Origin of the sequence: Paenibacillus sp. HGF5, assembly GCF_000204455.1 — a bacterium.
Lineage (GTDB): Bacteria > Bacillota > Bacilli > Paenibacillales > Paenibacillaceae > Paenibacillus_AQ > Paenibacillus_AQ lautus_A.
In genome coordinates this window covers 1-57,401 of the sequence record NZ_AEXS01000175.1, presented here as the reverse complement: position 1 = coordinate 57,401, position 57,401 = coordinate 1, and the positions used below count along the sequence as shown (strand labels likewise).

General features: G+C 49.7%; 65 protein-coding genes and 2 pseudogenes (1 of these 67 running past the window's edge). 62 read left to right on the top strand and 5 right to left on the bottom strand.

Features of this window, described 5'->3' with window-relative positions; translation table 11 throughout:
- From HMPREF9412_RS29815 to HMPREF9412_RS29750, 14 genes are all read left to right on the top strand, one after another.
- Positions 1-38, top strand: partial view of a DUF6220 domain-containing protein gene (locus HMPREF9412_RS29815; protein WP_009595573.1) — the 3' portion only. 370 nt of this gene lie to the left of the window's left edge; 38 of the gene's 408 nt are visible here — the last part of the coding sequence; its start codon lies beyond the left edge, outside the window; it ends in the stop codon at positions 36-38.
- A gap of 304 nt (positions 39-342) precedes the next feature.
- Positions 343-693, top strand: coding sequence for a VOC family protein (locus tag HMPREF9412_RS29810; RefSeq protein WP_015736006.1), 351 nt, complete (start codon positions 343-345; stop codon positions 691-693).
- Between the two features lie 74 nt (positions 694-767).
- Complete coding sequence (locus HMPREF9412_RS29805) at positions 768-1,118, top strand: hypothetical protein (protein ID WP_009595630.1); 351 nt, start codon at positions 768-770, stop codon at positions 1,116-1,118.
- A gap of 246 nt (positions 1,119-1,364) precedes the next feature.
- Entirely contained in the window at positions 1,365-1,928 is a 564-nt protein-coding gene (locus HMPREF9412_RS29800) for a histidine phosphatase family protein (protein ID WP_009595571.1), read from the top strand.
- Positions 1,929-1,974: 46 nt separating this feature from the next.
- Complete coding sequence (locus HMPREF9412_RS29795; protein ID WP_009595633.1) at positions 1,975-2,841, top strand: aminoglycoside phosphotransferase family protein; 867 nt, start codon at positions 1,975-1,977, stop codon at positions 2,839-2,841.
- Between the two features lie 166 nt (positions 2,842-3,007).
- Complete coding sequence (locus HMPREF9412_RS29790) at positions 3,008-3,730, top strand: SDR family NAD(P)-dependent oxidoreductase (RefSeq protein WP_009595612.1); 723 nt, start codon at positions 3,008-3,010, stop codon at positions 3,728-3,730.
- A 27-nt stretch (positions 3,731-3,757) separates the two neighbouring features.
- Complete coding sequence (locus HMPREF9412_RS29785; protein WP_009595592.1) at positions 3,758-4,390, top strand: ThuA domain-containing protein; 633 nt, start codon at positions 3,758-3,760, stop codon at positions 4,388-4,390.
- A gap of 232 nt (positions 4,391-4,622) precedes the next feature.
- The gene (locus tag HMPREF9412_RS29780) at positions 4,623-5,630 is read left to right on the top strand and encodes a LacI family DNA-binding transcriptional regulator (RefSeq protein WP_009595642.1); all 1,008 of its coding nucleotides are present in this window, start codon (positions 4,623-4,625) and stop codon (positions 5,628-5,630) included.
- Positions 5,631-5,737: 107 nt separating this feature from the next.
- The gene (locus HMPREF9412_RS29775; RefSeq protein ID WP_009595620.1) at positions 5,738-7,405 is read left to right on the top strand and encodes a ribulokinase; all 1,668 of its coding nucleotides are present in this window, start codon (positions 5,738-5,740) and stop codon (positions 7,403-7,405) included.
- Positions 7,406-7,503: 98 nt separating this feature from the next.
- Positions 7,504-8,586, top strand: a complete 1,083-nt coding sequence (locus tag HMPREF9412_RS29770) for a glycoside hydrolase family 172 protein (RefSeq protein ID WP_009595587.1) — start codon at positions 7,504-7,506, stop codon at positions 8,584-8,586.
- Between the two features lie 433 nt (positions 8,587-9,019).
- The gene (locus HMPREF9412_RS29765) at positions 9,020-10,015 is read left to right on the top strand and encodes an acetamidase/formamidase family protein (protein ID WP_009595624.1); all 996 of its coding nucleotides are present in this window, start codon (positions 9,020-9,022) and stop codon (positions 10,013-10,015) included.
- Positions 10,016-10,111: 96 nt separating this feature from the next.
- The gene (locus HMPREF9412_RS29760; protein WP_009595585.1) at positions 10,112-10,900 is read left to right on the top strand and encodes an alpha/beta fold hydrolase; all 789 of its coding nucleotides are present in this window, start codon (positions 10,112-10,114) and stop codon (positions 10,898-10,900) included.
- Positions 10,888-11,934, top strand: a complete 1,047-nt coding sequence (locus HMPREF9412_RS29755) for an ATP synthase beta subunit C-terminal domain-containing protein (protein ID WP_009595613.1) — start codon at positions 10,888-10,890, stop codon at positions 11,932-11,934. Before HMPREF9412_RS29760 ends, HMPREF9412_RS29755 begins: the two co-directional genes overlap by 13 nt.
- Before the next feature lie 227 nt (positions 11,935-12,161).
- On the top strand, positions 12,162-12,635 hold the full coding sequence (locus HMPREF9412_RS29750) for a DUF3574 domain-containing protein (protein ID WP_009595596.1): 474 nt from the start codon (positions 12,162-12,164) through the stop codon (positions 12,633-12,635).
- A gap of 98 nt (positions 12,636-12,733) precedes the next feature.
- Here HMPREF9412_RS29750 and HMPREF9412_RS29745 read toward each other — a convergent pair whose 3' ends face one another.
- Positions 12,734-13,720 (bottom strand): DNA-3-methyladenine glycosylase family protein, encoded by a 987-nt coding sequence (locus HMPREF9412_RS29745; protein WP_009595575.1) that lies wholly within the window; start codon positions 13,718-13,720, stop codon positions 12,734-12,736.
- A 147-nt stretch (positions 13,721-13,867) separates the two neighbouring features.
- Between HMPREF9412_RS29745 and HMPREF9412_RS29740 the strand changes: the two genes are divergently transcribed.
- From HMPREF9412_RS29740 to HMPREF9412_RS29700, 9 genes and pseudogenes are all read left to right on the top strand, one after another.
- A complete protein-coding gene (locus HMPREF9412_RS29740; protein ID WP_009595610.1) occupies positions 13,868-14,461 on the top strand; it encodes a bifunctional transcriptional activator/DNA repair enzyme AdaA in 594 nt (197 codons plus the stop codon).
- Entirely contained in the window at positions 14,451-14,996 is a 546-nt protein-coding gene (locus HMPREF9412_RS29735) for a methylated-DNA--[protein]-cysteine S-methyltransferase (protein ID WP_009595591.1), read from the top strand. Before HMPREF9412_RS29740 ends, HMPREF9412_RS29735 begins: the two co-directional genes overlap by 11 nt.
- Entirely contained in the window at positions 14,989-15,702 is a 714-nt protein-coding gene (locus tag HMPREF9412_RS29730; protein WP_036674070.1) for a 2OG-Fe(II) oxygenase, read from the top strand. Before HMPREF9412_RS29735 ends, HMPREF9412_RS29730 begins: the two co-directional genes overlap by 8 nt.
- Before the next feature lie 92 nt (positions 15,703-15,794).
- A pseudogene (locus tag HMPREF9412_RS29725) lies at positions 15,795-16,614 on the top strand (SPL family radical SAM protein).
- 170 nt (positions 16,615-16,784) lie between these two features.
- Entirely contained in the window at positions 16,785-17,549 is a 765-nt protein-coding gene (locus HMPREF9412_RS29720) for an SDR family NAD(P)-dependent oxidoreductase (protein WP_009595609.1), read from the top strand.
- A gap of 160 nt (positions 17,550-17,709) precedes the next feature.
- Positions 17,710-18,306: an HAD-IA family hydrolase gene (locus HMPREF9412_RS29715; RefSeq protein ID WP_009595622.1), complete on the top strand. Its 597-nt coding sequence runs from the start codon at positions 17,710-17,712 to the stop codon at positions 18,304-18,306.
- Positions 18,307-18,487: 181 nt separating this feature from the next.
- Positions 18,488-19,060: an AAA family ATPase gene (locus tag HMPREF9412_RS29710; RefSeq protein ID WP_009595626.1), complete on the top strand. Its 573-nt coding sequence runs from the start codon at positions 18,488-18,490 to the stop codon at positions 19,058-19,060.
- Between the two features lie 52 nt (positions 19,061-19,112).
- The gene (locus HMPREF9412_RS29705) at positions 19,113-19,652 is read left to right on the top strand and encodes a hypothetical protein (protein ID WP_009595602.1); all 540 of its coding nucleotides are present in this window, start codon (positions 19,113-19,115) and stop codon (positions 19,650-19,652) included.
- 33 nt (positions 19,653-19,685) lie between these two features.
- Positions 19,686-20,294 carry a YdcF family protein gene (locus tag HMPREF9412_RS29700; protein ID WP_009595600.1) on the top strand — a complete coding sequence of 203 codons (609 nt, stop codon included), beginning with the start codon at positions 19,686-19,688 and terminating at the stop codon, positions 20,292-20,294.
- Positions 20,295-20,672: 378 nt separating this feature from the next.
- Here the strand turns inward: HMPREF9412_RS29700 and HMPREF9412_RS29690 are convergent, their stop codons facing one another.
- A complete protein-coding gene (locus HMPREF9412_RS29690) occupies positions 20,673-23,069 on the bottom strand; it encodes an Ig-like domain-containing protein (protein ID WP_009595564.1) in 2,397 nt (798 codons plus the stop codon).
- 349 nt (positions 23,070-23,418) lie between these two features.
- Between HMPREF9412_RS29690 and HMPREF9412_RS29685 the strand changes: the two genes are divergently transcribed.
- The 11 genes from HMPREF9412_RS29685 (at position 23,419) to HMPREF9412_RS29635 (ending at position 33,485) form a co-directional block, all read left to right on the top strand.
- A complete protein-coding gene (locus HMPREF9412_RS29685) occupies positions 23,419-24,063 on the top strand; it encodes a YkoP family protein (protein WP_009595582.1) in 645 nt (214 codons plus the stop codon).
- Between the two features lie 78 nt (positions 24,064-24,141).
- Complete coding sequence (locus HMPREF9412_RS29680; RefSeq protein ID WP_009595565.1) at positions 24,142-25,413, top strand: alcohol acetyltransferase; 1,272 nt, start codon at positions 24,142-24,144, stop codon at positions 25,411-25,413.
- Positions 25,414-25,478: 65 nt separating this feature from the next.
- Positions 25,479-26,090, top strand: coding sequence for a DUF6320 domain-containing protein (locus HMPREF9412_RS29675; protein WP_254664135.1), 612 nt, complete (start codon positions 25,479-25,481; stop codon positions 26,088-26,090).
- 15 nt (positions 26,091-26,105) lie between these two features.
- Positions 26,106-26,699, top strand: coding sequence for a GNAT family N-acetyltransferase (locus HMPREF9412_RS29670; RefSeq protein WP_009595574.1), 594 nt, complete (start codon positions 26,106-26,108; stop codon positions 26,697-26,699).
- A 199-nt stretch (positions 26,700-26,898) separates the two neighbouring features.
- Positions 26,899-28,638: a sensor histidine kinase gene (locus HMPREF9412_RS29665; RefSeq protein ID WP_009595601.1), complete on the top strand. Its 1,740-nt coding sequence runs from the start codon at positions 26,899-26,901 to the stop codon at positions 28,636-28,638.
- Positions 28,639-28,671: 33 nt separating this feature from the next.
- Positions 28,672-29,409, top strand: a complete 738-nt coding sequence (locus HMPREF9412_RS29660; protein WP_009595583.1) for a LytR/AlgR family response regulator transcription factor — start codon at positions 28,672-28,674, stop codon at positions 29,407-29,409.
- 184 nt (positions 29,410-29,593) lie between these two features.
- On the top strand, positions 29,594-31,045 hold the full coding sequence (locus HMPREF9412_RS29655) for a carbon starvation CstA family protein (protein ID WP_009595594.1): 1,452 nt from the start codon (positions 29,594-29,596) through the stop codon (positions 31,043-31,045).
- 216 nt (positions 31,046-31,261) lie between these two features.
- Complete coding sequence (locus HMPREF9412_RS29650; RefSeq protein WP_254664137.1) at positions 31,262-31,894, top strand: hypothetical protein; 633 nt, start codon at positions 31,262-31,264, stop codon at positions 31,892-31,894.
- Between the two features lie 27 nt (positions 31,895-31,921).
- A complete protein-coding gene (locus HMPREF9412_RS29645; protein WP_009595568.1) occupies positions 31,922-32,449 on the top strand; it encodes a MauE/DoxX family redox-associated membrane protein in 528 nt (175 codons plus the stop codon).
- Positions 32,450-32,460: 11 nt separating this feature from the next.
- Positions 32,461-33,000: a thioredoxin fold domain-containing protein gene (locus HMPREF9412_RS29640; protein WP_009595608.1), complete on the top strand. Its 540-nt coding sequence runs from the start codon at positions 32,461-32,463 to the stop codon at positions 32,998-33,000.
- 14 nt (positions 33,001-33,014) lie between these two features.
- Positions 33,015-33,485 carry a hypothetical protein gene (locus HMPREF9412_RS29635; protein WP_009595586.1) on the top strand — a complete coding sequence of 157 codons (471 nt, stop codon included), beginning with the start codon at positions 33,015-33,017 and terminating at the stop codon, positions 33,483-33,485.
- Between the two features lie 30 nt (positions 33,486-33,515).
- Here the strand turns inward: HMPREF9412_RS29635 and HMPREF9412_RS29630 are convergent, their stop codons facing one another.
- Entirely contained in the window at positions 33,516-34,424 is a 909-nt protein-coding gene (locus HMPREF9412_RS29630) for an ABC transporter substrate-binding protein (protein ID WP_083830019.1), read from the bottom strand.
- Positions 34,417-34,932, bottom strand: coding sequence for a hypothetical protein (locus tag HMPREF9412_RS29625; RefSeq protein ID WP_139084127.1), 516 nt, complete (start codon positions 34,930-34,932; stop codon positions 34,417-34,419). Before HMPREF9412_RS29625 ends, HMPREF9412_RS29630 begins: the two co-directional genes overlap by 8 nt.
- Positions 34,933-35,159: 227 nt before the next feature.
- Here HMPREF9412_RS29625 and HMPREF9412_RS29620 point away from each other — a divergent pair, with 227 nt between their 5' ends.
- The 20 genes and pseudogenes from HMPREF9412_RS29620 (at position 35,160) to HMPREF9412_RS29525 (ending at position 48,995) form a co-directional block, all read left to right on the top strand.
- Positions 35,160-35,561, top strand: a complete 402-nt coding sequence (locus HMPREF9412_RS29620) for a NusG domain II-containing protein (RefSeq protein WP_009595604.1) — start codon at positions 35,160-35,162, stop codon at positions 35,559-35,561.
- 370 nt (positions 35,562-35,931) lie between these two features.
- Entirely contained in the window at positions 35,932-36,558 is a 627-nt protein-coding gene (locus HMPREF9412_RS29615) for a hypothetical protein (RefSeq protein ID WP_254664134.1), read from the top strand.
- Positions 36,559-36,575: 17 nt separating this feature from the next.
- Positions 36,576-36,917: a DUF3139 domain-containing protein gene (locus HMPREF9412_RS29610; RefSeq protein ID WP_036674081.1), complete on the top strand. Its 342-nt coding sequence runs from the start codon at positions 36,576-36,578 to the stop codon at positions 36,915-36,917.
- A gap of 48 nt (positions 36,918-36,965) precedes the next feature.
- Positions 36,966-37,511 (top strand): GNAT family N-acetyltransferase, encoded by a 546-nt coding sequence (locus HMPREF9412_RS29605; protein WP_009595634.1) that lies wholly within the window; start codon positions 36,966-36,968, stop codon positions 37,509-37,511.
- A 168-nt stretch (positions 37,512-37,679) separates the two neighbouring features.
- Positions 37,680-38,324, top strand: coding sequence for a hypothetical protein (locus HMPREF9412_RS29600; protein WP_009595606.1), 645 nt, complete (start codon positions 37,680-37,682; stop codon positions 38,322-38,324).
- Between the two features lie 2 nt (positions 38,325-38,326).
- The gene (locus HMPREF9412_RS29595; protein WP_009595638.1) at positions 38,327-38,794 is read left to right on the top strand and encodes a hypothetical protein; all 468 of its coding nucleotides are present in this window, start codon (positions 38,327-38,329) and stop codon (positions 38,792-38,794) included.
- A 36-nt stretch (positions 38,795-38,830) separates the two neighbouring features.
- Positions 38,831-39,436, top strand: coding sequence for a GNAT family N-acetyltransferase (locus HMPREF9412_RS29590; protein WP_009595603.1), 606 nt, complete (start codon positions 38,831-38,833; stop codon positions 39,434-39,436).
- Between the two features lie 74 nt (positions 39,437-39,510).
- A complete protein-coding gene (locus HMPREF9412_RS29585) occupies positions 39,511-40,272 on the top strand; it encodes a GNAT family N-acetyltransferase (protein ID WP_009595621.1) in 762 nt (253 codons plus the stop codon).
- Positions 40,273-40,525: 253 nt separating this feature from the next.
- The gene (locus HMPREF9412_RS29580; protein WP_009595572.1) at positions 40,526-41,005 is read left to right on the top strand and encodes a GNAT family N-acetyltransferase; all 480 of its coding nucleotides are present in this window, start codon (positions 40,526-40,528) and stop codon (positions 41,003-41,005) included.
- A 49-nt stretch (positions 41,006-41,054) separates the two neighbouring features.
- Positions 41,055-41,711, top strand: coding sequence for an HAD family hydrolase (locus tag HMPREF9412_RS29575; protein ID WP_009595623.1), 657 nt, complete (start codon positions 41,055-41,057; stop codon positions 41,709-41,711).
- Between the two features lie 4 nt (positions 41,712-41,715).
- Positions 41,716-42,319, top strand: a pseudogene (locus HMPREF9412_RS29570) (GNAT family N-acetyltransferase).
- A gap of 9 nt (positions 42,320-42,328) precedes the next feature.
- The gene (locus HMPREF9412_RS29565) at positions 42,329-42,598 is read left to right on the top strand and encodes a hypothetical protein (RefSeq protein WP_009595628.1); all 270 of its coding nucleotides are present in this window, start codon (positions 42,329-42,331) and stop codon (positions 42,596-42,598) included.
- Between the two features lie 63 nt (positions 42,599-42,661).
- Complete coding sequence (locus HMPREF9412_RS29560) at positions 42,662-43,360, top strand: YjjG family noncanonical pyrimidine nucleotidase (RefSeq protein ID WP_009595631.1); 699 nt, start codon at positions 42,662-42,664, stop codon at positions 43,358-43,360.
- Positions 43,361-43,520: 160 nt separating this feature from the next.
- A complete protein-coding gene (locus HMPREF9412_RS29555; protein WP_009595588.1) occupies positions 43,521-44,168 on the top strand; it encodes an HAD family hydrolase in 648 nt (215 codons plus the stop codon).
- Positions 44,169-44,499: 331 nt separating this feature from the next.
- Positions 44,500-45,117: a YqaA family protein gene (locus HMPREF9412_RS29550; RefSeq protein WP_009595614.1), complete on the top strand. Its 618-nt coding sequence runs from the start codon at positions 44,500-44,502 to the stop codon at positions 45,115-45,117.
- Positions 45,118-45,654 (top strand): phosphatase PAP2 family protein, encoded by a 537-nt coding sequence (locus HMPREF9412_RS29545; RefSeq protein ID WP_009595570.1) that lies wholly within the window; start codon positions 45,118-45,120, stop codon positions 45,652-45,654.
- Positions 45,655-45,676: 22 nt separating this feature from the next.
- A complete protein-coding gene (locus tag HMPREF9412_RS29540; protein WP_009595567.1) occupies positions 45,677-46,918 on the top strand; it encodes an MGDG synthase family glycosyltransferase in 1,242 nt (413 codons plus the stop codon).
- A gap of 18 nt (positions 46,919-46,936) precedes the next feature.
- Positions 46,937-47,572, top strand: a complete 636-nt coding sequence (locus HMPREF9412_RS29535; protein ID WP_009595599.1) for a DedA family protein — start codon at positions 46,937-46,939, stop codon at positions 47,570-47,572.
- 152 nt (positions 47,573-47,724) lie between these two features.
- Positions 47,725-48,090, top strand: a complete 366-nt coding sequence (locus HMPREF9412_RS29530; protein ID WP_009595619.1) for a glyoxalase superfamily protein — start codon at positions 47,725-47,727, stop codon at positions 48,088-48,090.
- Complete coding sequence (locus HMPREF9412_RS29525; protein WP_036674063.1) at positions 48,090-48,995, top strand: hypothetical protein; 906 nt, start codon at positions 48,090-48,092, stop codon at positions 48,993-48,995. The genes HMPREF9412_RS29530 and HMPREF9412_RS29525 overlap by 1 nt, the downstream gene beginning before the upstream one ends.
- 94 nt (positions 48,996-49,089) lie before the next feature.
- On the opposite strand, the gene pdxR is transcribed toward HMPREF9412_RS29525, so the two are convergent.
- The gene (gene pdxR, locus HMPREF9412_RS29520) at positions 49,090-50,517 is read right to left on the bottom strand and encodes a MocR-like pyridoxine biosynthesis transcription factor PdxR (RefSeq protein ID WP_009595636.1); all 1,428 of its coding nucleotides are present in this window, start codon (positions 50,515-50,517) and stop codon (positions 49,090-49,092) included.
- A gap of 110 nt (positions 50,518-50,627) precedes the next feature.
- Between pdxR and HMPREF9412_RS29515 the strand changes: the two genes are divergently transcribed.
- The 8 genes from HMPREF9412_RS29515 to HMPREF9412_RS32350 all read left to right on the top strand — a co-directional run.
- Complete coding sequence (locus HMPREF9412_RS29515; protein ID WP_009595632.1) at positions 50,628-51,608, top strand: aldo/keto reductase; 981 nt, start codon at positions 50,628-50,630, stop codon at positions 51,606-51,608.
- Between the two features lie 169 nt (positions 51,609-51,777).
- Complete coding sequence (locus HMPREF9412_RS29510; protein WP_036674077.1) at positions 51,778-52,302, top strand: YfiT family bacillithiol transferase; 525 nt, start codon at positions 51,778-51,780, stop codon at positions 52,300-52,302.
- 158 nt (positions 52,303-52,460) lie between these two features.
- Positions 52,461-53,462 (top strand): Gfo/Idh/MocA family protein, encoded by a 1,002-nt coding sequence (locus HMPREF9412_RS29505; RefSeq protein ID WP_009595593.1) that lies wholly within the window; start codon positions 52,461-52,463, stop codon positions 53,460-53,462.
- Between the two features lie 22 nt (positions 53,463-53,484).
- The gene (locus HMPREF9412_RS29500) at positions 53,485-54,432 is read left to right on the top strand and encodes an AraC family transcriptional regulator (protein ID WP_009595580.1); all 948 of its coding nucleotides are present in this window, start codon (positions 53,485-53,487) and stop codon (positions 54,430-54,432) included.
- 14 nt (positions 54,433-54,446) lie between these two features.
- Positions 54,447-55,535, top strand: coding sequence for a Gfo/Idh/MocA family protein (locus HMPREF9412_RS29495; protein WP_009595639.1), 1,089 nt, complete (start codon positions 54,447-54,449; stop codon positions 55,533-55,535).
- Positions 55,536-55,726: 191 nt separating this feature from the next.
- Positions 55,727-56,521, top strand: coding sequence for a helix-turn-helix transcriptional regulator (locus HMPREF9412_RS29490; protein ID WP_009595615.1), 795 nt, complete (start codon positions 55,727-55,729; stop codon positions 56,519-56,521).
- Between the two features lie 185 nt (positions 56,522-56,706).
- On the top strand, positions 56,707-57,198 hold the full coding sequence (locus HMPREF9412_RS29485) for a DUF523 domain-containing protein (protein ID WP_009595617.1): 492 nt from the start codon (positions 56,707-56,709) through the stop codon (positions 57,196-57,198).
- 103 nt (positions 57,199-57,301) lie between these two features.
- A partial coding sequence (locus tag HMPREF9412_RS32350; protein ID WP_009595627.1) for a DUF1806 family protein occupies positions 57,302-57,401 on the top strand: 100 nt, incomplete at its 3' end.

Here is a 57,401-nt window from a genome sequence, read left to right as displayed (position 1 = left end):
ACGCGTTGTTGATTATGAGGGAGATGACGAAAGGATAGATGAGAGAGAAGGAAAGAAAGCATCTGTAAATAAATTCATTAGATTAAGCAAATTTATAGGCGACCCTTTAGAGTTAGCCTATAAATTTGCCATAAACAATGATAAAGCAAAAGCTGGAAAACGCGAAGTCACGTATATATACCTGTTTCCCCAATCGACTTTATGAATAGAGTGAAAACAAATTTATATATAATTGTATAAAAGTAAAACTATGGTATTCTGAGAGTATAAGGATGAGGTTGTTCCTCGAACGGGACCATTGTTGAGTCAAAACTTGATATCAAAAATTTAGGAGGATGAAAAATGAAGGTCAAACGAATTGTTACTAATGTTGCGACGCAGGACATTTCCAAAGCTTCGTATTTTTACGGGGAAGTACTTGGACTTGATCAACTAATGGATATGGGATTTATTGCAACATACGGTTCGCATGAGAAAATGGGCACTCAGGTTAGTTTCCTATCAGAGGGAGGCTCCGGTGCACCTGTGCCAGATCTGTCAATTGAGGTTGATGATCTTGATGAGGCGTTAACCCGGATAAAAGAAGCAGGAATCCCGATTGAGTATGGACCAACCGAGGAGCCGTGGGGGGTACGGCGTTTCTTTGTTAGGGACCCATTCGGGAAACTTATCAATATTCTTATCCATCTTTAAATCATAAATGGAGCAAATTATTGCGGGCAGCGATAGCACGGCAATGGAACTCGTCCAACCAATGGGGCAGACGTATGGAGAACTTCATCGTTACGAGCTCCTTTATGAAGTATATTCATGCCGGCAACGGACAACGCTTAAAGTTAAGTAAATCTTATGTGGGAGGTCATAATTTCTTGAAATTTGAACTAGGACGTTGCTTACTGAATGAACGATTGGTGGAATCCGGGAAGTCAGCGGAATGGTTGGCAAAAGACTTGCTTATTAAACCGGAACGAGTTTACGACTTTATGGAGAACCAAAGAGTGATGCCACTCAAAATTGCCATATCGATCGCCGATTCCATCGGTTGTGACGTTCGTGCTTTATATGAATTAATTCCGCACGATAATGAAGCAAAGGGAGCTTCGCGGAATAATGGGTAGGCTGCACTAAGACTATAAATGTGATCCATTGATCCAAGTTAACGGGAATCGATAGCTCTATCCAAATTAGAAGGCAGCTGATCATTTGTGATCGGCTGCCTTTTTGAAACTCTCCGCAATTCATGAACCGATTAGATAAGCATTTAGTTATATTTCACTGCACATAGTTCATTAGCTAACACGGGCAGGATTACTCAATTAAATCATAGAATACCTAATATGGGATTTGATCATAGGAGGGCGGATATGGATTTCACATTTATTCGGCACGGTCATGGAGAACATCTCAACGATTATCCAAATCGGTTGAATACGCTGCATCCTAGTCTTACAGAGTACGGCAAATTTCAAGTAACGCAGCTACGAAATGAAATTACAATGGATCCCGATGATTTAGTTCTTGTAAGTCCAACTACACGTACAATTGAGACGGCAACGATTATAAAAAATGGCATGGACTTCATTATTTCTCCATTGGTTGGTCCGAGAATGTTTCCTCAGAACCCCGAACTTCCTTTTTTAGCTTGCGATCACATCCTTTCTAAAACGGAAATTACCGATCTGTATGGAGATACTGAAATTCTTGATTTCAATTTGGATTGCTGGAAAGAAGGGATCAATAGGATCGAACAGGATATTTTCGAAGGATATGCTGCGCGGTTATTAGAGTGGATCGGGAAAAGCTATAAAAAAATTGTCATTATTTCACATGATGGTACGATCACGAATTTTCGGATATTGCTTGGAGAAAAAGGATTGACCAAAAACGATTTTCTCGGTGAGGCTGGGGTATATCGAATGAGCTTGTAACCTGTTGGTCGCTAAGCGCCAAGCTAACATCCTTTGAAAGGCGGTGATGAACATCGGAAACCCATTGCGGGAAATCAACTGGGTGGAGAAAAGCAATACCCTTGAAGTTTTGCTCGAGCATGAAGGTTCATTTCATGCCGTCTCCTTGGATTCGGGGCTGGAAGCAGAAGTAATGAAAATTGCCGCGCCAACGGCGGACTACGTACTGAAAGTATGGAACAAAGCGTCCAAGCCGAATGTACATGCTCAATATCAGATTTTGAGTGCATTATTCACGCATGGAAGTTCAGTTTCTGAGCCCGTGGGCTGGGGAACGAACCGAAATGGCGATTCAACATTGCTGACCAGTTATGACGGAATGCCCGTTCAAACGGTCGATCCGGGTAAACTAGCGAAGCTGGTGCAGATTTTAGCGGATATACATAAGCTCCCGCTTGAGGATTTTATTGGTGACCGATTACCCCGATATGAGTTCATTGATTATTTCTTTCCTCGCATCGAGGAGCACCCCGATATCCGGATTCTTCTGGAAGAACTTCTTCAGCGGGCGGATATGAAACCATCATGTTTGATCCATGGCGATTACCACCTGGGCAATATTCTTGAGACTAAAGACAAGCTGACGGTAATCGATTGGACGAACGCTCAATGGGGGGATCCCAGATATGATGTTGCTTGGTCGATTATCATAATGTGGATATTTGCAAGCGAAGAGCAAGCCGACATGTATCGTGCAGCATGTTGTGCCGAGTATGGTTACGAAGAACATGACCTTGAATTGTTTGAAGCCATAGCCTGTTTGAGAGGAATCATGCTGTTTAAAGCGAATGATGAACCTATCGGCCATCACATCATCGCAAGGTTTAGGTCCATATTGTCGAAAAACGAATATTTAAACGACCAATTGCTCTAAAGCCGTCCTCGATAAATGAATATCACGCAGAAATGTACGGTAGCATCAGGTTATGCTTAAACGTTTGCTAAAGAGCAATAGAAGAGATTAGGCAGGAATGGCATTTGGGGAAACTCCCGTATGTCGGTTGCACCGCATTTAATGGATAAAGGAGAGTTGTTGCCCATTGGAAACAATCGCTTGCGTCACGGGAGCCGATCGGGGGTTGGGATTGAGCTTGGCGAAATGGCTTCTTGAAAACGGATACACCGTGTTTGCCGGACGCTATATGGAGGATTGGGACGCCTTGGATCGATTGCTGGAGGAATATCCGGACCAGTTGGAGCTGATTCCGCTTGATATCGGCGACGATGCCAGCGTACAGCAGGCAGCCAAGCTGATCCGGGATAAGGCGCCGCATCTGGATCTGCTCATAAACAATGCCGGCATCACGAAACGGTCCGATCTGGCGAACATTCAGGGCGAACTGGATTTTGCCGATATGGCCCAAATCTACAATGTAAATACCCTTGGACCTCTTCGGGTAAGCCATGCTCTTATCGATCTGCTGCTTCAAGGAGACAACAAGCTCGTGGTCAATATCTCATCCGAAGCCGGCAGCGTTAGCAGAAATAAACGCAAGGAGATGTACGGCTACTGCATGTCTAAATCCGCGCTCAATATGCAATCCTCGATACTGCATCAGCATCTGTTAACCGATGGAGGGCAGGTCATGGTGTTCTATCCCGGATGGCTGCAATCCTACATGAGCGGCGAACTGAATCAAGAAGCGGCCGTGCCGCCGGACGTGTCTGCCGATCGCATCATGAACCTTGTGATGGACCATAAGGCATACGTTGGCGAACAGCCGATTTTTCTGGATTATGAAGGACAAGTGTGGCCCTGGTAAAAGGGTGGGAGAGGAGACTGCAAATCAATGAAGGCCATTGCGCTGGGACAATACGAGGGAGCGAAATATCATCCGTTTACGCAGATTGACCGCGAGCTGCAAGCCATTTTCGAACCTGCGATGGACGTGGAATGCACGGATGATTACGCCGTACTGCAAAAGGATAAGCTGGAAGGATATGATCTGTTCATATCGTACGCAGAGTTTTCGGATGAGGAGATACCTGAAGAGCAGGTACAAGCGCTCATATCCTATGTGCGCAACGGCGGGGGGCTGTTAGTTATCCACAACGGCATCTCGCTGCAGCGGAGCACGCAGCTGGAAAAGTTAATCGGCGGTCGATTTACAGGACATCCGGCATATACGTCGTTGTCCGTTCGATATCAATCGGGGAGCCATCCGATCGTGGAGAGCTTAACCGATTTTGCGATCGATGAAGAACCCTATCGGTTCGAATTGAGTCCGCATGAAACAACGGTCGTCTTTGCGGAATACGAGCATGACGGGCAGCGATGGCCTGCGGCGTGGGCACATCCATACGGCTCCGGCCGGGTGGTATATCTGATGCCAGGTCATCATTTGCCGTCTTTTCGGACAGAATCCGTTCGTCATCTGATTCGGGAGAGCGGGCTGTGGGCTGCCCGGAAGTGCGTAGACTAGAAAATCGGCACGCATCATAGGCATTCCATCACCGCCATCGAAGGTGGTGATTTTTAATTTGCGCGGAATAGTTCCTGCTGCAAAACGCATTCGTTCCGTCCGGATCTGTATTTCCGGAAAATTCTAAAAAGAGGGTTGACAGCAGCATGTCCCTTCTTGTACTCTGTGAATGTAATCGTTTACGTAATCGATTACATACTGGATCAGGATGATATTTTGAGGTGAACGATGATTGGCAAAAGCAACGATTAAACAAGTAGCAGCGGCAGCAGAAGTATCTACGGCAACCGTTTCAAGAGTGCTTAACAACAGCGATTACGTAAGTGATGAAATTAAAGAGCGGGTGATGGCGGCCGTGAACCGGTTGAATTATCGCCCGAGCGCCATCGCCCGAAGCCTGAAACAGGACCGCACGTACATGATCGGCGTGATCGTGCCCGATATATCAAATCCCTATTTCATGGGAATATCCCGAGGCATTGAGGATATTGTAGGCAAAGAAGGCTTTCAGTTAATATTTTGCAGCTCGGACGAGAACCCGGAGAAGGAGAGACGATTGCTAAAGCTTCTGCAGGAAAAGCGCGTGGATGCCGTCGTATTGGCAACGTCGGGCGGGAACGATCCGGCGATCAAGCAGATTGCGGATTCCAACATGCCGATCGTGCTCGTGGACAGGAAGCTGGACTCGCCGGAAACAGGATCGATGCTGGATCTGGTAGCCGAAGACAATACCGAGGGGGCCTCGCGTCTAACCCGGAAGCTGCTGGAGGAAGGACATACAGCTATCGGCGTAGTTAACGGGCCAACGAGATCAAGCACGGGGAGGGAACGTCTTGAAGGCGTCCGGAACGCAATGAAGGCATTTGGGCTGAACGAGGGCCCCATGGTGTATAACGGAGATTTTTCCACGGAGGACGGAATCCGAGCAGTTCAGCAATTTCTGATCGCGGAACGCAGGCCAACCGCCATCATTTCCCTGAATAACCGCATGAGCCTGGGCGTCCTGCTCGAGATTGTGCGCAGCGGCCTGAAGATTCCTGCCGACATGGCAGTAGCTTCTTTTGGCGAGGTGGAAGCCGGGCCTTTACTCAAGGAATCGGGGCTCTACTACATGGAGCAGCATCCCTACGATATGGGAATCAAGGCCGGAGAAATCCTTCTAAGCCGAATACGGGAAGAAGCCCGGCAGGATCCACCGGCTTATGAAATATACAGCAATGAAGTCAAACAGCTGAACTGATCGATCGAATGGACCAAGCTCCGGAACTTTTTGACGGACTGGAGCCGGATCCAACGGTTACAGGGCATGCGCAGCTCATGGCCCTTTATACATAGGAGGCAGACGACATGAAACAGTTATATGCCATCGGGGTTGATTTCGGTACGGAATCGGGCAGGGCCCTGCTCGTCGATATCTCGACAGGTCAAGAAATTGCAACGTATGTGACGCCGTATACGCACGGGGTTATGGACGAGGTGCTGGTTCACTCTGGCTTGAAGCTGGAACGGGATTGGGCGCTGCAGCATCCGGGGGACTACATGGAGGTTCTTGCGCAATCCATCCCCCGCGTGTTGTCGGAGGCTGAGGTTTCGCCTGAACAAATAATCGGCATTGGCATCGATTTTACGGCATGCACGATGATGCCGCTGGATGCAGGCGGCACCCCGCTCTGTTTGACGGAAGAATGGAGGGACCATCCGCACAGCTGGGTAAAGCTGTGGAAGCATCACGCAGCGCAGGATGAAGCGAATCGGATCAACGAAGCCGCGGCTTCGCGGGGGGAGAAATTTCTTGCGCGTTATGGAGGAAAGCTGTCCTCCGAGTGGATGCTTGCGAAGTCTTTGCAGATTCTGAATGAAGCTCCCGAGCTGTATGAACAGGCGGTATTGTTCATGGAAGCTGCCGATTGGGTGGTCATGCAATTGACAGGCCAGCTCGCGCGGAGCAGCTGCACCGCTGGTTACAAAGCCAATTGGCATAAACGGGAAGGTTATCCGTCCAAGGCGTTCCTGCATTCGCTTGATCCAAGGTTCGGAAATCTCGTCGAGACCAAGCTGAGAGGTCCCATCAAGCCCCTGGGTTCGAAAGCAGGCGGATTAACCGAAAGTATGGCGGCGATGACGGGGCTTCTGCCGGGAACCGCGGTAGCCGTAGCCAATATCGATGCCCATGCCATGGTACCGGCCGTCAGCGTCGTAACCCCGGGGAAGCTGGTGCTCGCCATGGGAACCTCCACTTGTCACTTGATATTAAGCGACAAGGAAGTGACGGGCGAAGGCATCTGCGGCGTCGTCGAGGATGGGATCATTCCGGGCTATTACGGGTATGAGGCAGGACAATCGGCCGTAGGCGATATATTCGCCTGGTATGTGGATGAAGCTGTTCCGGAATACGTTCGCCGCAAGGCTGCCGATGAGCGGCTTGGCATTCATGAGTGGCTGGAGAAGGAAGCGGCCCAATATGCTCCTGGCCAGAGCGGATTGCTCGCACTGGACTGGTGGAACGGAAACCGTTCCGTGCTGATGGATGCCGATCTCAGCGGCGTCATGCTTGGCTTGACCTTGCAGACCAAGCCGGCGGAAATATATCGTGCGCTGCTGGAAGCCACGGCCTTTGGAACGCGTGCGATTATCGACGCGTTTACCGATAGCGGCGTAGAAGTCCAAGAGCTTTATGCTTGCGGCGGATTGCCGCAGCGAAACCGGCTGTTGATGCAGATTTATGCCGATGTAACCGGTAAAGAAATCAAGGTTGCGGACACCGTCCAGACGGCCGCTTTCGGCGCTGCCATGTTCGGTGCGGTGGCGGCAGGCAAAGAGCAGGGAGGATATGACAACATTGTGGAGGCTTCAAAAGCGATGGCCCGCGTCCGGGAAGAAACATTCAAGCCCATCGAAGCGCATGTACGGGTGTATGACCAGTTATACAAAGAGTATAAAGAGCTTCATGATTATTTGGGTAGAGGCGAGAATGGAGTCATGAAGCGTTTGAAGTCATTAAGAAGCAGCTTATGACCTTAATGAACGATCGGCTTCCCCTCTGGTGTGTCCTTTCTTAAACAAAAAGGGTTGCGGTACGGATACGATATCACGAATTGAAGGAGCGATGACTTATGACGAACTTTAACGGACTCAATATGCACCTCGGAAATTTATCCCGGCTGTCCAATGCGCAGACGAGATCCATCAGCGCGGAGAATTTCACCGGCGAGAAAGGAAAAGGGGGCATGGCGACGGACGGCACGGGTGCAGCGGCTTCCAGGGATTTGGGCGCGGGCTGGAAAGTGTCTCCTTCCGTGGAGATTATGCCGGGAGAAACCTTTACCATGGGTGACATTCAAGGCCCAGGTGCCATTCAACATATTTGGCTGACCTGTCATCCGTCGCTGTGGCGCAATCTGATTATCCGCATGTATTGGGACGAAGAGCAGGACCCTTCGGTTGAGGTTCCAGTGGGTGATTTGTTCTGTAACGGGTGGGGTGAACGAAGCGATGTCAATTCGATTCCGGTTGCCGTCAATCCGGCCGGCGGCATGAACAGTTACTGGCAGATGCCTTTTCGCAAGCAAGCCCGATTGACGATGGAGAATCGCGCGCCGGAAAAGGCGGTCCTTTACTACCAAATCGACTATACCCTGACGGACATCCCCGAAGACGAGGCTTATTTTCATGCACAGTGGCGGAGAACGAATCCCGTTCCTTATAAGGACGTTTACACGATCCTGGATGGCGTGAAGGGACAGGGGCACTATGTAGGGACTTACCTTGCCTGGCAGGTGAACAACAGCGGCTGGTGGGGCGAAGGGGAGATCAAGTTTTATATGGATGGGGACCAGGATTACCCGACCATCTGCGGCACGGGAACGGAGGATTATTTCGGCGGAGCGTGGAACTGGGAACAGCCGATCGGTACGTATCGAACCTACTCGACGCCTTATCTGGGGATGCACCAAGTGCTGAAGCCGGACGGATTATATCGCAGCCAGCAGCGCTTCGGCATGTATCGATGGCATGTCATGGATCCGATCCGCTTCCAAAGCGATCTTCGCGTCACGATCCAGGATCTCGGCTGGAGGTCCGGAGGCAGATACCTGCCGCAGCAGAGCGATATTGCATCGACGGCGTACTGGTATCAGGCCGAGCCGCATGCGCCTTTCCCAGAGCTCCCCGATAATGACGATCGGGAAGTTATATAGAGACGGTGTTATTGCTCAACGAATCATGATCGTAACTAGTGCGTCGAACCCGATCGCCAAAATGCAGGTCACATTCGCTCCCTATCGCTCGCATGCATCATATCTCGAATTACTGCCGTCTGATGAACAATCGTATACATTAAGGGATTATAAGTTTTATGATAAGGATGGCGTGCTCCTCGAAGAATGACATGCTCTAACTAACGTAGTTCTTCGTTTATAGCTTCTCGGCTCAAACAACCTAAAGTCCCCAACCTTCACGCTTGCGTGATCGGGTTGGGGACTTTGTTGTGTGCCCAGGATTTTATAGGCCGCAATGAGTGCGGGAATATTATTTGAAGTAATTATTATTACTCTTAGAAGTAAATAATTGTTGACATATAGAGTAATTTAAAATACTTTATAAAGTAACAGAGTAAGGGGATTAAGATAAATGGGCACTCTGATCATTTGTGTGAAGGGAGAGAAACGGGTGTCAAAGATCCATAGTCTTCAACCGGATATTCACACGCTTCACGGATTTTTTAGCAAGGAGCTGGAACCGGCCTTATATATTCAGTCCGGGGATACCGTGGTGTATCGAACCTTGGATGCGGGATGGGGACTTGCAAAGCGCTCTGCTCCGGGAGCGCCGAGAACAAAGTTTACGGAGCGTGCGCCGGAGCGGGTGGAGAAGCAGTTCGGGCATGCCTTATTGGGTCCCGTGCATATCCAAGGGGCTACACCGGGGCTTACCTTGGAGATTCAGATCAACGAGGTCGTTCCCGGGCTGTGGGGTTGGACCTCTGCCGGAGGGTTTCCAAGCTATTGGAACGAGAAGCTGGACATGACCGATACCCAGGAAATGACATTGGACTTTGAATTGGATGCCAAAACAATGACTGGCAGGAGTCAATTCGAAAATTTCAAGTATAGCGTCGGACTGAAGCCATTCATGGGGATTATGGGCATGCCGCCGGAGGAAGAAGGTCAGCATACGACTTTTGTGCCGCGCCCTCATGGAGGAAATCTCGATTGCAAAGAATTAACCGCCGGGAGCACCTTGTATCTGCCGATTCCGGTAGATGGCGGGCTGTTCTCAACAGGGGATGGACATGCGGCGCAAGGCGACGGCGAAGTTAGCGGTCCCGCTTTGGAATGCCCCATGGAGAAGGTGAGCCTAACCTTTCATGTCCGTGACGACATGCCCATCAAGATGCCCAGAGCAAAGACGAGCACCGGTTGGCTTACGATGGGATTTCACGAGGACCTGGACGAAGCGATGTGGATGGCCTTGAGCGGAATGCTGGATCTCATGACAGAGCTTTACTCCATTTCGAGAACGGAGGCGTACGCATACGCCACCTTGACGGTGGATCTGAGAGTAACCCAGATCGTGAATATCCTGAAGGGCGTGCATGCATTTTTGCCTTTTGGCGCGTTGAGGTGAAAGAATGCATCAAGTGTTGGCCCAGCGACTGAAATGGGAGATATCCCGATGATTAAACTTCATAAATAAATGTCAATTTTATAGGAGGGCTCATGCATGCAGTTATACGAAACGATGGTCAATAACCATGGGGTACATATTCACGTGACGGAGGTACATCGGGAACTTAGGAATGAACAAAGCTCACTGGTTATCATCCCGGGCCTTTCCGAGTCGGCCGAGGATTATATCGACATTATGGAAAAGATGGTAACGCTGTCGCCCAGGCATATCGTTGTCATTACGCTCCGAGGCCGTGGCCAAAGTGATTCTCCTGCTTCGGGATACACGCTTAAGGATCATATCAGCGATCTGGATGCGGCCATTCGCCATCTTGAACTGGAACAGTTCGTACTCATGGGGTACTCACGAGGGGTAGCTTATCAATTAGGTTATGCCATTCGGAACCCGAAACGCATTGAAGGTCTGATCATCGGAGATTATCCGGCGATACATACCCAGCTGCCAGCGGGATGGATGGATTTCTTTGCAACGCTTCCACCTTGGAGAGGGAAGAAGCTATTTGACCGGATGAAACCATCGGCCCTGCATGCCCTGCAGAAGGATTCCGCGAAGGTAGAATTTTGGAACGACCTGTCACGATTCACATGCCCTGTTCTCATTATACGTGGCGTAAAACCGCATCCCGGGTTATCATTAGAAGCAGTGGAACAATATAAGCTATCGCTGCCTCAGGCACGAATCGTGGAATTCGAGCAGCATGATCATAATATTTTCGAACCGGATGCGGATGAGTTTGTTCGCACTGCAGACTCTTTTCTGAGAGAGGTTAAGAAGAAATCAATAAACTATCACAAAAAGGGTGTACGGACTTGGACAATCTGAAGCTGAATGTATCACTTTTACGACAAAGGGTTCCGAACCTGACCAGCGCGGCCAAATCCGTCGGATTGCGGCCCGCCACGGTTTCCAATCTATGTACGGGAAAAATACCCGTAGGCCGGGCGGAGGTTCGCACCATAGCCGCGCTGGCAGCCTTGGCGAAATGCAGTCTTGACGAACTGATCCTGCGCGGGGAAAGCGTGGAGATGATCGAAACGGGCATTAAGCCTCTTGATCTATTCGCTCCTCTGGCAAGAGGCGGTACCGTCGGGCTGGTAGCTCGTCCCGGTATGGGGCAGCTGGTGCTGCTCGGGGAGTTGTTTCATCACTTCAAGCAGGAAGGGTATATGACGATTCTGCTGAAGCCGGAAGGGGACTATCCGGAGCTGCAGGATATGCTGAATGACGTAGAGCGGGTTGCTTCTTCAATAGAAGAAATCTATTCTATCGTTGCGCATGCGAATACCGATAAAGAAATTGTGTTTGCCGCGGACCGGGAGCATGTCTTAACCGGCAAAATCTATGATCTTCAGGAACGTTTTCAACAGGAAGGCATGCAGCAGATCACGACTTTTCTTGTGGACCTTAAAGGCGCGGTTGTTGATGAAGACATGCCATACGGACCGCTGGAGACGCTGTGGTATTTCGATGCCGATCTGGCGGCAAGACATCTGTATCCTGCCGTGAACCCGTTATATTCCACCTCTTCCGTATTAGAAGGCGTTCATCTGGATCAGGCTCACTTAGCAATCCAACAGCGGGCTCAGAAGCTGCTTCGCCGCTATCGGGAGCTGCGTTCGCTGGTTCAAGTACGAGGATTGGAGGCCATTCCGTCATCCGAAATGGAGGTTTATGAGCGTGGAGAACGGCTCGAAGCTTATCTAACGCAGCCTTTTTACGTTGCCGAAGCTTATACCGGGCTGCCAGGCGAGCGGGTCCCCTTGCAAGATACGCTGCATGACGTGCAAGCCATATTGAACGGCAGCATGGATCATCGTTCGGTGGAGAGCTTATCGTGGATCGGGACAATAAAATAAGAACTTAGTTAATCAAAGCTGGATTCTCATAGTTTGTTCATCGGGAATATCGGCTTTTTTACATGATTTTGCATAATTTAATCCGTACGTCCCATAGCTGATACGCAAAGGTCAGTATATAATATGTGCTAGTTTGTACCGTACAGTTGGCAAAGAAGTTGTATTGAACTACTGAAACTCGGCTGATTCCGTACGGACACGAGACTATACATAAGGGAGAAATGGACATGAAAAGAAAAGGTTGGCTTATCGCATTTGCAGCGGCATTATTGTTAACGCTTATCGTAGTACCGGTTCAGCAGTCCTTTAGCGCAGAGGGCAATCCGACGGCAACGGCCATTACGCAGAGTGGCCTGAACAATCAGTTCCACTTGGATCACGTCGTGAAGATTTACGTGCCTTCCACCGTGAAGGGGGATATTCCCATCACGGATGCGGCTCATCAGAAGTTTGTCGATCAAGCGTTGACGAAGCTGTCCGGCTGGTTTGGCGGGGCAACGGCAATACCGGGCGAAGGGGCTTGGGTGGATAACAACAAAACCTTGATCAAGGAAAAAGTAACCATCGTGTATGCTTTTGCCGAGAAACTCGACAAGGATTCGCTCAATCAAGTGGTGGACTATGCGAAGAAGCTCAAGGAGGATCTTGCGCAATCTGCCATTTCGCTTGAGGTTGACGGTAAACTGTATTTCATTGAATAACGGATTCTCGGATCCATGATGTGTTCATAGGGGAGGTCTCCCAGCTGTCTTTTGCATGGCAGAAGAGGGAGACCTCCTCTTTATTTTGTGTGGACTTGTTAGTAGAGAAACCTCCACAGATAAAAAGTGGCGTAGGATTCCCAGTCCGCCCATCCTGCGGACAGCGCCAGAATCTCCTTCTTCGTCGGTTTCGCCTCCAGACCCAGCAGATGTTTGATGGCATTATGCAGTCCCACGTCATCGATGGGAAAAGCCGCCGGCATTCGCAAACAGCGCATCAGCACATAATTGGCCGTCCACGGGCCGATGCCGCGGATGCCGACCAGTTGTTTCTCCGCTTTCTTTAAGCTGCCAGCTTCCAGCAGCAGTTCTTTCGTTAATTTTCCATCCGTCATAAGCCCAGCTACTCCGAGGAGATACTCGCATTTTTTCACGGTCATCCGAAGTCCGCCCAGGTCTTCAACACGCAGCGGCGCGATGTCCTCAGACCTTGGAAACATCCAGTAAACCTCGCCTTCACACTCGATGCGTCTGCCGAAGGCCTCGACGAAACGCCTTTTTAACGTATACGCGTAAGCCAGGTTAATCTGCTGCCCCAGAATGCCCCAGCATAAAGCCTCGAACAGATCCGGAATGCCCATGTTGCGAAGCCCGTAAAAGGACTGGACGGCTTGACTGAGCATGGGATCTGTCTCGGCCATCGAATAGAACGGCACGAGATCGGTGTTTAGATCAAACCAGTCCCGGACATAAATGGCTACGTCCGCCCGCTTGCTTGGTTCGGTTGGGGTGGTATTCCCCAAAAATCGAACAAGGATCGCTTGCTCTTGCTTCTCGGCACTGACTTCGATCACGGCGACGTCATCTTCAAGCGGGATCGCCCGATAGATGCTGTCGTTCCGAATCGTAAAGAGACATTCATTCGGCGATCTTTGCAAATAATTGAGGTTCTCCGTAAAGCTGAATTCCTTCGGCACGAATAGCTTTAGCGTATGGATATGATCCTCCCAGCTGTCCTTGGGAAGCTGTTGTTGTTGGTCCATGGTATACGGCTTGTCGCCGGGATTGTGGTCGGATTCATGCATGGTCATCGTTTCCTTTCGTTCCTGATCTACTCTATACTAGTTGTACCATAAACGCGGACCACATAATTTTGTTATCTTGCTCTTCTATTCCAAAAAGCGTACAACCGGATCTTCCTGTGGTTATAATGTTAGCGGAGGTGAGGAAACGTGGCAAACCGGATACAACCGACCGAAGCCCAGTGGAAAGCCATTATCGACAATGACAAGGACAGCGACGGCAAGTTTTTCTACGCGGTGCAGACGACGAAAATCTTCTGCAGGCCATCCTGCAAATCCAGGCCCCCGAAATTTGAAAACGTGCGCGTGTTTCAATCGGCGGATGAAGCGAGGGCCGAGCGCTTCCGGCCATGCAAAAGGTGCAAGCCGACCGGCGAGCGCCTGCCGGACCACGAATGGATCGAACTCGTTACCGAGTATATCGATGCACATTATACGGGTCATTTGACACTGGATGTCTTGGCGGATGTGAGCCACGGCAGTCCGTACCATCTGCACCGGATTTTTAAGCGGGTCAAAGGGCTGACTCCGATGGAATACATTCAGGATTACCGGATCGGCAAGGCCAAAGAGCTTCTTGCGAATACCAGCCTGGCTATTTCGGATGTCGGCCATCAAGTGGGCATCGAGAACACGGCTTATTTTATCACCCTGTTTAAGAAGAAGACGGGGATGACCCCCCTAAGTTATCGAGGGCAATATATGAACAATACGAGTGCGGAGGTGCACGATCATGAAATCTAATCATTTGTATATTAGCTGGACACGATTGCGGCATGAAGACTGGAACGTATATATCGCGACCACGCCGCTAGGTTTATGCTACATCGGATCACCGGATAAACCGTTCAAGGAGCTGGAGGAATGGGTGCAAGCGAAATTTCCTCGCTGTGAACTCGTCCAAAATGATGCAGGCATGCAGCAATATGCCGCCGAGCTCGCGGAATATTTTCAGGGGAAACGGGAACGGTTTGAGTTCGCTATGGATTACAAGGGTACCGATTTCCAGATGGCGGTATGGAATGCACTATGCCAGATCCCGTATGGGCAAACCTTCACGTATTCGGACATTGCGCATCAGATCGGCAAGCCGGCGGCTGTGCGTGCTGTTGGTGCGGCCATCGGGGCGAACCCGCTGCTTATCACCGTACCTTGTCATCGGGTGATCGGCAAAAGCGGCGCCTTGACGGGGTATCGCGGGGGACTTGAAATGAAGACAAGATTGCTGCAATTGGAGCGAATGAACGTCTCCGTGAGGGAGACGAAGGAGTATGCCTAATCCTTTGGAGCAGCGTATAAAGAATCTGGATTGGCCTGCCGTACAGGCAGCTTTGGATGAACAGGGATATGCGGTCATTCCCAAGCTGCTCTTGCCCGAGGAATGCACAGAGATCATAGGCACGTATACAGAAGAGCAGCGTTTTCGCAGCACGATCCAAATGGCCAGGCACCGGTTTGGACTGGGGGAGTACAAATATTATCGTGCGCCGCTTCCCGAAACGCTGCAGCAGCTCCGGGAAGGCTTGTACCCCGAACTTGCGCTGACGGCGAACCGCTGGTTGAACCGACTAGGGCATGAAGAGAAGTATCCGGCAAGTCTGGATGAGTTTCTGGGGATGTGCCATGCCCAAGGTCAGGAGCGGTCAACGCCGCTGATTTTGAAATATGAAGAAGGCGGATATAATTGCCTGCATCAGGACTTGTACGGTGATGAGTTCTTTCCGTTCCAAGCGGTCTTTGTGCTGAATGAGAAGGAAGTCGATTACACGGGCGGGGAGTTTCTGCTGGTGGAGCAGCGGCCGCGGGCACAGAGCCGGGGACATGCGATCGCCTTGGATCAGGGAGCAGGACTGATCTTTCCGACCAACCATCGTCCGGTGCAGGGAACACGGGGATATTACCGGACTACGCTCCGGCATGGCGTCAGCACGGTCACGTCGGGGAGAAGATACAGCCTGGGGATTATTTTTCATGACGCTAAGTAAAGGAGTTGGGTGCGCATTGCCTCATTCACTCTTTCGTTACGAGAGGAGGGAAGTCGTATAATAGAAGAAAGTATAGGAATGAGGTGTTCCAGGTGAAACATGAAGTGCTTTATAAAACGCCGAAGTCCCCTGCTCAATAAAGGAACCGGCTTCCTGAATGGATACAGCCATACCTTGAATCCGTATACAGGCTGTACCTTCGCTTGCTCCTACTGCTACGTCCGGCAAATGCCGGTTTCGATATTCCGAAATCAGGAATGGGGGAGTTGGGTTGACGTTAAGCTCGAATCTGCCGCCATTCTGCGTAAAGAACTGAAGCGTGCCAAGTCCAAGGGGCCCGTCACGATCTTCATGTCATCCAGTACCGATCCCTATCAGCCGATTGAGGCCAAGGAAGAAGTGACCCGTGCCTTGCTGGAGGCCATGGTTAGCGAGCCGCCGGATTTCCTGCTGGTGCAGACGCGCAGTCCGTTGGTCCGACGGGATATCGATTTGCTGCAGCAGTTAGGAGCACGCGTGCGGGTAAGCATGACGATCGAAACCGACCGTGAGGATATTCGCAAGCATTTTACGCCTTCCGCTCCGCCGATCCAGGCCAGAATGAAAACCCTTGAGCTGCTGAGAGACGCAGGAATACCAACGCAAGCAGCGATTGCTCCCGTCCTTCCAAGCACGGAGGCATTTCCTCAGATCCTCAGACCGCTCGTCAATCGCGTGTGCATCGACGATTATTTCATGGGGGACGGCAGCGGAGGCAAACGTACGAAACGGCTGCCCGTTCAGGCGTTGTACGAGAAGCTTGGTCTGGAAGAATGGTATGATCCCGCCGCCTATCAGGTGGTCTACGATCGATTCAGCAGGGCGTTTCCGGAAGAGCAGCTATTTGTCAGTCAGAAGGGTTTTGAACCTTAAACGTTAGATACTCGTCTAGCAGTTGAGCGCTTGCTGTTTGGATGTTAAATGAAAGAGTTTGATGGCGAGGACCGGGAGGTAGCTTCCGGTCTTTTTATCATGCCCGGCAGTAGATGATTATGGTATGATAGGCGAAAATAACCAGTCAAACGTAGAGGAGCGAATGAACAATGAAGTTGGATTTGACGAATCAGATTGCATTAGTCACCGGTGCTGCGGGCCAATTGGGCCGGGTCATGGTCCGAACCTTGGCGGAATGCGGCGCCGATGTGGTTATCCATTATCGGGGAAGCCTAGCCAAGGCGGAAGAGCTTCAGCGCGAGGTGGAGTCGATGGGCAGACGCGCGTACACGGTGCAAGCCGACGTGACGGATCAAGCATCCGTGAATGCCATGCGGGATTCGGTGCTTGAACACTTTGGCATGCTGCCTCATATCATCGTTGCGAATGCCGTGGAATCCTATCAATGGACGTCTGTCTTGGAGCAGGCTCCGGAAGATTACGAGAGCCAGTTTCAATCCTGCGTCATGCAAAGCGTCTACCTGGCAAAAGCCTTCGTGCCGGCCATGATCGAGCGAAAGAGCGGCCGCTTCATCGGGATCAACACCGAGTGTTCGATCCAGAACTTCCCGAGCCAATCCGCCTACGTAGCAGGCAAGCGCGGCATGGACGGCGTATACCGCGTACTCGCCAAAGAAATCGGCGAGCATGGGATCACCGTCAATCAAGTCGCACCCGGCTGGACGATCAGCGACCGCGATCGGGAGAACGGTACCGAGCATAGCGCCTCCTACGAAGCCTCCGTGCCCCTGAAACGCCGCGGAACGGACCAGGAGATTGCCAATGCCGTGGCATTCCTGGCTTCGGATTTGTCGTCATTTATCACAGGAGCTTATATTCCGGTATGTGGCGGCAATGTGATGGTGGGGATTTAGCGGTCCGAGACATGGATTGTAAGTGGGAAACGTCCACGAACTTCGGATTCGCATTGCGATTAAGGGAAGGCGAAGTTCGTGGAGGTGTTATGCGGACAGTCCCTCGTAAACAGGAATACATAGATCTCACGAATTCAGTAAGATATAAGGAGACGAGACGATGACGGCAAAACCACAACTGGTATTGGATTTAGCTGGCGTATTGGTGAGTAATTTTTCATCTGCTTTTTGGCTTACATTAGCGGAGGGCTCCGAAATCTCGTTTCAAGATATCAGGGTACAATTTGATGAGGTTCGAAAAGACTTATGGACAGGAAAGATGAAGGAAGATGAGTTTTGGGGATGGATGAGCCTGCGAATGAAGCAGATCAACAAAGAGGAAGCCAGGGAGTTAATAACTCAATCGTTGCAACCGCTTCCTGGATTAAATCACTTGGCGCAATGGAGCGAAATCGCGGATATCCATGTACTAAGCAATCATTGCAAGGAATGGCTGGAGCCGATAATAGAAAAAGTAGAACCTTATGCTAGGAGCATTACCATTTCGAATCAAGTAGGTTTAAGGAAACCTGACCTACAAATTTATAAACATGTTATGAAACAATTCGAACGTTCCGAACTGATGGTTGTTTATGTTGATGATCAGGAAAAGAACCTGAAACCGGCTATCGACCTTGGATGGAAAACCTTGCTGGCCGATCAAGAGCATAAATGGATACAACAAGTGGGACCTATGTTGGTGACCAACGTCTTGTAAGACGGGCGAGAACCACAGGGAAAAATGATATTGGAAATGTAGTCAATGAAAAGTGAGGAATTCTAAATGTTTGGACGAGGGAAACAACAACGTCTTACGATTTTTGATGAGTAGCACTCTTCATGAAAGCAATCCAGAAATTTGAACGAAGCATCAAGCATGCAGGGAGGACGCCATGTAAATGATCATATTAATCAGCGGAAACAGCTGCACGGGAAAGACATATATGGCTCAACAATTACTTGAAAAGTATCACATGCCTTATCTGTCCATCGATCATTTGAAAATGGGCTTGTACAGAGCTGACATGAACTGCGGTTTCACGCCGACGGATTCAACCGAGCATATCGGTGAACAATTATGGCCGATAATCCAAGGGATCATCATGACAAACATCGAAAACAAGCAAAATTTAATCATCGAAGGCTGTTACATACTGCCTCATCATCTGCAAGATTTTGAGCCGCCCTATTCGCAACACATCATTTCCGTGTTCTTAGGATTCTCCACCACGTACATCCGGCAGAATTTCCAAACCAATATCGTTCAACACCGCAATGCTATCGAAACGAGAATGAATCCTGAAGAGAGAACTGTTGCCGAGTATATTCATGAGCATGATGTGTTCCGTGAAAAGTGCGTGGCATCGAATGTCCCTTATTTTGAAATTCGAGAGAACTATGAAGAGGAAATCGCTAATGTATATGCCTACATAGATCGTGAGAAGAAGATGCTCGATTATGAACAGCGATAATTAAAGTTTGGAACAAACCATAACATAGGTTGACGAAGAAAGGACAGTCGCCATGGATTTACATCTATATCATTATTATGATGCGGCAACAGGGCCCTTTCAAAATCTATCCGCGTTGTCCATCGAAAAGGCGATGCAGGTACAGAGGAGGCTCAAACAAAATAAAAATGGGTTTGCGAGTCAACGTGCGGATGATTATATGACCATCCGTCGCGATCTGGAAGCACGCGCGAGAGCTCTATTCACGGCCAAAGGCGGTAAACCAACAAAAGAATATCCGCATTATATGACGCTTGGGCCTTGCGAATGGATTAAGGAATGGTATCCGAATGGAAAAGAAATCAGGATTCTGCTGGATGAAATGGATCCCGAAACGTTGAGTTTTACTTATGGCGACTTATTTCCTACCATGCGGTATCTAGACGACAAGCCTTATAGAGGAACGGTATATGTAAAAAACGAGATCCTTCAACTTGTAGACGAGTTTGGCTGGCCGCAAGATTGGAACAAAGATGGCCGTCATGGACCCGAGCGGTATATTGAAGTGCAGGTTTGGGACGATCGGGCACTCGGTCCTTTTATGAAATCCTAGATTGGATGAAATGATAAAAGAGGCGATGGAATCGTGCTAATTTCACAAATGCAACCGGAAGCATTAACGAGAGAACAGATCACAAGGTTGGTGTTCGGCACAGTAGAGGAAGTGGATGACGGTAGGCAGACCGGAGACTGTATCTTTGTGTTTGGTGGAAGAAACTTAGACCGGGTGTGGAAAGCGGTCGAGTTATACAACATCGGTCGTGCTCCTTACATATTATTCACGGGTGGTGACCGATTCGGCGAGTGGGAGCAAACCGAGGCGGCCATGATGCGTGATGAAGCGATGCGAATGGGGATTCCGGCGGAAGCCATCCTCATGGAAACGATGTCCAACCATACAAAGGAAAACATCATGGCTTCCCTCATCGTCCTCGACCGAGCATTGGGCTTGGAACGAATCCAGCGCATCTTGCTGGTCAGCGCACCTGGTCATATGCGCAGATGCCAATTGATGCTTAAGACCTTTATGCCGCCGTGGTATGAGTATGTGTGGTGCCCGGACGATCGTTCACATGGGAGGCGGGACAATTGGTGGATCGATCCAGAGGAAGAGAAGCGGGTGCTAGGTGAACTGAAGAAAGTGATCGGCGGGGTTAAGGACCGATATTTTGTTGATGCGGATATTGATATTTGAGAAAATGAATCTTAAGGAGTCGGTAGTCTAACGTGATGGCAGAGAAGCCAAATGGTCGCGCGATACGCTTTCCAGTCTCCAACGGAGCAGTCGGAATCATGGTGGAGAAGCGAAGCGGTCCCCTTTGTCCCCGGATTTCCACCATATAATAGGATCATAAGAAATCTGGGGGCAACAGGGATCGGAAGCATGATCCGCATGCGTAGTGCTGCATTCCTTAGACAAGAAATACAGCGACCGTTTACCCCGCAATATCTGAGGGAGAACGGTCATTTTTTGATGCAGACAGTGGAACAGCAATGCGCCCCGGCCTAAGCCAGGGCGCATCTTCTATTCTGAAAATGGGATTTTAATCCGCCATGAAATACAAACTGCGTTTCACGGCTCCCATATCACCGTTGGATACGGGAGTTGGTCATAGGCACTTGCCCAGTAGTAGGAGTCCGCCATGATTCGCCTCGGCTGGAAGCCGATCTCGCCGCGGGATACGGAGACAAGCTCGGACTGCGATTGGAATATGCCTTCCGCACTCGTTGCGGCCGTAACGTATTTGCCTGCCATATGGGTGAATCGTCCGCTGATCTTGGCCGCAACAGGCATTCTTGTCTCCATATCGACCATCTTAAAAGTGACTTTGGCGATGCCGGCGGTGTAAGTGATGTTCATCTGGTCGATCACCATCGGTTTCATCGCAGACGGCATCGTCGTTGCGGATGCAGCCAAACTGGGAGCTCCTTCATTGCCGCTGATATCGACCGCAGTGATTTTGTAATAATAGGTGGTGTCCGGCAGCAGCCCTGTATCTTTATAAGAAAGTCCTTTCGAGGTTCCGGCGTAAGTAGCGGGTCCGATCTCAAACCCGGCTTCGGTCCCACGATAGATCCGGTATGCATTTACGGCACTGTTATCCATTGCCATTTCGTAGGTTACATTGATCCGTTGATAATCAAATGCGATAGCTGCCGCTCCGCTGACCGCGCTTGGCGGTTCATGGTCGGCAGGAGGCTGCCAGGCATAGCCGCCGGGTCCCCATTCGCTTGGAAAATCCAAGATCGAGGAGTAGTGGTGGAGGGCAATGCCTCCAAACGCCGGGTCATGCTGAACAGCGTCGTACACCTTGTTTAACTCCGACTCCATATAAATTCGTCCTTCTTCATGGAAGCTGATGGTTTCGGGGTCCCCGCCATCCGCGATGTCCTTTGTCTCGACACCGATCACAACCGACTTCGGCTTGCCGATCAGATTGGCGTAGGTCAGCTCATTCAGCGCTTGCGCGATAATGCCTGCACTGCCATCCGCCTGATCGCGGTAATTCATGATCGAGATGTAATCGGCGGTATCCTGAATGTGTTCAGACAGCCATTTGGTTTGCCCGTTCCACGGGATATTGCTCGCATCGGCCGAAGTGTCATACCATCTCGGGATCGCTGCGCCAACCGACAAGGTGAGTCCCGATGCTTGTTTGCGTTCCATGAGCAGCTGCAGCATATCCAGATACTGAATCTGGACGGATGGCTTTGCGGTTTTGAAGTCCGGCAGGATATACGGCTCGGTATCCACGTTCACGCCGTCGAAGCGAGCGGATTCGCCGGAAGCCAGGTTGTAATTCAGGATTTGCTCAAACTCCCGCACGGCGTGAGTTTGATATCGGCTGTAGGCTCCGAAGTAAGGCGGGACGGTGCCCCCGGCGATTAAGGCTTGAACATAAAAACCCTCGGCGTGAGCCCACTCGACGAACTGTTGGACTTCGCTTCGGTAATCCTCCAGCATTTTTGCTCCGTTATATTGCCCCACAGCCAAATAGAGCGTCGTGATGGGACGTTGATGGAAAGTCGTAACATCCTTCGCCATGGAAGAGAGGACGGCTCGGGAATTCGGATTCAGGACCAGGGGATAGGAGGCATTTTCCCAGATCCAGATCGCACGATCCTGATCCGGCAGTGGTTCCAGGCCATAAGTGCTGCTGGTCACCGTCTCAGGATTCGTCGCCGAGGGATTGTAAACATCATCCATTCCATTAGCGAGAGGTGGGTTGATATGATCATCCGCCATATAAACGGTATTCGTAACCGTTACGAAATCCTGATCTTGCTGAGCCGACGTCTGTCCCCCGGTTCTTGCATAGACCGTTAGACTATAACCTGTATTGCCGCGTGTATCGGTTGCCCTTGCCTCGAGACTGTGAACTTGGCGAGGGAATTGACGTAAATCCAATGTATATGAATATCCGTTCTTGGCAGGGGGAATCTGCAGCCAGTCGCCGCCGTCGATGCGGAGCTCAACCAGCGCAATCGGATTTTTGCCTTCTGCGGATACGTTGATTTTCATTTTGTTGCGCTGCAGCGTAGACTCGGCAGGGCTAGTAATCTCCACTTCCGGTGTATGAGCTGCAGGATTATCGGTGATCAAGTGAATCCAAGGAGACCAGATGCCATAACGCGTTATCGCGTCATTGCCTTTCAGGACCATTTCGACGGGGCCGTCAAGTCGGCTTGTGTCGAGTTTATAGGACCAGTTTCCGCTGTCATCGCCGTTTGGATCCTCCATCTGAACATCCGTTACGAACTCGCCGTTCACGATGAGTTGAAGCTCATACACCCTGGAATAGGTTCCGAATAACTCCGTTACTCCCGGCTGCAGTGCTTGCCCGTCCTGATGGGAGTCAATCGTAATGAACGCTGCCGCTTTAGCCTGCGGTAATGGAACACAGAGTGTAGTAAACAGAACGGCCGCCAGAAACAAAAGCCCGCACCTTCGTAAATGTGAAAGCATCATCTTAGTCACATCCTTGTCAGTTTGATGTAAACCAAATGGACTCAACGGCAGCCATCATGATCTGAAGAGCCTAAAAATACTATGTTTTACAAAATTAAAGCGCTTACTTTTTTAATATTACGAAAATAATCGATTAGAACCGATCCTGGCATGTGTCAGGTTATTTTTGTTGTGTTCGAATGAGTGTTCATTCAATCGACACGAGCAGTTTTAAACGGGCCTCCGCCCTGAGACCGAGTAAAACTCTATACCTTAGGCGGTGTGAACCTGCGCAGATCTCCATTAAGATGTGAGTAACGATTTTTTCCTGACTAATGATTGAACGTAATATTCATCAAAAAATGGGGTGTTGGATCTGCTGCAAAAATCACTTAAAACCTTCATGCAAAGCACATGGATGATATGGGAACGTTTCTTCAGCTTTATTTCCAGATTCCGCAGCTCGCATATCTCGCGCTTTGGCATATGCACGGTCATGATCAAGAAGCATCGAGGGGAGCGCATCGTCTGCGAGGATTCCACGGTCATTCAGGATGGGGATCTGGTAGGCGAGCTTCATTTGGATAATGAGACGATTCTGAAGCTCATTCGAGCAGAAGGGCCGGACCGCGCGGCCCTGAAGATTGCGAGGCTTGGAAGAAAATCCATGCAGCAGATTAGCCGGGCTTATGAAAGCCAGTCCGAGTTCAGCGAGGTTAACGCATTGGTCGGGATTACGCTGCTTCACCGGGGATTAACGCATGGGCTTGGTTTTGAGCATCAAGCAATGAAACCGGATCTGTTCCAGAAGCTGACCACTTCCTATCTGCGCATGCTGTTGTCCGTGATGCACCCGGAGGGTAAGAGCCGCATCGATCGAAGAACCGAATTGCTCGTACCGATGAAGTTGATTCATACCCGATCCTCTTTAAGGAAGCGATTTTCGATGGGAGATCGGAGACAGCCACATGAAGAGGGGAACGCGGTCTTGGTATCGGCTGCGGTCGAAGGTTGAGTATAAGGGCGATGTATCCATATAGTAGACCGGTATGCTGTTTAAACGGGAGAACATGAAGAAACGGGGAGAACGTACATGGAAGAATGGTATAAACTTGACCACGCGGGAAAGCTGTTCCCCGCGGTTGCGGGGAGGGAGAATTCATCTACCTACCGGCTGTCGATTATGCTGACAAGCCGGGTGAAACCAACGGTTTTGCAAGAGGCGCTCGATAGTGTAATTAAGAGATTCCCTCTATTGAATGTCGAGCTAAGAAATGGACTGTTCTGGAAATTTCTGCGGGAGAAGGAGACACGCTTGATGGTGGAGCCGGAATCCGCCTATCCCTGCGCCCCCGTCACTCTTTCGCATGAGAACGGAAGCTTGGTGAGGGTTCTGTATTACGGCAGCAAGATCAGCGTGGAGATTTTTCATGCTTTAACGGACGGGGGAGGGGCATTGGAGTTCCTCAAAACCTTGGCATTCCAGTATTTAACTCTGCTCGGCGAGGACGTGGAGGACAAGGAAGGCCTGATTCTGCCGCCCGCTTCATTTGCCCGTTATGCTGAAGCTCAAGATAGCTTTCAAGCGCATTATATTTCGGCCACACCCGATGCCAGGATGCCGGATGCACTTCAGATTCCGGGCACCCGTTTCTCGCCTTATGGACACAACGTCATACACGGGATGGTTCACGCATCGCGGCTGAATGCGGCAGCCAAGCAGAAGGGAGTAACCCTTACCGCTTACCTGACGGCAATTTTGATTATGGCGGTTTACGATACCACACTGCCTTTCAATAACGATAACCGGCCGATCGTGATCAGCATGCCGGTGAACCTGCGAAAAATCTTTCCTTCCAGCAGCCTCCGCAACTTTTTTGCGGTCATCAACATTGGCGTGCAACTAAAGGAAGGCATGACATTCGAGCAGGTGCTCGAAATCGTTCATGCACAGATGAAAGAGAAAACGACCAAGTCTTATTTAAGCCAAGCGATGGCCGGCAGCATGAAGTACGAAAAAAACCTGTTTTCCCGCTTCACGCCGCTAAAATTAAAGGATCTGGCAATCCGTTACGGCTTCGACCATTTCGGGGAAGAAGCCAAAACGCTTACGCTTACCAACCTAGGCCGGGTCGACATTCCAGCGAGCATGGCATCCCATATCGAGGCGATGGAAACCACGATGTATCCCACAGCCAAAAGTCCCATGAACTGTGCCGTCAGCTCGATCAACGATCAGCTCACCATCACGTTTGCCCGAAATATCGTCGAAAGCGATGTGATCATGCGCTTTTTTCGCCAGCTTGCCAGCCTGAGCGAATTGGACATTACGATTGTCAGCAATGATTGGGGGATGGGCGCATGAGATGCGAAAGCTGTGGCGTATCCGTAGATCCGGCGCATCAAGCGTGTCCCTTATGCCGAAGGAGTGTGCAAGGTAAAGATGATAAGCACCTCGTAAGTAATTCATGGTATCCCGTCTACGAGGCTGCCGAGGAGCAGCATGCGAGCAGCAGTCTTGTATCCAAGTGGCTTACCTTTCTTGCCGTATCCGTCATGGGGATATCCGTCCTGATTAACCTGCTTGGGAATCGCGAGGTATGGTGGAGTTTAACCCTCATGCCCTGCGTGCTGTATGTGTGGTTGTCCATCAGGCACACCCTGATGTCCGGGTCGCATCTCGGCGGCAAAATTATCGTTCAGCTGCTTGGGCTGTCCGGTATGCTGCTGTGGATCAACTTGGCGTCGGGGACGTCTTACTGGTCGACCGGTTATGTCATTCCGTTCCTGATGATGGCGGCAACATTGCTCATTACCGTCATATGCTGTTCGCGAAAAATGGGTTGGCGGGAGTTCGCAGGTTACTTATTAACACTGATCCTTCTTGGTATCGTTCCCTTATTGCTGTATGCCGTTGGCATGTCGCACGTACTATGGACAGCCGTAGCTGCGGCGGTGTACGCCTTGCTGACATTCGGCGGGATGTGCCTGATTGCAGACAAGGGATTCCGCAAGGAAATGAAGCGCAGACTACATTTTTGACAGGAGGTAATCACGATGTGTTCGATCACGGTTCGAAGCATGGCCGATTACGAACGCGATGTTCGCGGCGAAGTGTCCGAGGTGTTTGTTAACGGGTATTATAAGGAGTTGTCTTATTTCACCCGAGACCGGAACATGCTGGAGAACGCCTTCCGGACGCTGTTCAGCCCGGAGGTATTTTATGTGGCGGAGGTTCAGGGAATCATAATCGGAATCTTGGCTTGTTCCCATAATGGGCAGCGGGCCATGCCGGTCGCGTTAGCCCCGCTTCAGGATGCTTTTGGAGACAAGACGGGAGAGCTTGCATATAACGTCATGAAGAACGAATTCAACCCGGCATTGCCCTATGATGACGAGACCGGATATATCGAATGCGTGGCCACAACCGAAAAAGCACGCGGCAAAGGCGTTTCAACCGCTTTGATGAAACACGTCATGACGGAGCTGCCATACAGGCGTTACGTACTAGAAGTGACGGACAGCAACCAAACCGCGCTTCGATTATATCAAAAATTAGGATTTCGGGAGTTTAAGCGTATATCCGAGAATGACTCGGATGAGAAAGGCTTCAATGACCGGATTTATATGGAGTGGAGAAAGCCTGTTTAGTTTCAAGTTACATGTAGATGGAGCACCATCCTCAAGCTAAATGAGCGTCTTATGGGAATAGCCTTCGATTGCAAATGGAATTGCAGTCGAAGGTTTCTTGTTTTTTGGGCTTTAGACATGATACTTTAATATGGATCGCCAGGTTTAATGCTAGAAGCGAGATGAGTACTTAACTAATGATGGATTACGGGGTGATGCCGTGTTTGAACTGCTTATTACGATGACCGAGCGGATCGGAATTATTGTGACGATTGCATTTATCGTAACCCGGCTAAGGTTCTTCCGGACGATGATAAGCCAGGACAAGCTGTCACCTGTGCAGCAGATGCAAGCCATGCTAGTTTTTGGGGTTTTGGGTATTATCGGGACATACACCGGAATTACGGTCAGCACCGACTCCCTGGAAGTCGATAAATGGATGGTGCAGGTTTCCGCAGACGAAGCGATTGCGAACTCAAGGGTTGTCGGCGTCGTCATGGCGGGGCTGTTCGGAGGCTACAGGATCGGATTGGGTGCGGGATTGATCGCAGGGCTCCACCGTTTTACGTTAGGGGGATTTACGAGTTTGGCGTGTGGGCTCGCAACCATATTAGCAGGCCTTCTGGCCAGCTTGTTTCATAGAAAAAATGAGCGCGTTCGCTTTTCCGCTGCGCTGATCATGGGCGCATTGGCTGAAACTCTTCAAATGCTGATCATACTGCTCTTGTCCAGACCATTCGAACAGGCAATATCTTTGGTCGGATATATTGGAGTTCCGATGATTGTGGCCAATGGGATCGGTTGTGCATTGTTTCTGCTCATCATCCGATCCGTATTAAACGAAGAGGAGAAGGCAGCGGCCCAACAGGCCCAAGCTTCTCTTCGTATAGCTCGCAGGACCATTGGATACATGCGCCAGGGTATGAATGCGAAATCTGCTGAAGGGGTGTGCCGAATATTATTCGAGGAAGTCAATGCCACGGCGGTTGCCATTACGAATGATCGAATGATTCTGGCCCATGTCGGAACGGGGGATGATCATCATGCGCCAGGCCGTCCGCTTCAAACCGAAGTGACGCGACGGGTAATTGAACAAGGGGAGCAATTGATCGTGGATCGGAAGCGCATTCAGTGCCAGGAGCCGGATTGTCCGCTGGGAGCGGCCGTCATCGGACCTTTGAAACAAGGGGGGCAGACTGTAGGGACCCTTAAATTTTATTTTAAGAATTCGAGAGATATTACCCACGTGACAACAGAGCTGATGTCAGGTCTAACGATGTTGTTAAGCTACCAGCTGGAGGCGGCCCAGTTGGCGGAAACCAAGGAGCTTGCCAAGGAAGCAGAAATCAAAACGCTTCAAGCTCAAATTCACCCGCATTTTTTGTTTAATGCATTAAACACCATCCTATCCTTGACACGGATTGATGCGGTGAAGGCAAGAAATCTGTTGCGAAGTCTCTCGGATTATATTCGGCAGAATTTGTCGGCGGCTACAGCCGAGAAGTCAACGCTTCAGGATGAGCTTCAACATATACGCTCTTATATGAGCATTGAACAAACCCGATTCGAGGATAAACTGCACATTCGATATGAGGTAGAGGAACCTGCGCTGAAAGCGCTAGTGCCGCCGCTGACCTTACAGCCGTTAGTGGAGAACAGCATACGACACGGTTTCAGGAACAAAACGGACAATTGCGTCATTCATATCCTCGTACAGGGTCATCCTGACTGGGGGGTGTCCGTGACCATCCGAGATAACGGCGAGGGCATAACTCCAGAACGGCTTCGGCACTTGGGCCGTCAAATGCTCGATTCGTCTTCGGGCACTGGAATGGCCGTGTATAATGTGAACAGAAGATTAACCTTGATGTATGGACAGGAAGCATCATTAAACATCAATAGTAATCAAGCGGAAGGAACCGAAATCAAATTTCAGATTCCAGCTGCTGTAAAAAGGTAATACTCCATTCATGAAGGCAGGGATTTTCAAACCATGAGCGAACGAATTCGAACACTCATCGTAGACGATGAACGATACAGCCGCGAGGAGCTTAAATATTTGTTAAAGCAGCATCCTGCATTAGAGATCGTTGGCGAAGCGGACTCGGGTGAACAGGCGGTGTTAAAAACCTTACAGTTGAAACCGGAAGCCGTTTTTCTTGATGTCGAAATGCCCTTGATGAACGGCCTTGAAGCTGCGAGCGCATTAATCGGGTTAAAGCTCCCTCCGAAAATCGTGTTTGCTACGGCATACCCTCAATTCGGAGTAGAGGCTTTCCGGTTTGAAGCACTGGACTACTTGTTAAAGCCCATAGACGAAGAACGACTGGCGGAGACGGTGAGGCGTCTTGAGCAGTCATTACGGAAGGATGAAATTGCATTGCCGGTTCCGGCCAAATCTTGCGGAAAGCTCTCGCTGGAAGCGGATGGGGAAATTGCATTCATCGCCCCCGATGATATTATCTATATTTCGCGCGAGGATGCATACTCCAAGATTGTCACGGCCAATAAGGAATACCATGTAAAGACTCCACTGAAGGAGCTGGAGGCAAAGCTTCGGCAGTATCCGTTCTTTCGAATTCATAAAAGCTATGTCGTGCACCTTGATTACGTCAAAAGCCTGGTTCCATGGTTTAATGGCGCATTTCAGCTTGAATTGAAGGGATGCAGCGACAAACTCGCCGTAAGCCGAAATTATGCAAAGGCATTTCGAGAAGCTCTGGAGCTATAGTTCGGGACAAGTCATGAGGATGTTTTTTCCCGATTATGGCAAGATGAGTGGCACGCGGCATACAGAATAACCTTATTTTTTAACATCTTAATGCGCCAAATCGACGTGTCAGCTCAAAAACCCCCAGGGGCCTGCATCATTTACTATAATGAATGTAAGCGATTTCAGTTAAGGGGGCGAAGGCATGTACACCTTCATCATATCGATCATTATGCTGGTAGTTGGATATTTCACCTATGGAAAATACATCGAAAAAATGTTCGGAGTTAAAGAAGAACGGGCCACTCCCGCTTATGTCAATCAGGATGGCGTCGATTACCTTCCCATGAGCTCGAACAAAAACTCGCTTATTCAGCTCCTCAATATAGCTGGAGTAGGGCCCATCTTTGGTCCTATAATGGGAGCGCTCTACGGTCCGGTTGCTTTTATTTGGATCGTGCTGGGGTGTATTTTTGCCGGTGCGGTGCATGATTATTTAACCGGAATGATCTCGATTCGCAACCGCGGCGCCCATCTGCCAGAGCTTGCGGGCAAGTTTCTGGGAAAAGTGATGAAGCACGTTGTAAACGCTTTCGCGATACTGCTGCTGATTTTGGTGGGCACGGTCTTTGTTACCTCACCAGCCAGCTTGCTCCACAATCTAATGAACGGAAAAGTCAGCTTGGTAATGATCACCTTGGTCATTTTCGCCTACTACATTCTGGCTACGCTGCTTCCGATTGATAAAATCATCGGCCGCTTTTACCCGATATTCGGAGCCCTGTTACTCATAGCATCTCTTGGTGTCGGCGGGATGTTAATCATTCAGCAGGTACCGATACCGGAATTAACCTTAGCGAACCTCCATCCGGACCAAATGCCAATCTTCCCGCTGCTGTTTCTGACGATTACTTGTGGTGCCTTGTCCGGATTCCATGCAACCCAGACACCGATTATTTCCCGTACGACGCAGACCGAGAAGCAGGGACGGAAAATCTTCTATGGAATGATGATTGCTGAGGGAATTATCGCCATGGTATGGGCCGCAGCGGCCATGAGTTTGTTCCAGGGCTCCAATGGTTTGAACGAGCTTCTTGCTACTGGCGGAACGGGTCTTGTAGTAAGCGAGGTCGCTAAGGTGACGTTAGGCGCCGTTGTGGGCACGCTGGCTGTTTTAGGAGTTATCGTGCTGCCGATTACCTCGGGAGATACGGCATTCCGAAGTGCACGGATGATTATTGCCGATTATATCAAGCTACCCCAATTTAGCATGAAACGGCGCCTCATCATTGCAGTTCCTTTATTTTTAATTTCGATTGCTTTGACGCAAATTGACTTTAATATCCTTTGGAGATATTTTTCTTGGGCGAATCAAGCCACTGCCGTCATTGCTTTGTTTGTAAGTGCAATGTATCTGTTTATCGCCCGTAAAAATTACTGGGTTGCTCTGATCCCCGGTGCGTTCATGCTTTACACTACAACGGCGTACATTCTAAACGCCGAGATCGGGTTCAGGCAGTCCATGAATGTCTCGTATATCCTGGGTGCCGTTATCAGCGCCGTATTGGTCATTGTATTTTTTAAAGCGGCGCAAAAAGCACGCGCAGCCGAAATGCCGTTGGAGGTTGACGTATCGGAGTATCATAAGGTTGCGTGATCCATACGGGAAAACGTTCAAAAAGGCACGCAGGGATTCAGCCGTCCATGGAGATCATCCATGGACGGTTTCTTTTTTTCTGGATAAGATAGCCACGGGCAAACATGCCCAAGCCGTCGGAGATTCGTGCAAATAATCGACAGGCTGTCGTTCATAAGATGAAGTGTTAATGATTCATTTAACGGGAGTGTGGGGAGGTGGCATGGCTTGTTGACGATGCTGCTCTTTATGTTTGCGGTCGGTGCCGCAGTGGCCAGCGTGGATACCACCTGCGGACTGAACGTGCTAGGCAGCCTGGACAGCACGAAGGTCAGTAAATTCAAATATGCTTTGGTCTATATCGTGACCTGTACCCTTGGCGGTACCGTAACGGGGCTTGCGGTCGGGGGCATCAATTATGTGCTGAAATTAACCCCCGCGGGCTTATATCAAAACTACGTCATCGTTGTGCTGTTGGTCGTGTTTCTGGTCTTGGAGTTGATTCAAAAAACGGGGATCCTGCCCTCCGGCAATTTCATCGTTCCCTCGGAATGGATCAAGGCTGCAGGGTATCGATCCGCGGCGTTATGGGGCCTGATTCTGGGCTTGGGTTTCATCACGCTGCAAGTGGGCGTCCTCTTTCATGCCTACATCGTGGTTTCCTTGTTTGCGGCTCCCTGGTGGTTGAGCCTGCTGGCAGGTGCGACGTTTGGAATGGTTCGAGGCACCGTGTTCAGCCTTCCGCTGATCCGGTCCATCGTCTACCGCATGCTTAAAAGAAGAGTATACAGCTTCACGCTGCTGACCGCGGTGCGGCTGGCGGTTTCCATGCTGCTGATCATGGGAGCCATCATCTGCATCATCATCTGATGAAGCCAAAAAGGAGCATACAGGTCCATGTACGATGTTCTCGCGATATCCGATACGCTTCCCATGCTATTGTCGGTGGCAAGTTATGTCTGGGCCCGTTCCTTCGGTGATCCGGATCCATTTCCCGGGGGCGCCCGGCTGCATTTGCTGCTCATTCTTCTGCAAATTTTGACGGTGACCTTGGTATACAGCTTTCCGTCGTTGATCAGCTTCCTAGGCATTTCCTTGCTCTATTTCATTCAAGGACTGGGCGTGGCTTATTTTATTCGTAAAAAAGGAAAGGTGGACTGCGGCTGCTTCGGGCCTCAGATCAGCTCCAGGCTGGGGCTGCCGTTGATAGGGTTTAATCTGGCGATGGGCTTCGCGGGATTGGTTTGCAGCTATACCGCAAGGCTTGCGTTTCATCAGTCGTTCACAGTAACGGGTCTTCTTATGGAAGGCATGATATTACTGCTTGCGCTGTTTGTTGTTGTAGGGGTTCCGGATGCCTTACACGCGATCCGAATATACCGTGAAATTGCCGCACCGCATATTTCAAAGATAAAAAGAAGGTAGGGGAGGCCGCGATGAACACGTTCTTCTGGATCTCATATGCCATACTGTGGATTTTGGTCGTGCCTTTGGTGATTCTGAACTTGGTCCTGTTCCGGCAGCTCGGAATCATGGTGATGGGTACCGCAAGAGGAGTGAATCAGTCCGGTATCCCGGTCGGCAGCAAAATGCCTGGAGCCACAACGACAACCTTGCAAGGAGCGGCGTGGTCCACCAACGAGCTGATTGGCACGCCATCCCTCATGCTGTTCGGATCCCCGACGTGCAAGGAATGCGCCGAGATCCTGCCGGATTTTCAGCGGATCGCCATGATGAATAACGTGAAACCGCTCCTGCTGTTATTTTCGTCCGCGGATTTGGCTTCGGATTATGTCCGCAAAATAGCATATGATGATGAGGTGCTAATCGTAAGCTCGGAGTTCGCAAATCACTTGGATGTACAGGTCACGCCTTACGCCTACGCGGTGGATGCAAACGGCATCATTAGGCATAAGGGTCTGGTCAACAGCCGGGAGCAGCTTGAAGCGTATGCGAAAGCATCAAGAGTTTCCTAAGAAGAGGTGAGAGCATGTGGAGGAAGCCGGAAAGCAAGGACGAAGAGACGCAGGTGCTGATCAGCCGGGTTACCCGGAAAATGAACCGTAAGACGCTCCTGAATAAATTCGCGCAAAGAACGGCCGAGGCGCTCGCCAAAGTGTTGGTCCGTCCCAACGATGACGATATCCTCAAACACGCGTTTGCCGCGGGGCCCTGCAGACCTCCGCACGGACAATATTGCATGGGCTGCGGCGCAGATGCCTCCTGCCCGTCCGATTATATCATTTGTACACCCAAGACGGTAATCAATGATTGCAAGGGCTTATGTCCGTATCCTTCCGGGTGGTGGTATACAAGCGATCCGGTGGGACATCGGGCCAAGTGTCAGGATTGCATCTCGCAATACGTACATCCTTATGTCGGACGGGACTGGTGTTACCAGGGGGCCAGAGTCTATGGGCGGTATGTAATCTGTGCATGCCGATCAACGGAAATGTATTGATCGAAGAATGAGGCATGCATAGAATAATTGTTATGAAATGGGTGGGGACAATAGTTCAGGCAGCAGATTCAGCAGCTTTACCAGCGTATGTGCATCCCCGTAATTCCAACAATCGGCTTCCAGCATATGAACAAGGCCGTTTTGGACAGCTGGCAGGTTGTGCCAAATCGAGGATTCCATCAAGTTTTCCGCTGCTTGCTTGGATATGGGGTTGCCGGGAAGAAGCATAAAGATACGATCGCCGGCATATGCGGGCAGATCCTCAGCCGATATTTCCTTATAACCCATCCCGTCGCTCAAAACCGTACGGACAGGTTCCGTCGGCTGAAAACCATGGGTGTGGTACAGCCCCGTCGATAAGCCGGACATTCCCATAACGAAGAGACGGGACCCATGGTCAAAAACGAGGACGGTTGCCGTTTCGCCAGGCTTAATCGCTCGCTGAAGTTCCCTCCACATCTCTTCCGACTTGGCCCGGTACCATGCCAACCATTGCTCTGCCTCGCAGGTCCTTCCAAGCCAATCGCCAAGCGTGTGCAAGCGGTGGGCGAGAGGAGCGAATGAATTGAATGTGACGGTAGGCGCGATTCTTGAAAACCACCGATACTCTTTTTCATCGGCATGCGCCAATATAATCAAATCCGGTTTCCATTCCAAGGTTTTAATGGAATTCTTCTGATGGCTGATTTCAAAAACATACTGCCTATCGGACTTTGGGTTATGGGCTTTAAAGGTGTGTTTGCCCATCGGCTGCATCCCGATCGCAAGCAGATCGCCGAAAGTCTCGCCGTAATACAGAATCCGTCGGGGTACCAAGGGGATATCGACTTCATGTCCGGTCCAGTCTTTTACGCGCTTGCTGACGTCCATGTGGTCGGGCGTATTGCTTTGGCGACATCCCCGTGATCTGGCGGTAACGGCGACTGAAGTATTACTCATCCGTGTATCCCACAGCAAAGGTGTCAAACATAAGCGTTGGTGCAATCTTGGACAGCTGTTCGTAAGCCGTTTCGTCCGGATTCGCCACTATAATCAGATCAGGATTGAGGGCGAGCACCTTCTCCAAGCTGGTAGGAAAACCAATATCTTCGACATGTTGTATTTGATCTTCGAAGACCGACCCTTTCATCCGGTTCATATCGGTACCGACAGCTTTAACGTCCAATGCCAGCAAATCACTGAAGGTTTCCCCGGAAAATATGATGCGATTCGGCGATGCGGGTATCTCAACTGTGTGCCCTTTATAATCCGTATAGGAACGTTTGGCAGCTTCCGAGCCTGCATCGGATGGAGGTGATTCGTTAGAGCCGGTGGAAGGTTGAGTGGCCGTGGCAGCCGTTTGCTGCGTTACGGAATCGGTAGCACCGGTTCCATTGCAAGCCATCAGCGTGAGGCTCATCAACGTTAGGATGCTGATGGTTACGGGTAATTTTTTTGCAGGTTTCATGATTTCTCCTCCACAATGGTATTCAATTATTCGATAATGATAATCATTCTCGATAAGAACATCATAACGGATGCTGATTCCGGACTCAATGGACAAAAGAAAAGGTGCCCTTTCATTTTGTACAAGCCGTTTAACCCGGATAACGAATGTGACAAAATTCATTTCCATGGCTTCGAGTATCGTTCATACTTGGGTTCCGAAGACTTTGCACGTCGGGAGGGAGCATCTTGTCCAGAATAAGACGCGGGGATATGATTTTGTTCGCCATCATCCTGATCCTTGGATCCTTTACGGGGCTGCAATGGTGGAAGCATAGCCACGTGGAATATCAGCAGGGTCAGCTGCAGGCGCTGATCACGGTGAATGGCAAAGAATACGAAACCGTCCCGCTGAACGGGGACGAACGCATCATCGACATTAAGACCAAGTTTGGACACAATACATTGAAAGTTTATGACTACGGGATCCAGATGATATATTCGGATGCTCCGAAGCGAATCGCGCTGGACATGGGTTTTATCTCGGAACCTTATCAACAGATTATTTGCGTGCCGACCAGGGTCGTGGTAGAGGTGCTGGTACCTGAGCATGAACGGAACGAGTCCGAACTGGATGCCGTGGTGGGCTAGGCTCAGGGAGAGTAGTAAGCATCATAGGCTTAAATGAAAGAACCGGGTTTTGAACCGGTTCTTTTTGTTGTTTAGGACAGCTGGTAGAATGCAAGGATAGCGTAACTTTGTCGCAGAAAAGACAGTTATAATTAATGATGGGATCAAGTTGCGTAACCATGTGCTTCCAGAGCATAGGATCCGTAAATCTTAGGTCGACGGGATGCCCGGTCGCAGAGTAAAGGTGGGGAGTAAACATGGATATGGTCGCACTGATACTAGTTGTGGGCTTTTTGTTCGTTGTGGTATATTTGAGGGCAATTTGGAACGTGTTGCTGGACATTCGAAACGAGTTAAGAAGAGATGGCGACAGAGGGGCGTGATACTTTTGTTGAGCGAGAAAAATGACTACTCCCATGTATACTGGATCGGAGGCTCCCCCTGCTCGGGCAAGTCGACGATTGCCGAAAAATTGGCGAAGGATTACAGCTGCACCTATTATCAATGCGATCTATTCAACGAGAAGCATGTGACCAAATGCCATCCGTCGGAGCACCCCACCATGTCCCGATTGAAGGATATGTCCTGGAATGCATTGTGGTCGCGTCCGGTGGAGCAGCAGGTTGAGGAAGAATTGGAGTTTTACCGCGAGGAATTTGGCATGATTATGGATGATGTTTCGGCCCTGCCGAACACGAGCCCCACCATCGTTGAAGGTGCGGCTCTATTACCGGAGAAAGTCGAGCACCTGGTACCCAGCCCCCATCATGCGATATGGATCGTCCCGGTTCCGGCATTCCAGAAGGAGCATTATGCCAAACGGGAATGGATCCACGAAATTTTGGAATCATGCGATGATCCTGGCGCCGCGTTTCGAAACTGGATGGACCGGGATATCGGTTTTGCGAGATACGTGGCCAAGGATGCCATGGACCGCGGATTCAAGGTGATATTCGTGGATGGGAGCCGAAGTGTTCAGGAGAACTACGAAGAGGTCAGGCGTCATTTTATGCTATGAAAACAACAGGGAATCCAATGAAGAAAATTAAAATCGCATTGTTGGTTTTGCTGGTGCTTGTGCTCCTGTCTCCCTTTGTGTATGTTCAAGCCAACAAAATGATCTATGCCAAGAAGGTGAAGACCTACCTGCTTGAAGAAGAACATTATACGCAGGATGAAATCCAGTCGGTCCAAGGCATCTGGGGCGTTAAGCTGCCTCCTTTTTATGCCGTCGTGGTATTCAAAGACGAGCCTGAAGTAGAGTATATTTATTTTGCCCATGATACGATTATGCAGTTTGAATACCGATTGACTCCTGAGGGGGAAGCCCGCGGAATTACACGAACCATGCTAAAGCATGATATCCCAAGGGACTGATATGGTGTTGCAATTTTTAGTTTAAAGCTGTTCAGGGGGGAGCTTCGCATGTCCATAACGCTACAAACTTCACGTCTGCAGTTGAAAACCGTGGATCGGGAACGGGCAGCGGATGTGTTGGATTTTATCGTCAGGAACGATCAGTTTTGGAAGATTTGGGAGCCTGCCAGGGAAGCGGAGTTTTATACCCTGGAGAAACAGGCTGAGATTCTGGCAGCGGAAAGTCGAAGCATCGCTGACGGTTCCTTGCTTAAAGTGTGGCTGCATCAAAACGATGAAATGATCGGCTCGATTGCGATCAGCAATATCGTGCGGGGTGTTTTTCAATCGGCTCATGTCGGGTATAAGCTGGCGCAATCTCATACGGGAAAAGGGTATATGACCGAAGCCCTGAGCGCCGTGGTGAGCTATTGCTTTGATACGCTGGAGCTGCACCGTTTGGAAGCCAACATCATGCCGAGAAACAAAGCTTCGATGAACGTAGTGAAACGACTGGGCTTCTATGAGGAAGGGCTGGCGATCAAATACCTGAAGATAAACGGTGTATGGGAAGACCACCTTCACATGGTGCTCCGTAACGAACGTATGGAGTAAATCTTGTGGAAGAGAGTCTCTGCACTTATTCATCTCGTTTCATCATGACAATATCAAGACTGGGACTTGAGATTCCATGTACGAAGGGTCTGAGTTTTTGTGTTTTTGGAATTAACGAATGGTCGAGTACAGGAATTACCCAAAAATGATGACGGAGGTGTATGAAAAATGCCATGGCCCATGGTCCATTTTGCGATTGCCCAGCAGCTGGGTACGCCGGAACCGACACCGAGTTTGTTGCTTGGGAGCATCGCTCCCGATGCCGTCCATGTCAGGGGCAACATAACGAGAGAACAAAAAGGGATCACGCATCTGGTAAGTGAAGGTATGTTGCCGGATAGCAATCGAATCAGGGAGAATTATTTGTTTTATGTAGCACAGAAGCCGGGAAAAGAGTGGATTGAGTTTGTATACGGTTATTTTGCTCATATCTACACGGATTTAAGGTGGGTGCAGACGCTGTACGCTGATTATAAAAAAGAAAATAAAGCTGACAAAGAAAGCTTGAGATTTACCTATAACCAGGAGGTCAGCCAGCTTGAGTTCGAAATTATACGATCTCAGCAATGGGCAGGTTCCGTACTGAATAAACTTAAGGATTCGATCGGGCATGCACTGGACCCGTTTGTTGACAAGTCCGAGGTGGAGCAGTATCGAAAGTTTAAACTAGAATGGTTGTTGGAGGAAGGTAATGAGCCGAAGATTGAACTGATTTATTTTACTTTGGATAAAGTGGAGAGGTTCGTACAGAACACGGCTGCGGAGTTGAGCATATTATTGGCTCCGGAAGGGATCCATGTACAAGGAGGTTAGGCGTGTTACTGAAATACATACGACAAACGGGTTCGTGGATCTGCATCCTATGGATCGTGTTGGCATTATGCTCTTGTCAGAATGGAGGGGAGCGGGTAGAGCACATTGAGGCTTTTATCGTTGAAGAGATGATGATAACTGCAGATGGACTCAACATGCCTTCAGGTTATAAAAAAGTGAATTCGATAACCAATCATGAAGATAATCAAGGAGCCACGCTGTCGCGTATACGAGCGATTGAAGACTATTACGATAGCGAAGGGAAGTTTATAAAAACCAGGGTGTATGATCAGAGTCATAAACGATGGAAGAATATACCCAACGAGGATTCCAGCAGCCAAGAAAAGGAGCTTGAAACACCTCTAACCATCCACATACCCGACGATCATTCTTGGACACCCGTTCAGCTAACGGATCAACAAAAGGATGAAATAAAAGCCCATGTTATCAAACACACCCAAAAATGGTGAGTCTATTTGTAATTGACGATAGGAGGAGGACTCCTCATGTTTCATGTAGAGATTAGGCGGCCGAATCGGAATGATATGAAAGCGATGGAGCATTTTTTCCGGTTCGTGATTACCGATACGTTTGCCAAAGAAGGCTTGGCAGATTTATCGGAGGACATCGAGCAGGAGATTGACAGCAAGATTAGGTGCTTGAACGCGGATATTGCAACGAACGGAGAGCAGAGGTATTTTCTGATCGGACTTATAGACAACGGCGTTGTAAGCAGCATCGAGTTTGGCCCGTCCAATGCATTGATACGGAAAGGTTCCAATGGAGACCTGCATGACGTAGTTGAAATCGGAACCGTATTTGTGCATCCTGATTACCAGCAACAGGGAATCGGCAGTCTGATGCTTCATATCATGTATCTTACGCTCCTCAATAAGGGGATAACGGAATTTTGTTTGGATAGCGGATATACGCGTGCTCAGAAAATATGGAAGAAGAAACTAGGTGAACCCGATTACGTCCTTCAAGATCACTGGGGGAGCGGAGTCGACCATATGATATGGAGAAGAAGGATGACGGACGTTCCCATTGTGTTTAGTATCGCCGATAGATCCAAGGAATTAGCAGAATCGAGTGGCGTGCAGGAGACATGAAGAAGATCATTTAGGTTGAATAATAATACAAATGGATGTATATTAATTCCTATTATACGGTAGGAGTGGTATACGTGCGAAAGAGAATCGAAGAACTTGCCTTAAACGCTTGGCCGGCGCTTCAAACCTTGACACACCATGGGTGGCTGTTACGTTTTGCAGACGGTTATACGAAGAGATCCAACTCGATTAATGCCTTATACACGGATCCATCGACAGACCTTGACGCCCAAATTCATGAATGCGAGCGATTATATGTTAAGGCAGGGCTAGACGTCGTATTTAAAATCACCCCGTTCAATCCGCAGGAGCTGGACCGTATGTTGGATTCCAGAGGTTATTCCATACTCGATCCAACCAGTCTGAGGGTGTTAGATCATCTGGATCATCTGGAGCTTCCAACGCATAAGGAGGTTAAGATCGAAGAACGGCTGACGGATGAATGGCTGAGCGTGCTGACCGAGATAACTGGAATATCCGAGAAATATAAGGCTGTAAAAAGAAAGCTGTTTAACTATTCCGTGATTCAATACGGATTCTTCATCCTATATGATCGTGGTCAACCTGTGGCATGCGGAATCGGGGCAATAGAGCAAGGCGTCGTCGGCATATTTGATCTCGCTACAGCTCCGGCATGCCGAAATCGCGGGTTCGGAAAGCAGTTACTGTTGCATATTCTGCATTGGGCCAAGAAGAATGGAGCCGCAAGCAGTTATCTACAAGTGGTCCAGAACAATGTTGCTGCAAACCGTTTGTACGATCGTCTTCAGTACAGGGAGATCTATTCCTATTGGTATAGACATAAGCGTATCGAAGGATACAAGCAGCGTCCGTAGCGTATGTGCCGGTGAATCCACGCTTAACGGATCCAGGGGTTACCCAATCGAATGAACAGTTGTATAATCATGGAAGATGCCAGCCACAGAGGACCCGGACTTAGATGAAGCTGTCTAAGTTGGGTCTTTTACCGTAGAAGAGATGATCAGGGCATTTCGGGAAGCGGGACTGGATGTGGAGCACGATATGCAAGGCTTGATCGGAAGAGGCATGTACATTGCCCGAATAGCTTAGTAAGGAGGACCTCAAGATATGTATGCGCATAGGCCGCTGAGGGACGAGGATTTGCAAGCGATTTGCAGTTTTCCTCAAACGCCGGAAGAACTGTTTTACATGAGCCCGAGATCGGAATTCCCTTTGACGCCGGATCAAATCCTGAGTTTGCTTGAGAACCGCTTTGATCCCACGGTTATCGTTGAAGAATCCACCGGGCAGGTCGTCGCCTACGCGAATTTTTATGAAGATGCGGATGGATCGTTGTGGCTTGGCAATGTCATTGTTGCTCCGTCGCACCGTGGACTCGGTGCAGCGCAGAAGCTGTTGCGTACCATGATGGACATCGCCAAAGAAAAATACGATATGGAACGTTTTTATCTAAGCTGTCATAATACCAATTCCAGAGGGCTTGTTTTTTATCATAAGTTGGGGTTCGAGCCGTTCGATGTCCGCATCACAGCGTTAGATGACGATCGGAAAATGATTACTATTCAGATGAGGCTGGATTTGGTCTGAGCAAGTCGTGTTGTTCAGTCGGATTCTGAGGTGAAAGGGGAGCTTTGGGATGAACACCATACAAGCGGTGCTGTTTGATTTCGATGGTACTTTAGCAGATACGCTGCCGCTGTCGTTTAAAGCGTTCCGGGCGGTTTTCTTGAAATATGATGGCCAGCGGTTGACCGATGCCGAGATCGTTCAGACGTTTGGGCCAACGGAGGAAGAGATCATTGCCAATCATCTTTCAAATCCGGCCCATATTGATGAAGCCGTAGAATATTATTACGAAGTGTTTGAGCAGGATTTTCAAGAGCATGTGCAGGTATCGGAAGCCGTACAGGATCTAATTGTGAAGCTGTCGGATTTACGTATATCCATGGTTATTATCACGGGCAAGAGCAGAAGATGCCTGGATATATGTTTAAGAAATCTGAAGCTGGACGGGTATTTTGTAGCTACCATTACGGGAGATGAGGTCGAACGTTCCAAACCGGACCCGGAAGGGATATTCAAAGCCGTTCAGCTGTTGGGTCTGAGGACATCGGACGTGGTTTTTGTCGGGGACAGCGATGCCGACATTGCGGCTGGCAAATCAGCTCAGGTATTAACCATCGGGGCGCATTGGTTTGATACCGTTCAGAATGCACAATTTGCGGTGGAACCCGACTACATTTTTACACGGACCGATGAGTTGATAACATGGATCATGGCGAGGAATCATTGAGCGAATGAAGGCAGGGGTTATATTGAACAGCAAGACAACTATCGAATTCCAGGGTAAGCCCTTTACGATTGAATGTGAGGACATCTTCCTTCGGGAATATTTGTTGGAGGATCTGGATGCGATCTGCAAGATCTCGCACGAACCGGAGATCAGACATTTCCTGCCTGGCTGGGATGTATCAAGGGAACAGCGGCGAGAGTGGTTAACCGACTATGAAATGCCGGAGAATCGGCGGTTCCTGCAAGCCGTTCAAGACGGCGGGGATGTGGGGCAGCTGCGTCTGCGGTTAGCCATCGTCTTGAAAGAAACAGGGGAATGCATCGGCTGGTGCAATACCGGTCCTAAGGAGGAGCTGCCCCCGCCTAACCGAGAGATCATGTACGGAATCTCCAATCGGTATTACAATAAAGGATATGCCACCCAAGCCGTGCGGGCGTTAATCCGTTATTTGTTCCGGAATACAAGGGAGCGAGAACTCAACGCAAATCGCCGTTGTTCATAATCATGCTTCCAATAAAGTAATCCAAAAGTGCGGGTTTGCCTATATCGGCGAGATCGAACTTGAGCAGGAGCAGTATCATCACTATAAATTATGCGATGAAAATTAGGGAGGCCCAATGAAACAGCTTGCCCTTGGAGCGGGAATCTTCATTGTGACGGAATTACTTTTGATCACGCTCTTAGGCGTGGACGAATGGGCAATGATGGTGTTCTCAGCAGGTGTAATCATTACGATATTATTGTTAATCTTCATGCGTCTGACGGAGTTGGTGAAGAGTAACAGAGACCGTCTAGATCATCAACAAAGGCAGAGGATCCAGGAATTGAACCGACAATCCAGATTAACTTCGACACCCGACAATGGTTCGATGAATCCGGATGAATAAAATGTTATGCTGGGTAGCGAAAGGTAATGGTTGAAGTTAAGCAGCAAGAGAGGAGGCCCAGCCTTGCGATATAACGTTATTTTATTTGATGCGGACGATACGCTATACGACTATGCCCAATCGGAGGCGTTTGCGTTAGCCGGCGTATTTGGCGAGATCCATCAGGAGTGCACGAATGCGATCGTAGACAGTTACAGGCGCATAAACCAGCAGTTGTGGAACGATTTCGAGCAGGGGATCGTGACGCAGGGCGAATTGCGTACGGCCCGGTTCGAAAGACTCCTGGCAGAACATAGTATCGATTGCGCTTTGGACGCTGAAGCTTTTAGCAATATCTACATAAAGTATTTAGGACAGGGCTCCTTTCTGATGGAAGGGGCAGAGAAGCTGTGCAGTCAACTGTCCGAGCGCGGTCAACGCATGGCCATCATCACGAACGGAATCAAGGAAGTGCAGTTTAATCGTATCAGCCGCTCGGCGCTGTGCGATTCCTTTGAATGTATCGTAGTTTCGGAGGATGCAGGATCCCAAAAGCCGCACGAAGGAATATTCGATTACGCCTTCGATAAGTTAAACCACCCCGACAAAAGCGAGGTGCTCATTGTTGGCGATTCGTTAACCTCCGATATACAAGGAGGCATCCGTTACGGGATTGATACCTGCTGGTATAACCCGCAGCGAAAGGCCAATCCGACGTCCATTCACCCCAAGTATGAAATACATACTTTGGAGGAGCTCCACGACATCATTTTTTCCGAATGACCGTGCTTTGGCCAGATCGATGAAGTGGGGAGTACGCGGTGCGGTTTCGTCGAGGTATTCAATCCCGATGTCCTCCGCGGACATCAATCCGGAGTGCTGGGAACGGTGCTCGATCTCATTTGGGGTTAACTAACAGAACATTCAGCAAAGGAGCATGAACATGATACAGGCTTTTATTTTTGACATGGACGGGGTCATTATTGACAGCGAACCGCTGCACTTTGAAGTGGATATCCAGGTGATGAACTACTACGGATCATCGATAACCCATGAACAGTTGGAGAAGTATGTAGGCATGACCAATCCGGAGATGTGGGCAGCCATTAAACATGAGCATCAGCTTGCGCAATCCGTATCGGAGATTATCGAATACCAATTGTCCAATAAAATCGAGATGCTCACCTCACGGGAAATGGAGCCGATTGACGGCATCCGGGAGCTTCTGGCTGAACTTAAAGCACGACGTATCCCTGCCGCGATTGCATCATCCTCGCCTCCCGTATTTATTACGGCCGTCCTGCGCAAGTTTGATCTCCTGGATCAATTCGAATGCGTTGTAAGCGGTGAAGAAGTGGAAAAAGGAAAACCGGCGCCGGATGTGTACCTTAAGGCTGCCGAATTGTTAGGCGTGGAGCCCGAGCACTGCATGGTGCTGGAGGATGCACGGCATGGGGTTGCTGCAGCGAAGGCGGCCGGCATGACATGCATCGGCTTCGTGAACCCGAATTCGGGAAATCAGGATTTGTCGCAAGCCGATCATGTCGTGGATTCCATCGGGGACGTTCTGAGGATTTGCCAATTTGAATAGGATTTAGTCTTGGATCCTGGCAGTTTGGCCGCATATTGCGGCTGAGCTGTTTTTTTGTTTTTGGTTCAAACGGTTATAAACCCAACTTATTGATCATAAAACTCGTTTATACTATATCTACTCTATTATATCTACTATTAGTATCTAGACCTAAGTCTAGGTTCATTATCGTCTGAAGACGGAAGGCATCCTCCTCCATTCGTGATATCCTTGCATTAACATGATACGGGAGAGGAATGTGAACCGATGATTTCAAATTCGAATGTAACCAACGATATCGCACGATACACGGCCTGCCCAAGGGTCAGCCAAGCAGAGGAGATTAGGCCTGATGGATTTTTTACGTAATTTAGGCGATATCGGATTATTCATTCATGCCATGATCGACGCGATCATTTTTCCGATTCCGGCACTGTTCTCGCAGTTGTCCTTAAGTGCCTTGAGTCCGGACCGTGCGATCTGGCTCGCCACGATCGGGTTTGTCGGGTGCTTGATCGGAACGCCCATCGGATATGGAATCGGCAAGGCTTCAGGTCATTTGGTGTTGACCAAGATCATGAAGAAAAAATGGTATGATTCCGCCACCGCTTTGTTCACTAAGCATGGCGAAGCCGCTATCCTGGTCGGTGCGTTTACGCCGATTCCCTTTAAAATTTTCACCATTCTATCCGGCTGCATGAACTATCCTTTATGGAAGCTTATCAGCTATGCAGCGCTCGGACGCGCCGTGAAGTTCTACACGGTGGGTGTGCTGTTCTACGTATATGGCCGTGCTGCCGAGAATATGGTGGACAGCGTGCTTACGAGTATTTTGTTATCCGTAGGTGCTCTGATCGGGGGCATATGGCTGACGGTGCGGCTTATCAAGAAGCGCAGGAATAAACGTTCGGAGGTCCCCGTCGTCCAGGGGCCAAAAGATTCAATTGACGTAACGGCAGGTGAAGAATGAATGATAAAGCGACTGCAAAGTTTTGATCACCGGGTATTCGTCTGGTGCAACCAGACGATCAGCAACCGAGCCTTTGACCGGTTGTTCGGCGGCATCACCCATCTCGGCGGAGCCACCTTCACCATTCTGAGCGCATTGCTTATCGCCTGGGCAGCATTCGAAGCTTGGGATATAACGGCATACCAGAGTGCCATTGCGTTAACCGTTAGCCATCTGATCGTGGTCCTCATCAAGAGAATCGTCAGAAGAGATCGTCCCTTCCGGGTTTTGGAACAGGTAAAGATCGGAAATTTCCCGCTGAAGGATTACTCCTTCCCTTCCGGTCATACGACGGCGATTTTTGCAGTCATTACCCCGCTGCTGTTTCTGGTTTCGCCGCTGCCGACGATACTGCTGATCATTCTGGCTGCGCTGGTCGGTCTGTCCCGTATCTATTGGGGATATCATTACCCGACCGATTGTCTGGCGGGAAGCCTGATCGGATTCGGGTCGGGATGGCTGGTCGTTTACCTGATGCATGTCTTGGGAAACACATAACGTTAGATAAGGAGTAATATCAATGAGATCCATAAATGAGCAAAAAATCATCATATTAACCGGAAGTCTGGGAGAGGGTCATAACCAGGCATCAAAGGCCATTGTGGAATCAGCAAAAAGAAAATACCCTCATCTGCGCGTTAAAGTCATTGATTACATGGAGCTAACCCATCCGCGGCTGCATGTGGCCGGACAGTTTTTCTTTGTGCAGTGGATGAAGCATTTTCCATCCGTTTACGGTTATTTGTTCCAAAAAACGCGCGAGGAAAACACGCTCATTCAGATGCTGAAACGCTTCAGTACCTTCAGTCTTCAAAAACTGAGCGCGATGCTGGAAACCGAAAAGCCGGCTATCGTAGTCAGTACGTTTCCGCCGGCAGCGGCAGGCATGTCACTATTGAAAGCGATGGGTTACACGGACGTGCCCACGGCCACCGTCATGACGGATCATACGGATCACAGTTATTGGATCCATTCGCATACGGATTATTACATGGTCGGTTCCGATGTGGTTCAGGTTGCATTGGAGCGCAAAGGCGTGCCGAGCGAAAAAATCTCCGTGACCGGAATTCCCGTCAACCCGCTCTACAGTCAACCGGTGGATGAGGAACGGCTGCGCGATTATTATGGCTTGAAACCATCCGAGCAGGTCGTGCTGATCATGGGCGGCGGAGAAGGGATGATCGATAAAGAAATTATCGAGCTCTTGAAATCCAGGGCATACCCGCAGGATGTTCGGTTTATGGTCGTGTGCGGACGCAATATGAAGTTATATCAATCACTGCTGGAAGAGTTTGCGGAGCATCCGCAAATCACCGTCATGGGTTATGTGGATCGTATGCATGAATTAATGGCGATGGCCGACTTGATGGTGACGAAGCCGGGAGGTCTCACGATTTCCGAAGCATTAACGATGGAACGTCCCATGCTGTTGGTTAAACCCTTGCCGGGCCAAGAGCAGGATAATGCGGACTACCTGGTTGGCATTGGCGTGGCACGTCAAGCTATGGCGGGAGAACTGCAGCATCAATTCATGGCGCTAATGACGGATCCGTCCCTGCTGCAAGAGATGAAGCGAAAAGCGGCCATTAACACGCACAAAGATTCGGCTCTATCGGTTCTGACCCGATTGATTGAGATTCAACGGCGTTACCGCCCTTCGCGAGAATGGGCCGAAGAAAAGAACCCGGTGCCCTACGAGGTGCTGAACAGGGAAGTTTATGTGAATGAAGCCCTGCACCACTACCATGACAGTTATCGGTAAGACGAAGGAGTTTTCCCCATGAATTTGTTTGAATTGGTTGAGCGGTTGTTTGAACAATATGGTTATCTGGTGTTATTGATTGGGCTCCCTCTTGATTTTATTGCTCTTCCAATTCCTCCAGGAAACACTACCCTGACTTATACCGGGTTCCTGACCTATAAGGGGGTCATCGACATGGTTCCGGCCATGGGATCTGCTTTTATAGGAGCGGCCATGGGACTGACCATTACCTATATCCTCGGCCACCGGTTAGGGATGCCGCTGATTGAACGCTATGGAAAATGGCTGTTCATCAAGCCGTCCCTTGTGGAGAAGACACAGGCGTATTACAGCAAATATGGGAACAAGTTGCTCATTGTCTGTTTTTTCATTCCCGGAGTCAGGCAGTTTATCGGGTATTTCATCGGCATGATTCGGGTTCCCTATCGGACGGTTTGGATCTATGGATACACGGGAGTGGCTGCATGGGTATTGGCCTTCTTCAGCATAGGTTTTATATTCGGGGAGCAGTGGCAGTACATTCTGAATGTGGTGGAGCATTATTTAAAAGTCATCTTTCTCTGTCTGGCAGGTTCGTTTCTCGTTCTGCTGGTATGGAGCCGCGTGAAACGCGAGAGGGCTAAGAAACTGACCAACGTGACAAGGAATGAATAGTTTAGATACATGACCCAGCGAAGGATCATTGGTTTGCTCGGGTTTATATAAGATAGGGACGAGCTGTGTCGTGATTTGTGATACGATCTACAATAAGTCAACAGCAGCACATACATAATGTATACGAATGATGAGAGGAGGGAGGGGCTGACATGAGCAAAATCATACCGTTGTTTAGGGTGTTCGACGAAACGAAGGCAAGGGAATTCTACATGCAGTATCTTGGTTTCACCTTGGACTGGGAGCACCGGTTTGACGATTCGGCGCCGCTTTACATGCAAATCTCCAAAGGTTCGTTATTGATCCATTTAACGGAGCATTACGGCGACTGCTCCCCTGGAGCAGCCATTCGCGTGGAGATCGCAGGAATTGAAGCTTTTCACGAACAGCTGTCAGGCCAGAACTATCCGTATCAGAGACCCGGAATCGAGATCGCCCCATGGAACAGCAAAGAGGTACGTGTAACGGATCCGTTCGGCAATCGAATCACTTTCTACGAGGAGATGGAACCCGAGTGATGAAGCTAAACGAGATACGATGGGAACAAGCAAGGCAGTATATGCTGCAGCGGGCCAGAAACCTTGAACGGGCCTTGTTCCGATATGAATTCGAGAACGGGTCGTTTACGGATGTGCTGATTGAGCTCTCCAGCTACCAGAACGAGGATGGCGGATTCGGTCATGGTCTTGAGCCTGACCTTCGCTGCAAGGAGTCATCCGCCCTGGCGACGACCAGAGCGCTGGAGATTCTTCGGTTACATCCGAATCATCCCGGGCGGAACGAACGGGTTATTTCCGCGTTACAGTATCTCGAGCATACGTATGTGCCTGAACGCTCAGGCTGGGACATTATCCCCAAAGAAGCGGAGCAGTCACCTAGAGCGATTTGGTGGCAATACGGCGCTTTTAAGGACCATTGGGGCAATCCCAATGCAGACATCATCGCTTATTTTATCGATGAACGGGAGCTGTATCCTCTGGAATCGCTGGATTTCTTGGTTCGTTATGCTCTGGACTACCTGAATCGAACCAGCGATTTAAAAGAAATGCATGAACTGTTTTGTTACTTGCGCTTGAATGAGCGATTGCCAAAGGAACAGGCATCCGAGATCAGGGAGGCTTTGGAGGCTTTCATGGACAACTGCATTAGCCTGGACCCCGGCAGCCGGGAGGGATACGGGGCAACACCGCTGAGCATAATGGACACGCCGAACTCTCCTTATTTTCCAAAATATCGAGCGCTTCTTCCGGCGGAGCTGGACTTGCTTATAGAGATCCAGGGCGAAGATGGTGCCTGGGAGCCGAATTGGAGCTGGTTCCAATTCGAAGAGGTATGGCCGTCGGCCAAGGAAGAATGGAAGGGCGTTATGACGCTGAATGCGCTTCGGACGCTGCGTAATTTTGACCGGATTGAGGGGATATGATGGCAAGATCCTGAGGATGAAACAGATATGGCTCGGTTCGCCGTAAAGCGAACCGAGCCATTGTTGTTTGAAGAAGGGAAGATATGCCCGTGAATCAAGATGAATCCCTGCAAGGGTAAGCAAATGAGTAAAGCCTGCTTAAGCCTTCTTCGATCTCTTCCGTCGAAAGGTTTCCATATCCCAGTACGATCCCTGTTGAACTCGGAGGACGCGATGGCGAGATTCTGTAATTAGAGGCAGGCTCGACGCGAAACCCGTGTGAGACCGTATCGTTCCATGGGAGGAGAGCGTAAGCTTGAGGACCGAATATCACCTGAAGATGCATCCCCGCATCATCGCCGACAATGGAAATATCCTGCCCGAACAAGTGATGGAGCCGCTCCGTTAATACATTGCGGCGTTTCTTGTACACTTTTTTCATCTTATGGATATGCCGTTCCAGATGGCCGTCCAGAATGAAATGGCTTAGCGCTTGTTGAATGACGGCTGGGGTATGTATATTCAGTCTATCTTTCATCTCGGTTATGGAATCGGTTAGATCCGGCGGCGCGATCATGAATCCGATCCGGAGGCTCGGCGTTAAGGTTTTGCTGAATGTTCCCACGTAAATGACTCTCGAAGGCGAGAGCGTCTGCAGAGGAGGCACCGGGATTCCTCGAAGCCGGAATTCGCTGTCATAATCATCTTCGATCACGAAGGAGTCGGCTTCCTCCAGCATCCGGATGACCTGATGTCTGCGCTGGATGGATAATACGCTGCCGGAAGGAAACTGATGTGACGGCGTTAATAATACCAGATGACCTGGAGCGAAACTCGTCACGGCGTCGATGCGCATGCCGCTGTGATCCACCTCAACCGGCACAAGTCGATAGTTCATCATCTGAAAAATATCGCGGGTAATATCGATCGTGGGGTCTTCGATATAGATGGAATGAAACCTGGAAGCTAACGATTTGGCAAGGAGGAGCAGCCCTTCGGAAGCGCCTGACACGATCACGATTTGATCGGATGAGCATTGAATGCCCTTGGACCGGAATACATAGTCGCAAATGGCAGAGCGCAGCATCTTATCACCTTTGATGTGACCGTAATCCTGGTTTGCATTAACGGAGTCCTCAGCTGCTTGTTTCAAGTACTTGGCCCAGATGTGCCTTGGAAACATCTTCTGATCGGGAATGCCGGCGGCAAAATCGATCATGTGCGAATGTTCAGTCGATGTATCTTTATGGATCGGCTGCTCGCCGACAGATGGCTCGTTTCGTGGACGGGGAGAGGGGATAATCCCGCCCGCTACATAGGTGCCTGATCCTACGCGCCCTTCCAAATATCCCTCGGCCGTCAGCTGCTCATATACCTCGATGACTACATTGCGCGCAATGCCCCACTCTTTGGCCAGAACCCGGGTCGGAAGCAGCCGTGTTCCCGCTGCCAGCTGTCCCGATTCGATCAGCCTTCGCAGCTGCTGGCATACTTGATGGATTGCGGATCGTTTCGATTCACGGTCGATATAAATGCCGTACACCGTATCCCTCCTTTAATTGGTTCCTCCAAATTCATCATCATTGGATCTCATCACAAACCATTTTCCTAATTATAATGAAGGCGAACCAATTCGAAAAGGGAGGAACAATCATGGATAGAACGTTAGGCAGATCGCAAATCCCGGTAAGCCCGCTCGGCTTAGGCTGCTGGGCAATGGGCGGGAATTTTACATTGGACGGCTTGTCCGACGGATGGGGTGAGGTGGATGAACGTGAATCCGTTGCAGGGATTCATGCCGCCCTGGACAGGGGCGTTAACTTTTTTGATACGGCAGACGTATATGGTACCGGGCATAGCGAACGGGTGCTTGGCCGCGCATTAAAAGGAAAGCGGCACGAAGCCGTGATAGCCACCAAATTCGGATATACCTATGATGAAACAACGAAGGAAGTTTTTACGCGTTATAATGTTACGCCGGATTATATCCGCTATGCTTGTGAGCGGTCTCTTCAGCGACTCGATACGGATTATATCGATCTCTATCAGATTCATGTAGGCGGATTACGACTGGATGAGGTGGAAACGGTGATTGATGCCTTAAACGGTCTTCGTCAAGAAGGGCTGATCCGTACATATGGCTGGAGTACCTGGGATACGGCCAATGCCGAGTTATTTGCGGAGCGATCCGAAGCGGCAGCCATTCAGCACGTGCTGAATGTTCTCAGTGACGATAAGGAGATGCTTGCCCTTTGCGAACGTCATGGTTTGGCGAGCATCAATAATACGCCTTTGGCAATGGGGCTGTTAAGCGGGAAATTTAATAAGGACACCCGATTCAGTGATCAAGATGTGCGGGGAAGCGGTCACGATTGGGTCGCCTATTTCAAGGAGGGGAAAGCCGTACCGTCGTTCCTCGCTAAACTTGAAGCGGTGCGGGAGATTTTAACGAGTGAAGACCGTACTTTAGTGCAAGGAGCGTTAGCATGGATTTGGGGAAGAAGCCGCGCGGCGATTCCGATACCGGGTTTTAAAACGAAAAAGCAAGCGGAAGAATTAATAGGAGCCGTTGCTTCTGGACCTTTAACGGCTGGACAGATGAACGAAATCGAAGGAATACTGGGCTCCATGTAGTCACATTCCAGTTATGTAGCAGGAGAGAAGCCCTTGGCAGATGCCGAGGGCCTTTTCGACGGGAAATAAGCAGCATCCATCAGGAGTGCAGACACTATTATTTTTCGGCGGAGATGCTAAAATCATGACATGGAATGATCTCAAACATAATGGAAGGGAGAGAGGGAACATGGATTTGAGGTATCCGATAGGACAGTTTGACTGGGGAGGCAGCACGTCGCCAGAGCACAGGAAGGTTTGGATCCAAGAGATTAAGGGAATGCCGGAGAAGCTGAGGGCAGCGGTCCAGGGGTTAAGCCACGAACAACTGGATACGGCTTATCGCGAGGGCGGCTGGACGATCCGCCAGGTTGTTCACCATCTTGCGGACAGTCATATGAACAGCTATATCCGGTTTAAACTTGCGTTGACGGAAGAGAACCCGACGATTAAACCGTATGACGAACAGAAATGGGCTGCCCTGCACGATTCATTGACACAAGACACCGACGCTTCGCTTGCATTGATCGACGGATTACATGCCAGATGGGTCGCATTATTGGAGAATATGAAGGATGGGGACTATCTGAGAACGTTCTACCATCCCGAGAACCAGCGAACAACGAGTTTGGAATACGCCGCAGGCATGTATGCATGGCATGGGAATCACCACATTGCCCACATCACGTCTGCTAGAGAACGATTTGGGTTTTAGTCGAGATCACATCGAACTCCGTCAAACGACGGAGTTCTTTGTGTGCGGTCATGTCGTGATTTCTAACTTGATTGTCGCAATTTTACACTGTGAATCAGGCGGTACGTGTGATAGATTAATGGCATGATGTCTTAATATTAGATACTGAGGTGACTAGAATGATCAGAATCGGAAAAATTAGTTATTGGCATGTGCACGCATGGGATTATACGAAACAAGCGCAGGAGCATCCCGATGCTCAGATCGTAGCGGTATGGGATGAGAATCCGGAGCGTGGAAGAGAAGCCGCCGAGAAGCAAGGGGTACGTTTTCATGCATCGCTGGATGACATGCTGCAAAGCGACGATATTGATGCCGTGATCGTGGATGCTCCGACATCCATGCACAGAGAAGTCATGTTGAAGGCCGCAGCGGCAGGCAAACATATTTTCACGGAAAAAGTAATTGCTGCAACCCTTCAGGAGGTCAATGATATCATGAAAGCCGTGAAGGAGAATCAGGTCAAATTCACGGTATCGCTACCGCGGCTGAATGACGGTTATACGCTGGCGATCCGTGAGGTATTGGAGCAGGGATTGCTGGGAACCGTGACGCTCGTTCGCGTTCGCTTGTCCCACAATGGCGCAACCGCCGGTTGGCTGCCTGAGCATTTCTACAGCCTGGAGGAGTGCCGCGGGGGTGCCCTGATCGATCTGGGCTGCCATCCGATGTATTTGACGCGCCTGTTCCTTGGCGAGGAAGCCATTGACGTCCAAGCGAATTTCGGATACATAACGGGCAAAGAGGTGGAAGACAACGCCGTTGCCACGCTCTCTACGGCAGCGGGTGCCGTCGGCGTCGTGGAAGCCGGATTTGTTAACAACTTCTCTCCGTTCACGATCGAGATTCATGGCACGGATGGAACCATCCTGTACGGTACGCCGGATAGCAAGCTTCTGATTCGTTCAACGAAAAAAGAAGAGTACAAGGATGCTTGGGTTGAGCTGCCGGTGCCGGCGAACCGCGCAAGTGCTTTTGAACAATGGATTTCTCATATTCAAGAAGATACCGTTGCCGAAGAAAATATCGCATATGCGGTTGAATTGACCAAATTGATGGAGGCAGCCAATCGTTCGGCCAAGGAGCATCGTGCTGTAAGATTGGATGAACTTCAAGCATAAGATACAGGGATGATGCACCGGGATGAATAACCATTTTCCATACGAAATGATGAAAGAGCGGCAGGATGCCTTGGAGCGGCTTGATCTTAGGGTCTATTGGGGACGTTACGAGATCCGGGTCCTTCGGTTTCATCTCACCACCTTCCCGCCCGGGAAGATTGTCTCCTTCCATAAGCATGCGGAGTATGAATTTCATTTCATACCCCGCGGCAAGGGGACCGTTATTATGGAGGATGAGCCGTATGCACTGCGGGAAGGGATGTTCTATTTAACGGGTCCGAACGTGCTTCATTATCAGGAAGCGGATACAGCGGAACCGATGGACGAATTATGCCTGCACGTCGACATCATTGCCCGCGATGAGATTACCGAGCATGAGAGCCCGGCACTGCCTGTTTCGGATCCTTGGGAAATGGCGGAAGCCGATGACTGCATGGAGAAGCTGAGAGAATTGCCGAGGAAGCCGACGATGGACATCCATCGCGCGATGCCTTATTTTCTTGAGGCTTATCAGGCTTCGCAGGAGAAATATTCGGGTCTGTACACAACGATTAAGCAATGCCTTATTCAGATCTTGCTGCGCGCTGTGCGCGCATATGAATCCGAGCCATCGGAAGCGGAGCTGCCTTCGCGCGATATGAAGGCTTACCGTTATCAATTGGCGCTGGAATATATCCATGCGAATTCTTCGGGAGAGGTTGTGCTGGATGACGTCGCAGAGAAGCTGCATATCAGCTCAAGGCAGCTGCAGCGAATATTCAAGGAGCAAGCGGAAGGTCAGTCCTTCAGCGAGATCCTGGAGCATGTCCGCCTGGAAGCCGTGTGCAGGAAGCTGATCGATACCAATTGGTCGATTGACAAAATCGCCATTCACGAAGGCTTCTCCAGCGGCAGTTATCTTCATACCGTTTTCCGAAAGAGATACGGATATACGCCAACAACATACCGAGCCATGAATGTGAAATTGTAGGGGGAGTATCAGCCATGGGCAAAACCATTCGAATTGGAATTATTGGAAGCGGCGGCATTGCGGGGGAGCATGCAAAGTACTATAAACAAATTGACGATGTGCAAATTGTTGCCGTAGCTGATATTTTACCCGGCAGAGCCGATCAGTTTATTGAGCGCTGGGGATTGCAGGGAGCCATCGGATTCGATGACCACCGCAGATTGTTGGATCTTGACCTGGACGGCGTAAGCATCTGTACGCCGAACGTCGCTCATTACCGAACGACGATCGATGCGCTGTCGGCGGGCAAACACGTGATGCTCGAAAAACCGATGTCGGTCACTTTGGATGAAGCGATCGAGATGGTGCAAATTTCGAAGAAGACCGGGAATATGCTGAATGTAGGCTTTCAGCCGCGATATGACCCGAACATGGGCATCATTAAGAATTTGATCCAGAACGGCGAGCTTGGAAAAGTGTACTATGTGGAAACCGGGGGCGGCCGCCGACGGGGAATGCCAGGCGGCACGTTTGTTCGCCAGGAGATTGCAGGGGCAGGCGCTATGGCGGACATCGGATGCTATTCCCTGGACATGGCGCTGAACGCTCTCGGATATCCCAAGCCATTAACGGTATCCGCTTATACGTCGAATTATTTCGGGACGAATCCCAAATACCATGCGGAAGCCGGAGCGTTCAACGTAGAGGATTTCGGGGTAGCTATCATTCGGTTCGAAGGCGACCTTGTGCTTAACTTTAAAACATCCTGGGCAATGCATATGGATACGCTCGGGGCAACGATGTTCCTCGGGACGGATGCGGGCATGAAGATTACGCCTGCAGGCTCAGGACCTTGGAGCGGTGTATGGGACGGGAAGGTAGGATCGATTTCCTTGTTCCACGATATCCAAGGCCATCATACCGAAAGCGCAATTCCGCTGATCAGCCACGAGCTGAATGTATTCCAGGAGAAAATCAAGGATTTCGTTAGCGCTGTGCGCGAAGGCAAGCCCGCTCCGATTCCGGGTGAGCAGGTGCTTCGCAATCAAGCGATACTGGACGGTATTCTGCGATCCTCCCAAAGCAAAAAAGAAGTGGAAATCCATATTCCGGATATGGATTAAGATGATGAAAGCCGTGCAAACAGCGCGGCTTTTTAGTTGCAATTTTAATTATTTAATTCGTGAATATAGTATTGCAAATGCTTCCATTTTTTAGATGGATATGATAGTATGAATGCGAACAATTGTTCTTCGAGAGAGATGAATTGGTATCCATACATAACATATCCGGTATAAAGGATGGTGCAGACCTGATGGCTGATCGATATGCTGAAATCGATGAAGTAATCGCTTATATTCACAAGAATATTTACGAGCCTCTCCCGTTATCAACGCTTGCGGATTACATAGGGTACAGTCCATATCACTTCTCGCGTATATTCAAGGATCGAATCGGGCTGCCTCCGTTATATTATGTTTCATCGCTTCGACTGGAGAAGGCAAAGGACTTGCTGTTACATACGCATCTAAGCATACGGGATATCGCCATGGAGATCGGCCAGCAGAGTCTCGGGACGTTTACGACGCGCTTCACGGAGAGGGTGGGGGTGACCCCTTCGCAATTCCGGAACTCGAAGGAGGAGGCCGACGAGCATCTGTTAGCCCTGCAAAAGCTGAACAGCTGGCGCGAGTCCATGCCGGTAGATAATCCCGATTTGATGGTTGAAGGCACGATCGAGGCCGCGGCTCCCTTTCAGGGCGTAATCTTGATCGGGCTGTTTGCCAAGCCGATCCCCGAAGGGTTTCCCCTATACGGTACTTTGCTTTCATCCGTCGGCTCCTTTCGTTTCACCGACGTCAGACCCGGCACTTATTATTTGATGGCTACTTCGGTCCCATGGGGCATGCAGGCGGTCGATTTCCTGCTTCCTCAGTCCACTACGCTGCGTACCCGTTCCAAGGAGCCCGTTATCGTAAAGCCGTACGCCAGGACGCCGCATCTTCATGTTACGCTCCATGTTCCCCGACTGGATGATCCGCCCATTCTGATTTCCCTGCCGATATTAATGAATCATTTCCTTAAGAGGGTTGCTCCCATGCTGAGATGAGTCATGATGGAGAGAAGCGGTTTGGTTCGTATATTGGATACGCTTTTGGCATTAAGGGCTTCCAAACACTACGGCAGCTCTTCATTGCATTTCGTTGACATTTGAGTTCTGATTCATGATACTTGAAAGAGGGCGAACGGCTTCGATTGTAAGTTTGTATGAACGAAAGATTTGAGGTGGCATCTGTGATTGTTGTAAGCTCATGTTTAGCCGGTATGAAAGTTCGCTATAACGCGACTGACAGCATGGATACGAATATTCAGCTGCTTGTTGAAGCGAAGAAAGCCGTAACCGTGTGTCCCGAACTGCTGGGTGGATTCACTATCCCTCGAGAACCTGCGGAGATCGTTGGAGGGAACGGGGATGATGTACTGGCGGGAAATGCCAGAGTGGTGGAGCTATCTGGCAGAGACGTGACCGAGATGTATATCCAAGGTGCATACGAGGCTCTTCGAATGGCACAAGAGCTTGGAGCCTTGCTGATCGTCCTGAAAGAGGGAAGTCCTTCCTGTGGAAGTGCCATGATTTATAACGGAGAATTTGACAATGTGAAACAGGACGGTTATGGCGTGACTACGGCTCTTCTGCGCCGGGAAGGCTATACGGTTATATCTGAGCACGAGCTAAGCGTTTATGCGGCACAGCCGGAATACGCAACTCTCTTTGCCGAGAGATAATTTTGTTCATCGGTTTTGAGGGTTTTTGTCCTGCTCAATAATTATGATAGAATTATCATATCGACTGCTTATGGCGTAGTGATTCTTTATATTGGAGGGAAATATGGAACTCATAAATCAAACTGAAGTACAGCAAATGATCGATAAATTGAAGGATCAGGATTTATATATCCATCTTGAGATGACGACCGGCGCCTATGCTG

Coding starts and splice junctions, on each gene's coding strand:
- HMPREF9412_RS29810 (WP_015736006.1), top strand. CDS start 343: ATGAAGGTCAAACGAATTGTTACTAATGTTGCGACGCAGGACATTTCC.
- HMPREF9412_RS29805 (WP_009595630.1), top strand. CDS start 768: ATGGAGAACTTCATCGTTACGAGCTCCTTTATGAAGTATATTCATGCC.
- HMPREF9412_RS29800 (WP_009595571.1), top strand. CDS start 1,365: ATGGATTTCACATTTATTCGGCACGGTCATGGAGAACATCTCAACGAT.
- HMPREF9412_RS29795 (WP_009595633.1), top strand. CDS start 1,975: ATGAACATCGGAAACCCATTGCGGGAAATCAACTGGGTGGAGAAAAGC.
- HMPREF9412_RS29785 (WP_009595592.1), top strand. CDS start 3,758: ATGAAGGCCATTGCGCTGGGACAATACGAGGGAGCGAAATATCATCCG.
- HMPREF9412_RS29775 (WP_009595620.1), top strand. CDS start 5,738: ATGAAACAGTTATATGCCATCGGGGTTGATTTCGGTACGGAATCGGGC.
- HMPREF9412_RS29770 (WP_009595587.1), top strand. CDS start 7,504: ATGACGAACTTTAACGGACTCAATATGCACCTCGGAAATTTATCCCGG.
- HMPREF9412_RS29765 (WP_009595624.1), top strand. CDS start 9,020: ATGGGCACTCTGATCATTTGTGTGAAGGGAGAGAAACGGGTGTCAAAG.
- HMPREF9412_RS29760 (WP_009595585.1), top strand. CDS start 10,112: ATGCAGTTATACGAAACGATGGTCAATAACCATGGGGTACATATTCAC.
- HMPREF9412_RS29750 (WP_009595596.1), top strand. CDS start 12,162: ATGAAAAGAAAAGGTTGGCTTATCGCATTTGCAGCGGCATTATTGTTA.
- HMPREF9412_RS29745 (WP_009595575.1), bottom strand. CDS start 13,720: ATGCATGAATCCGACCACAATCCCGGCGACAAGCCGTATACCATGGAC.
- HMPREF9412_RS29735 (WP_009595591.1), top strand. CDS start 14,451: ATGAAATCTAATCATTTGTATATTAGCTGGACACGATTGCGGCATGAA.
- HMPREF9412_RS29730 (WP_036674070.1), top strand. CDS start 14,989: ATGCCTAATCCTTTGGAGCAGCGTATAAAGAATCTGGATTGGCCTGCC.
- HMPREF9412_RS29720 (WP_009595609.1), top strand. CDS start 16,785: ATGAAGTTGGATTTGACGAATCAGATTGCATTAGTCACCGGTGCTGCG.
- HMPREF9412_RS29715 (WP_009595622.1), top strand. CDS start 17,710: ATGACGGCAAAACCACAACTGGTATTGGATTTAGCTGGCGTATTGGTG.
- HMPREF9412_RS29710 (WP_009595626.1), top strand. CDS start 18,488: ATGATCATATTAATCAGCGGAAACAGCTGCACGGGAAAGACATATATG.
- HMPREF9412_RS29705 (WP_009595602.1), top strand. CDS start 19,113: ATGGATTTACATCTATATCATTATTATGATGCGGCAACAGGGCCCTTT.
- HMPREF9412_RS29690 (WP_009595564.1), bottom strand. CDS start 23,069: ATGATGCTTTCACATTTACGAAGGTGCGGGCTTTTGTTTCTGGCGGCC.
- HMPREF9412_RS29680 (WP_009595565.1), top strand. CDS start 24,142: ATGGAAGAATGGTATAAACTTGACCACGCGGGAAAGCTGTTCCCCGCG.
- HMPREF9412_RS29670 (WP_009595574.1), top strand. CDS start 26,106: ATGTGTTCGATCACGGTTCGAAGCATGGCCGATTACGAACGCGATGTT.
- HMPREF9412_RS29660 (WP_009595583.1), top strand. CDS start 28,672: ATGAGCGAACGAATTCGAACACTCATCGTAGACGATGAACGATACAGC.
- HMPREF9412_RS29655 (WP_009595594.1), top strand. CDS start 29,594: ATGTACACCTTCATCATATCGATCATTATGCTGGTAGTTGGATATTTC.
- HMPREF9412_RS29650 (WP_254664137.1), top strand. CDS start 31,262: ATGCTGCTCTTTATGTTTGCGGTCGGTGCCGCAGTGGCCAGCGTGGAT.
- HMPREF9412_RS29645 (WP_009595568.1), top strand. CDS start 31,922: ATGTACGATGTTCTCGCGATATCCGATACGCTTCCCATGCTATTGTCG.
- HMPREF9412_RS29640 (WP_009595608.1), top strand. CDS start 32,461: ATGAACACGTTCTTCTGGATCTCATATGCCATACTGTGGATTTTGGTC.
- HMPREF9412_RS29635 (WP_009595586.1), top strand. CDS start 33,015: ATGTGGAGGAAGCCGGAAAGCAAGGACGAAGAGACGCAGGTGCTGATC.
- HMPREF9412_RS29630 (WP_083830019.1), bottom strand. CDS start 34,424: ATGAGTAATACTTCAGTCGCCGTTACCGCCAGATCACGGGGATGTCGC.
- HMPREF9412_RS29625 (WP_139084127.1), bottom strand. CDS start 34,932: ATGAAACCTGCAAAAAAATTACCCGTAACCATCAGCATCCTAACGTTG.
- HMPREF9412_RS29610 (WP_036674081.1), top strand. CDS start 36,576: ATGAAGAAAATTAAAATCGCATTGTTGGTTTTGCTGGTGCTTGTGCTC.
- HMPREF9412_RS29605 (WP_009595634.1), top strand. CDS start 36,966: ATGTCCATAACGCTACAAACTTCACGTCTGCAGTTGAAAACCGTGGAT.
- HMPREF9412_RS29600 (WP_009595606.1), top strand. CDS start 37,680: ATGCCATGGCCCATGGTCCATTTTGCGATTGCCCAGCAGCTGGGTACG.
- HMPREF9412_RS29590 (WP_009595603.1), top strand. CDS start 38,831: ATGTTTCATGTAGAGATTAGGCGGCCGAATCGGAATGATATGAAAGCG.
- HMPREF9412_RS29580 (WP_009595572.1), top strand. CDS start 40,526: ATGTATGCGCATAGGCCGCTGAGGGACGAGGATTTGCAAGCGATTTGC.
- HMPREF9412_RS29575 (WP_009595623.1), top strand. CDS start 41,055: ATGAACACCATACAAGCGGTGCTGTTTGATTTCGATGGTACTTTAGCA.
- HMPREF9412_RS29565 (WP_009595628.1), top strand. CDS start 42,329: ATGAAACAGCTTGCCCTTGGAGCGGGAATCTTCATTGTGACGGAATTA.
- HMPREF9412_RS29555 (WP_009595588.1), top strand. CDS start 43,521: ATGATACAGGCTTTTATTTTTGACATGGACGGGGTCATTATTGACAGC.
- HMPREF9412_RS29550 (WP_009595614.1), top strand. CDS start 44,500: ATGGATTTTTTACGTAATTTAGGCGATATCGGATTATTCATTCATGCC.
- HMPREF9412_RS29545 (WP_009595570.1), top strand. CDS start 45,118: ATGATAAAGCGACTGCAAAGTTTTGATCACCGGGTATTCGTCTGGTGC.
- HMPREF9412_RS29540 (WP_009595567.1), top strand. CDS start 45,677: ATGAGATCCATAAATGAGCAAAAAATCATCATATTAACCGGAAGTCTG.
- HMPREF9412_RS29535 (WP_009595599.1), top strand. CDS start 46,937: ATGAATTTGTTTGAATTGGTTGAGCGGTTGTTTGAACAATATGGTTAT.
- HMPREF9412_RS29530 (WP_009595619.1), top strand. CDS start 47,725: ATGAGCAAAATCATACCGTTGTTTAGGGTGTTCGACGAAACGAAGGCA.
- HMPREF9412_RS29525 (WP_036674063.1), top strand. CDS start 48,090: ATGAAGCTAAACGAGATACGATGGGAACAAGCAAGGCAGTATATGCTG.
- HMPREF9412_RS29515 (WP_009595632.1), top strand. CDS start 50,628: ATGGATAGAACGTTAGGCAGATCGCAAATCCCGGTAAGCCCGCTCGGC.
- HMPREF9412_RS29510 (WP_036674077.1), top strand. CDS start 51,778: ATGGATTTGAGGTATCCGATAGGACAGTTTGACTGGGGAGGCAGCACG.
- HMPREF9412_RS29505 (WP_009595593.1), top strand. CDS start 52,461: ATGATCAGAATCGGAAAAATTAGTTATTGGCATGTGCACGCATGGGAT.
- HMPREF9412_RS29500 (WP_009595580.1), top strand. CDS start 53,485: ATGAATAACCATTTTCCATACGAAATGATGAAAGAGCGGCAGGATGCC.
- HMPREF9412_RS29495 (WP_009595639.1), top strand. CDS start 54,447: ATGGGCAAAACCATTCGAATTGGAATTATTGGAAGCGGCGGCATTGCG.
- HMPREF9412_RS29490 (WP_009595615.1), top strand. CDS start 55,727: ATGGCTGATCGATATGCTGAAATCGATGAAGTAATCGCTTATATTCAC.